This is a genomic window from Parabacteroides sp. ASF519 (assembly GCF_000364265.2).
In the GTDB taxonomy this organism is placed as follows: Bacteria; Bacteroidota; Bacteroidia; order Bacteroidales; family Tannerellaceae; genus Parabacteroides; species Parabacteroides goldsteinii.
In genome coordinates, this window is record NZ_AQFV02000006.1 from 1,268,772 (window position 1) to 1,326,442 (window position 57,671).

Sequence of the window (57,671 nt, forward strand, 5' to 3'; positions counted from 1 at the left end):
AGACGCTCTTGGACGAGTTGCAGCAATACGACACGCTTTTCACACGGGCCGCTTCTCTTATGCCCGACCGCTTGGGAGAGATGGGAGACGACTCGTTGCGAATATTCATCAACGCCTTCGGCTCACGCCGATTGCTGATGACGGACTATACCACGAGCAGCATCTTCTCCAATAGCTTTGAGGTGTGGCAATGCTTGGACGATGAGAAGGTGATCGGGCGGATAGGCAACTGTTATAGCGTGCTGGATGTGTGCAACGAAGAGTACAAGAGGATGGAAGCATTGCGTATGAAAGCCTTTCAAGCCTACTGGGGCGAGTGTCCGCCTATGGACTACCCGGACGTTGAAAAGGCGGCAAAGGCGCTCCTCATGCGGAACGACGTGCGGTATGTGTTGCAAATACATCCCAACATCACGCAAATGTTGAGAAACACCCACGACATTGTCTGCCAGTTGAACGAGCGCAACAAACAGGTGCTTCGCATCACACAGGAGGAACTGGATGAAGCAGGGAAACTGTTGGAGAAAAACTCCTACGACATCGATTCGGACGATATGCAATCCCCGGAAAACAATTTGAATGAAAACGAAGGAAACGAATAAAACAACAATGAGTAAAATTAAAATAAATATATGGATACTGGCCACCCTGTTGGCCTTGCTGACCGCCTGCCGCGATGAGGCGGACGATGTGATACAACCCGGCATGCTCGAAGGTAAAGATACGCTGACCGAACAGTTTGACATCATCTGGAGCGGAATCAACCAGAACTATGTGTTTTGGGAGATAGACCCGACCGATTGGGATGCCGTCTACACCCAGTATCGCCCGCGCTTTGAAGAGCTGGACAAGAAGGACACCGTTCCGACAGCCGACTTGCAGAAACTCTACGAGGAGGTATGCGGCACGCTGATCGACCATCACATGAATATCAAGGTGAAAAACCTGAAGCCCGCCCCCGGCGATCAAACGGACATCGTCTCTGTCCATCCCGGCGGGATGGAAGTGTTACAACGGGAAGACTTCTTTCTGGATATCCCCCGCGAAGGCTTCCAAGTGTATCGCAACAAGCTGAAAGCAGCGGGGCGCATCACAAACGACTACGAGTTCGTCAACAACAACCCCGAAGCCAACTTTGATCATCTGTTCACCTACGTTATCGACAATGATATCCTTTACCTGAGATTCAGCAACTTCGCAATCATCGAACAGATATCTAAAGCGGACAACCCGGAGAATACCGAAGCACGTGAAGCGAAGGAGGTCTATTGTGAATATATGAACCAACTCGTGTTCAACCAGGAGATCAAAGGAGTCATCGTCGATGTGCGCAACAACGGGGGAGGCATTTTGTGGGATATGTTCACCGTACTGGGACCGCTGCTGAAGGAAGACATACATGTGCTCGACACAAAGACTAAGATAGGACTGGGACGCTTGGACTACGGCGAATGGAATCCCTTCAATGCACAAGTTACCACACAACGGCAAGTAGGAGAAATGTTGGACTGGGATGGAAAACTGCCCGAAACCAACTGCATCGGCGACCGGAAGTTAGTGTTGCTGACAGACAATTGGTCGGTGAGTATGTCGGAAATGACAGCGGCAGCAGTCAAGCAGCTGCCTTACGCCACGGTGATAGGTCAGCGCACGTTCGGCGGCCTTGGCCCCTTGACTACTAAAACCCATACCTCCTTTTCCGGACAGTTTGGCGACAGGAATTTAGAAAATACAAGCTACTTTGTTTATACCAGCACATGGATGTCGCGCACACACGATGGCGAACAGCTGGAAGGCATAGGGATCACACCAGACATTCCGGTGAAACAAGATTTCGAACGGTTTACCAAACAGCACATAGACGACCAGCTGGAATACGCCATCAACTTCCTGCATGGCAAGAAATAAGAGAGCGACATGACATTGTATAACAACTGATAAGAAAGAAAATATGAAACAAAACAAATGGATAATAACCGGTCTGCTGTTCTTAGCTGCCATCTTCCTGTCCGATCAAGCTGCCGCGCAATGGAAAGTAGGGCTAAACGCCGGATATACCTATAACAGTTATAGCATCGACACACAATATGCCTACGACTTCAACTACGACGGCCTGGGCGGTCTGACCGTGGGTATCCCTGTGGAATATGGCATTCTGGATTGGCTGGCGGTACGTGCCGACCTCACTTACCTGCAAAAAGGGAACACCATGTCTCGTGTCTATAACCCCACCTACCGCGACCGCCGCGACCATTACCTCGCGCTGCCCGTGATGGCACGCTTCTCTTTCGGGGGTGAAAAGGTACGCGGATTCCTCCATGCCGGAGGCTACATGGGCTACTGGGCGAAAAGCCAGGTGCAGGGTATGGAGGAGAGCAACAGCGCCATACTGGATGACTTGATGGCAGATAAAGACCCGGGCGTTTTCGTGGCTTACGACCATAAATACGAGTTCAACTCCAAGCGCGACAATCGTTTCGATGCCGGACTGGTAGGCGGCGTTGGTGTATCTTACCGCATCCGCCCTCATATCGAGCTGGAAGCAGAAGGCCGTTGCTACTACGCGCTGACTTCCATCACCAAGGATTATATGAAGCACACCAAACAACCACAATACAACACCACGTTTGCCTTGCAGGTCGGTGTAAAGTATTGTTTTTAATGAATAAAGGGCAAGTCTCCTAAAAGCAAAGAGTTATGAACAAAACATCTATTTTCCGTTTTCTCACCTTAACGATACTATCCATCTGCCTCACGCAGCCGACAATGGCTCGTGGGGCTGAGCGGAACGCCGACGCACCGGTGTTGCTGAAGATACAACAGGCAGGACACGCGCCGAACGGCTCGCTATTCAACCCCACACTGCAGTTGGAAGTAAAAGCTCCGACTCCGCTCCCCGCCGACGAGGAGGTGCTGATGCTCCGCGTGTACCGCCAAAGCGAACAAGCGCCTTTGAGCAAGCAGGACATCTACCTGACCGGGGCAGCAGATGGAATCAACCATGCGTTGCATACGCCATCCGCCACTTGGGCAGACCAAGTGACACTGTCACCGTTGGCAGGTGGAGCACGCCATTACTACACCTTCTCGCTCGTGACTAACCGGAAGGAGTACTTCAGCAACACCATGGTGGGCGATATCCCTACCCTGCCCGAAGCAAAAGCGGAGACCGAAGGCGAAATACGCACCCTGCCTGTAGTGTTCCACCTCTTTGATCATCCGAGTTTGCCCCAAATTCGTTTTGATGACGAAACGGTGCGCGAATGGATAGCAGCCGCCAATGCCGTGCTGGGCAATGCCGCTGCGACAGCCGGACTGACCGACACTCGTGTGCGGTTGGAAGCTGCCCGTCAAGCACCCGACGGCACGAAGTTGGCAAAAGCCGGCATACACCGTAGCAGCGACGCACCCGTAATCTGTTTCGACGGACGTGCGGATGCGTTGAATCTGGAGTATCCCGACCTTTATTGGAACCCTGATGCCTACCTCAACGTCGTCATCGTGCCTTTTGCGCTAACTGCCAACAACCTTTTTGGGCAATATCCGCAGTTTCCCGAAGGTTGCCAACTCTCCGGTTGCCATACCGTGAATCAACCCACGCTGCCCCATGTCATCTACATCAACAGCTTGGTGGAACCCATACACGGGATTTCCTTTTTCCTGACCGGACTGGGCTCTTATTTAGGATTGACGGAGGAACAGAGTAGCGGTGTCTACGGACTCGACCCGTCGAAAAACACGCATTTAGGATGCACACCGCAGCAAGCGGAAAGAATCGAATATACGCTGAAGCATGCTTGGAACACAGCTAAATCAATGAAATAATAGAAATAATATTAGAAAATAACCGGTCAATAAACGCTTTTGTTGCGAATGTCGCAACAAAAGCGTTTATCAAAAAATAACCGAAAAGATATGCTAAAGAAATTACTGGGTTTCGACTCCACGACCATGACACTACGCACGGAGAGCATCGCCGGAATCACCACCTTCCTTACCATGAGCTACATCCTTGCGGTGAACACCTCTATTCTCTCTTCCACCGGAATGGACAAGGGTGCCGTGTTCACGGCTACCGCTCTTGCCACCGCCCTCTCCACCCTGTTGCTTGCCTTCATGGCAAAGCTGCCCTTGGCACAGGCACCCAGCATGGGGATTAATGCCTTCTTCGCCTTCACGCTGGTGCAAGGTATGGGCTACCCGTGGCAAGTGGCTATGGCAGCCTTGTTTGTGGAGGGGCTTATCTTCATCCTCATTACTTTCTTCAACGTGCGCGAGATTGTGCTGAACAGTATTCCTGCCACGTTGCGCTACGCCATCTCCGTCGGCATCGGGATGTTCATCGCCTTTATCGGACTGAAGAACGCCGGCATCATCGTCTCCGACCCGGCTACGTTCGTGACGTTCGGCCCCTTCACGCCCGTCTCCGTGTTGGCATTGACAGGCATCCTGCTGAGTGGCTTGCTCGTGGTGAAGCAGGTGAAGGGGGCATTGTTCTACAGCATCCTGATTTGTACGCTCATCGGCATTCCGTTGGGGGTGACTACGATTCCCGAAGGATTCCTGCCCATCTCCACGCCCCACTCGCTGGCTCCCACCTTCTGTCAATTCGACTTCAGCCAGCTGTTCACGCTCGACATGGCGGTGATCATCTTCACCCTGCTGTTCATGGATATGTTCGACACCATCGGCACATTGGTAGCCCTTACCTACCGGATCGGGATTGTGAAAGAGAACGGCGAAATCCCCCGTGCAAAAGAGACTATGCTGGCCGATGCCATCGGTTCCACCTTTGGTGCCATACTGGGTTGTTCTACGATTACCACCTATTTGGAGAGTGCTTCGGGCGTTGCCGAAGGCGGGCGTTCCGGGTTTACCTCGCTGGTCACCGGAGGGATGTTCCTCTTGGCCATCTTCTTCGCCCCCATCTTCCTGCTCATCCCCGGTGCTGCCACGACCGGAACATTGGTGCTGGTGGGTGTCTTTATGATGGAGTCCATCACCCGAATAGACATGAAGAATATAGCAGAGGCACTTCCTGCGTTCATCACCATCATAACCATGGTGCTGACCTACTCCGTTGCCAATGGCATCATCTTGGGTATGCTCTGTTATGTGTTGCTCAAACTGGGCATGGGCAGACACCGGGAGGTTAGCCCTACCATGTATGTGCTGTCGGTGTTGTTTCTCCTCAAATTCATATTCACGTAAACCCCTATTATAATAATGTATATGGAAAAGAAGTTTTTTATGATTGTATTTGCCGCAATGATGGCAATGGCCGCATTCACTGCTTGTGGCGATGACGATGCGTCCCGGACAATGTCGGGCGGAGAGATGTTGAAAAATATCAGTATGGTAATTGCCGACCAGGCCGATGCCGAAAAACTTTATCAGGCAGAGGAGAATGCCCCTAATATGATACTGGTTGCCGACTCGAAAGAGGCTGCCCACAAACTATGCGAACGCCTGATTGCCGACACGTGGGACGGCAAGCCGCGCACGGTCGAACTCCCAGACGACTGCGGCATCATCTCGCTTGCGCCCGCTGCGGACGAGAGTATCTTTTGCACCGTTTCGTTCACCGGGCTAAAGAGTTGTGACTATCCGGTGCTCTCCCTCATCATCGCTCCCAAGGAGTACTTGGATGGAGACAACCCCAGCCATTACCATGAAATGCGCGAACCGATACGGGTATGGAGATGTGGCGATTGCGATTGGTGGACCAGTGCCGCTAGGCCCATCGGCAATAAATGCGGTCGTTGCGGAAGCAAGAATATTATCGAACCTAAGAGACAAAGATAAATAATCCATAATAACAAACGAAATGAGAACAAATCTATCCATCAAAGCCCTTTCCCTGCTATTGGCAGGAATGATGACATTCGGACTTGCCTCGTGCAAGGACGATGAACTGATTCCCGACATTGACGAGCCGGATGTGAATATCCCCATTCCCACCGAAGACGAAGTGAAGACGACCGTGGGAAAAACCTACGCTGTATTGGGCGATCAATTCGATGAAGTAACCCCCTACGTGATGAAACGTATGACCGGACAACGCTACAACTACACGCCTGCCGACACAGAGATAGCAGACGACGTGGAGGTGGTGTTTATGGACACCAAAGCACTAACCGGTATGCACAAAGAGATGGCCTACGAACTCAAAGAGTTGTACGACCGCAATGGGTTCATCTACATGCACAAGCCCAATGCCTTGGCGCTTGCCTTCTTCCAAATGCTTGTGAACGATGAGTTGGACGACTTCATGGAGTGGATGGAAGAGAATACGGGCGGTGGCAAAATCGACACCCGCACTGCACAAGACGGCGACCCATTGACGCGTGACAGCTACATCCTCTCGCGCAACAGCTCCCTCGACATGCAGGACATCTACGACGGAAAAGAGATCACCCGTGAAGCGACCGTCACCGAAGTGGACGAAAACGGCAAGGAACAGACCCGGACCGTCACCGAGACATTCACCCCCACCGAACCCACCGACTACGAGTACGGTCTCTTTGCCGAAAGCGTAGCGAAATGGCTGAACGATGATGGTGTCCAGACGAAAACACGTGCCAACGGAGGTGCAGACTTGGAAATGCCCTATACAAAGACCATTTTGGCACCTTGCCGCGTACAACGCATAGGAGACGACAAGCAGATAACCGCCAACGCTGAGATTAAAATACGGGCTGCATCGCTCTACTCTCCACAGGAGAATGAAGACTTCTACTATGTAACAGTAGAACAGATGATACCGGTGGAATCATTCGCCAAAGGAGAATATTATTTTAAGAGCCGTACTGGTCCCATCATGACTGCGCAAGTACATAGAGCAAGAGGATATACATACGGTTCACACGCCATCGATTTGCCCCAATTGGAAGCAGATGGGTATAATGTAACAACCGGTAATCTTCAGCCACTTGCCAAAGGGGAGGTGCCCACAACCCTGTCTGTAGATGGATGGGCGGCAGGCTCCGACGTATGCCAGGACAACACGATTGTGGGTAAGCTGGAAAGCACGTATCATCCCGAAGTATTGGCCTTGGCACCGGAAGAGAGACTCACCAAATTCTACTATGAGCCCTCTGAGACCCATAATGGAAGCAAATATTGGTTTTACTTTTCGAATGAAGCAGACAACTATTACACATTGAAATTCCTTGACCTATCTCATCCTAACTGTAAGAATGTCGTTACACGACAATCGTTCACCTATAAAGTGAGTAACACGGCAAAGAGAGGCTTAAACCCCTTCAAGATGAAGATACACAACAAATTCAGATTCCACGTGGCATGGAAAATGCAATCTGGAGGAGAGTGCTTTAAATATGTCGACATTTACAACGATGTAATCACCACCTCACTGCCTTCGCCTAACCGGTATATAAGCAAACACACCATTGCCCCCGATGAAAAGTATTCCGACTGGAATGCCGTGGAAACCCTCCTGAATAGCTGCCGGCAATACAAGGAACTGAAGGACAACCAGTATTGCCGCGATTCCGAGAACTCGCTGAAAAACCTACTGGAGAGAAAATGGTATGAAGCAAAACAGGCATTGGAAAAGAAAAAGCTTGATCTGTCGGCTGTAAAGAACAACTATATCATTCGTATGACCAACGGAGAAGGGAAAGAAATAGGTTCGCCCCTCTACATTGGCCCCAACGGTGTGAATCTCTTTGGGAAAGGCAGCTACTATATGAGCGACGGCAGCTTCCTCCCCGCCAAAACAAAGCTGACCGAGGAGCAGAAGCGTAACTGTATAGGTATCGTTTGCGTAGGCGGAACAAGCGACAGTAAGCTCCCCAATGGCATCAATGGCTTTGCCATAGCACTGCACGATGCCAACCAGACACCCTGTGCGTGGGGCGACGCTACCCCCTTCAGCAAAAAGGGCTCTAGCAATTGGCCGCTCCTTGATGACGGTGCAGGTTACAACAATACCCATAACCTGATGCTGGCTGCCGCCCAAAGAGACGGGAAAGAGCCAAGCAAGGAGTGGTATCCTGTTCTGTACTATGCCCTCAACTATCCGGTGGCAAACCCCAAATCCAACAAAGGTTGGTTCATCCCTTCAAGGAATGATCTATTATCTGCCACCTCTCTCTCCGACGAGGCATTCGAGAAGGCTGGAGGAGATCCGCTGGTGAGAGACCGGGTGTATGCAAGTAGTTCACTCTATGCGGAGTTAGAGGATTTAGGGAACTTCAATTACAGATATTACAATTGGGTGACCACTTGCGTACTTCGAGGCGAAAACAAGGATGTAGAGTTTGGAGACAAAGCGCACTTCAATGCCGAAGATGAGGTGTTCTACGTAAGACCGTTCATCGCATTCTAATCATTAGAAACAAGACATTACGATATGACAACAAATCTATTAGCCAAATACCTCTCCCTCCTGATTGGAGGGACGATGGTGTTCGTCCTTGCCTCGTGCAAGGACGACGAATTGGCTCCCGACTTCGACGAGCCGGAAGTGAATATTACCATTCCCACCGAAGATGAAGTGAAGACGACCGTGGGAAAAAACTACGCCGTGTTGGGCGAGCACTTCGACGAAGTAGCTCCCTACGTGCTGAAACGTATGACCGGACAACGCTACGACCACAGCCCCGCCGACACAGAAATGGCTGACGACGTGGAGATAGTCTTTCTGGACTACGATGCGTTGATGGAAATCAGTGAGGAAATGGTGTATGAAATAAAGGAAGTGTTCGACCGTGGCGGAGCTGTCTATCTGCACAAACCCAATGCCATGGCACTGATGTTCTTCGACCTCGTTATGTACGACCAACTGGACAACTTCATGGAGTGGTTGGAGCAGAACATGAACGGAGGGGAAGCCCTGACCCGGGCGGGAGAAAAAGGTAATCCGCTGGAGCGTGATTCTTACATCATAAGCCGCAACAATCATCTTGACCTGCGCGACATCTACAACGGTGAACCGGTTACCATCGAAAATGTCATTACCGAAGAGCATGAAGATGGCAGTACACAGACCCGTACCGAAACAGAAGATCTCACACCGGACAAACCCTCTGACTACGAGTACGGCCTCTTTGCCGAAAAAGTAGCTGAATGGCTGAACGGAACAACCAAGACACGCGCATCGGACGGCGAAATGCTGAACTCGGCAGCATTGGAGACAATCCTTCTCCCTTGCCACCTCAAACGTGCGGCAGATAATCAAGTATTCACTTATAACGCGGAACTCAAAACATGGGTATCTACCCTCTATAACTTTGACACCAAACAGGACTACTACCACGTGTTGTTAGAAGAGAGATATCCGGGAGATTTGCTGAAATTCGATCAATATTATAGTCACAAATACGATGTGCAGGGTCATCGTTATAAAGTTGCCGGATATACGTATGGCGGTCTGAGTGTTTACCCGACATTGGATACTGAAGGCTATACATTGAAAGATATGTGGAATCCGCAGCCCGAAAATGAAGGGGTCACACAAAAGACGGATATCGTTGACGGATGGAGCTTGAATGCCGTTTTAGGATACGACGATGGACGGGCAGCCAAACTGACCGGTGGCTTCACACATCAGCAGACTGTAAGTGAGATCAGCAAGGAAATCAATGTAAATCTTAAAAAGGACGGTGCCAAGTATTCATGGGAGTATGATATACCGGACAAATACAAACTTACATAAAAATTGAGATTTATAAGCGCGTCTAATAAAAATAAAGACCACTCCCTGCTGTTATTCCACCGACTTTCGTTATTTTAAAGTTGTAATACAAAAAAACTATATCTTATGGACAGAGTTTGTGGTCTTGATGTGCATAAAGATAGTGTCTTTATGTGTATTCTCACAGCAAACGGTGAGAAAATTGAAGATGTGTTTGGAACTTTAACACCGGAACTGGATCGCCTTCGTGACACTTTAGTCTCTCATGGTGTTGGTAAAGTTGCAATGGAAAGCACCAGTATTTATTGGGTTCCTATTTGGCGCATTTTGGAATGCGATTTTGATGTTAAATTGGTTAACCCTTATTTCATCCGTCAACTCCCTGGTCGTAAAACTGATATTAAAGATGCCCAATGGATTGCGACTGTTCTTCAGAAAGAGCTAATTAAGGGAAGTTATATTCCTGATTCAAAAATACAGGAATTACGTCAGTACAGTCGTCGTATCTTCCATTTGACTCGTCGCAAACAGCAAGCTGAATCTGCTATCGATCTAACGTTGCAACGTTGCAATATTCGTTTGAGTAATTATGTTTCTGATATTGGTTGTAAATCCATGCGTAAGGTGGTCAATGCATTAATCTGTGGTGAAACTGATTCTGAAGTATTAGCTCTGTTGGTTCACAAGCGTATTCGTAATAAACATTGTCATGAGGTTATTAAGTCGTCTTTGACTGGTATTGTATCTTCATCAGACAGAGACATGCTTAAAATGAGTTTGGAAGAAGTGGAACTTTATGATCGTCAGCTTCTTGAGTGTAAAGAGAAAATGCGAATAATTTGCGAGGGACATTATGCCGAGGAACTGGAAATCCTTCAAACAGCTCCTGGGATAAAAGAGGAAAGCGCTATGAGAATCATAGCAGAAATCGGTGTTGACATGAAAGCCTTTCTAACAGCATCAGCTTTAGTTGGCTGGGCTGGATTAAGACCGCGAAATGATCAAAGTGCAGGAAAGATCAAAGGAAGAAAGACTTTACATGGAAACAAGTATTTACGTGTTATGCTTACACAATGTGCATGGGGAGCCTGCAGGACTCAAACATCTAAATTTTATAGCAGATATCATACCTTGAAAAAGAGAATGAATCACAACAAGGCTTTAATGGCAAATGCTCGAAAGCTACTCGTTGTTATTTGGAATTTATTAGCTAAAAAGCAACCTTATATGCCATTTGTGAATTAATGGTTGCTTCTTAATGAGCGTTCCAAGACCCTTATATTTGTGGTGGAGTAAACCCCGTTTTTGCAAACTGGTATACAGGCACGCTCTGGCAAGGAATTGCGTCTGAGACAAACAAGCTCGAAGAGGAAATTATTTATCACTCTCTGCATAGACAAAATGTAGGGACAGCTACAAAGTGATCTTATTTTAACGGGAGTTCGAAATAAGGTTAGTGTAACTTTTATTACACAGAAAATAATAAGAAAAAAGGGACCCTTATACAGACTCCCTCCCAAAGATCATACATTTCATAGTCAAGACTGTGGCAATGTTATCTCTTTGTGTTTTTCATAGTTAAAATCTTTTCGTCAAAGGACAGGTTTATTTTTCTTTAATACAAACTTTTTGTTATATTTTTACACATACATGTTATTAAACATGGCTTGACTGTTATTCTGAGGAAGGTTATGGTACTTATTTCGAACTCACGTTTGTTTATTTATAGAGGAAATATAAAAGTAAGCTGAAGGGATTTAATGCTAATCTCGTTTCAACACCGGATAAGAACTCTATCAGCATCAAGAGTTGTGCAACGCGCCAGTCATGGAACTGGTTGGTAAACAATACCGAAAGACGTGGAAACAAGGCGTTCAACATGGATGTCGAACTTGAATTCAATGCCAAATTCGCCAGCAGTTTTGGAAGTAGTACCGGACATGCTAAAACGAGTGTTCATAAATCCCGAGTCCGCATCGAGCTACCTGTTCCCAACCGCTTCACCAAGAGCTATTCAGCAGTGGCAGACAATTATCAAGATGACAAAGAGATGGAACTTATCCAAACGTTCCTGAACAGCGTCCGGGAGTACAAGGATATTTCAAAAGGCTATTGTGCGCCTGAAGAAAAGATTCTGGACAGGCAGATGGAGGAGCGTTGGAACACCATGCTGAAAACGTTGGAGAGCTTCGGCTCTAAGTTCTCCGGCTTGAAAAACGCATATACATTCCGGTTGAAGGACAACAAAGGCAAACAAATCGGTCGCAACCTGCGTATCAGTAATAAAGGAATAAACAAGTATTAAAAATGATGAAACAGAAGACATACATTCCTCTTGTCCTCATCCTGCTGCTCATGCTTGCATGCGACAAGGTGACCAATAACTATTACACCGAGAATCCCGAACCCACACAAACACCCGGCTTCGAGCCGGGTGAGTGGCTGGCAGAGGCACACTCACTGTGCTACTACGGTCTGCTTGATGACGGCTACTCGCTCTACCCCAGTTGGCTACTGCAAGCCGACGGGGTGAGACGTGCCTATAGCGACAGCGAGTTCGCCCAAAAGTTTATCACCGACGATATGGGCATCAGCATGCGCAACCCCGGTGCAGGGACCCGCTTCACGTTGCGGATGGACGAAAGCCCCGTATGCCATGCTGCGGTGTTCAGCGCTACCGTGCCCGAAGGGCTGACAGACGAGTTAATCCACCTGACCTATCCCGTGAAGTGGAATATCGATGCCCTGTTGCATTGGCATACAGACAAGCCGGTGGAATTGGCCTGGACCCTGCTCCTGGAAGGTGATACCGTGGACCACTTCACGCAGCAGTTCAACTGTCGCAGCCTGCACTGCTACATTCCCGACCCGGTCTTGCTCCAAAAGGAGAATCAGCAGAAAATCAACCTCATCAAGCAATCTGATTTCGGAAGTTATCCCGTCCAGGAAAACGATGAAGTGCTATGTCCCCAGACAGGTGCGTTCCTTATGGGCTACATTGACGAACACTCGGCTTTGGTGGAGCAATTGAAAAAGGAGATCCTGAACGACGGTTACCTGCCTACAATCAGCGGCATGGCGAGCCCCAATAGCGAACAATTGTTGAACAGTACGGCACGTGCCTTCACCTACCTGATGATGAAACACCGCATCTTCTATACTGTCTCTGATGGCGGCCAGCTGCAAAGTCCGAATTACACGGCCGATGTGCAATATATACGTACCATCGACGATATTTTCCACAATCAGCAAGGCTACTGTATGGAACTATCGGCCGCTTTCGCGTCATGGTGCATCAACCAAGGTGTGAAATGCACCGTTGAATTCGTACCCGGACATGCCGTCAACCGCCTGTATGACAAAGAGGGTAAAGCATACCCTGTGGATCTGACTATGCTGGCAAGCAGTATGGCCCAATTCCCCATCCTCTCCGACTCGCTCGGAGCCACAGATTTTGCGAACGTAGATAGGTTCTACAACATCTTCATGACACGCAGCCAGCAAGATGAAATCAACACCTATCAACAGGGTCGCCAGGACGATCCGGTGAACTACTCCACCATCGATGTTTACCGCCTGCGCCAATGGTTGCCTTCGTTCAACATCGGTGGCAACTACTTACATACCCGCGCCGCAGCAGTCGAAGAGGATGCACTGCAGATTGTCGAAAACCCGGTATGGAGAATTGATGATAATTTAAATTCTGAAAAATGAAACTAAGAACATTCATAGCCCTCGTCTTGCTGCTTCCGGCACTGTTTCCGGAAGCAGCCCTGCGGGCGCAAAGCTCGCGTAATAGTTTCCCCAAGGTATCCGTGGGAGACATTCGTTACGTGGACAAGGCACACACCAAAAAACAGACCGTAGGCAGCATCCTGACCGATCTGGCTACCACCGCCGTCACCGGCAAGAGTACTACCCAGCACGATGAATATGCCCCTTCGGTGCGGGAGGCTATCGTGAAAGCATTAAGCGACGTCACACGATTTCGGGTCATCGACGGAGACTTCCACTTCGATGAACTGGCGGGTAACGAAGAAGCTCTCTATGTGGACGGCACCATCAACAGTATTACTGGCACTTCGCAAGTCACCCCTTCCACTGTCAAAGACAAGCCGGCCGAACAATCTTACAAAGTGCTTATCAACGTCACTCTCAATCTGAAAGACGCCCGTACGGACGAAGCGGTGGATAGCCATATATTCAGCATGACCGACAGTGACATCTCCTGGATGACTACGGCCGACAAGGCGTTGAACGATGCAATCGACCGCTTGGCCTCCCGCATATCCGAATACTACAACCACCGCTACCCCCTTTATGGCAGCATCGTGGAGCGTGGTGAAGAAAAGAAGGACAAGCAACGGACGGTATACATTGATTTGGGAACCGGATGTCGGGTAGGCAAAGGACAACAGTTCAACATCTACGTCCTAAAAACCATTGCCGGACGGGAAGCCCGCCAGGAGATAGGCCGTCTGAAAATAGAGGAAGTGATGGGCGATGACCTAAGTCTCTGTAAAGTTACCAAAGGAGAGAAAGAAGTAAAGACTGCCTTGGATCAAGAAAAAACATTGGTGATCATCAGTCGGTAATAATAAATGGAAGATTAAAACAATAAAGGATTATGGGAAAAAGGATTTTAACGATTGTATTTGCCACCCTGATGGCAATGGTTACATTCACAGCTTGCAGCGACAACGACGAACACCGAAACGACACGCAGACCGGCGAAGAACAGGTGGATCAACTAATAGACCAACTGATTCTAAATATCGCCCAAATGCGTGTGAATGAAAAGAACGGCGAGTCCTTCTTGCTTGTCAGCTCGAAGGATGAGGCATACAGGTTCTGTGAGTCGCTGACCGGTGAGAAGTGGGACGGCGAGAACCGCACCGTGACATTGGCTGATGCGTATGGCACGGTTATGCTGAAAGCAAGTTCGGTAGAAGGGATATATGGCACGGTAATCTTCCGTGATGTGCGCCATCTGGACGATATGACATTACACTTGGCCGATCCGGAGTTTATCAAAAATGATAATTATGGGATAGACCAGTTTGTCAATATAGGTGTAATAGGAACGTGCACAAACCCGAAATGTAAGCATGTCTATGCAAGTAATGCTGCCGGTGTGGGTTATATACCCTCAAATTTCAAATGCGACAAGTGCGGTAGTAAATTGCATATAACAACGAGTAGGGGAAGTCGTTGATCCCAGCAAACTCTAAAAACAATGGATTGATATGAAAAGTACAATGAAAAGAATATCGGTATGGTTGGCACTGATGGCGGTAGCCATCCTCACGTTCACCTTCACAGCTTGCAGCGATGATGAAGATATTGAGAATGAAGTGACTTACACCTACGTTTTCACTGAAATTTCGGTATCACACCCCGACTTTCTCGAAGAGAAGGGAAAGATAGAGTACGCCTTCAAGTCTGCCCTCGGTGCTACCGGAAGCAACTTCACGAAGCGGGGTACAGTGGAAAAGTGCGACGAGCAGGTTTACGCAGCCTGCGAGAAAGCCTGCAATTCGCTCAAGGACGAAGTGTGGCAGGGCGATTACCTCTTAGAAGTGATAAACACCCTCACCGAGGAGGTGGTGTGCATGGCTGTATTCAATACCGACAACGAAAACGTCTTCGGTGGTTCCTCGCAGGCTGCGAAAGAGAATACAGCAAAGAACTTTGCCAATTTTGTCAAGAAGATATACCCCGACTTCCCCGCTGTACAATCCGGGGGGTTGACATGCACAGATTTCAAAAATGAGGGAGAGTGCTTTGCTTTCATGTATAACCAAATTGACAGAGACGATATTATGGCACAAAAGAGGTTTAGAGGGTTATGCTCCATCTCTTCAGAGTACCTGATAATGAGTTATAAAAGGAGTGATGTCAAGAACGGTTTTTCCAAACTGGATATATGGTTTCGGAAGGAGAAGGGCCAACCGAGATACATCATTACATTTAAATAAGCTTCACCTATCCTCCTGATAAATGTAGGAAATGCGGAGGTAAGAATTTGTATTAAACTTAGAAACAAGATGAATCGATTCTTAATTTTTTACGCAGCTTTTATAATGCAGTTCGTTGGATTGTTGTCGTGTTCAGATAACAATGACCCGATTCCTGAGCCTACCGGCAACGGTTACTGCCTGATGTTCTATGTCTCGGGAGGAGACCCGGAGCACGACCTTAGTGAGATGTTTTCCATAAGGCAGGCGGTAGAGGCTACAGCCGGCAAGCAAAACATTGCCGTGACCGTACTGTTTAAGGCATCCGGAAAAAAAGAAGGGGAAGCACACAACGGAGTGTACCGCTACATCGGTGAGAATGGAGTGCTGACGCAAGACCCCGGTTTTGTGGCAGGCGAGGATTTCCAAATCACCGACCCGGCATATCTCACCGACTTCATTCGTTGGTCGGCAGAGCAATGTCCCGGCAACAAGTATCTTTTAGCCTTTGCCGGACACGGCCTTTCCTTCACTCCCAATCTTGATTTACCCCCATCTGAAACCCGCGCTACCATTTCCGATGGAAAAGAGATGATGTCTTCCTATAAACTGGCACAAGGTATCCGGGAAGCCGGTGTCCCGCTCGAAGCTATGTTGGCACATTCCTGTCAGCAAGGAAGCGTTGAGATGCTGGCTGAATGGGAAGGACTGGCAGACTATCTGCTCGGATCGCCCTTTTCGATTCCCGATTATGCCTATGACTATGCCACTTTGCTGACCGATTTGCACGAAGGTCACTCAATGGAAGACGCATTAGTGCGTATGGCGAAGCGTGCCATGAATATCTGGCAAGTGTTTCACGACAGTGGCAACTACGGCTTGGTTGTAGAGGTGACACGACTGCGCGAACTTACACGACTGTGGGACGTGCTACACGAAACCTTTGCCGCCATGCGTGGCTCCATGAATGAAATCAACTTCACCACCGATAAACCTGCAGTGCTTGGTGACACCTACGGAGCCGGTTACCAAAGAGCACTTCAAGCGAAGTATGAACATGACAAGGATAACTTCTTTGAAAACGTGCGAGCAAACAATGCTATAGATTTACCCGATTTCTTACGCTGTGCTTACGTGTATAGCGGAAATATGCAGCTCGCTCCCTATGTGAATCGCTTGTATGAGGTGTTGGAAGATATTCTGGCCATCCATTTGCAAACCAATGGTCGGCATGACTTCGTTTACAACGTATGTGCCGGCCCTTCGTTGGAGAAACCGGAAGGGATGAAACGTTACCAGACTTGCCGTTTTGATCGACTGACTGGCTGGAGCGACCTGTACGAAGCGATACTGAATGTTCCGATAAAGCAAGCTGCCGACAGAGTTAAAAAGAACAACTGACAAATAAACAATTAATTTAATTTAAAGTAAAACATTATGGAAAAGAAGATTTTTACTATTCTGTTTGCAACTATGCTGACAATGGTTGCATTCTCTTCATGTAGTGATAACAATGATGAGCCCAAAGCTGTATCAAGCGAAGAGATACTGCTAAACATCAACAAGGTGATTGTTGAGCAGGCTAAAGCAGAAAAACTCTATCAAAGAGGTGAGGATGGAAGTACTTTGGTGATAATTGCCGACTCGAAGGAGGCCGCCCATACGCTGTGCGAGCGTCTTATCCTCGACCAGTGGGATGGTAAACAACGCACGATAAAACTCTCAGACAACAAAGGGGTTATTTCTCTTGCTCCCGGTACGGAAGAAAGCGTCTTTTACACCGTTACGCTCAAAGCACTTGATAATTTCGGTGATTTGTTTATTCGCATCGTTCCCGAAGCATATCTGGAGGGAGAGAATTTTCCTTGGGAACGATTCCCTGTATCAGGGTGGGTATGTTCCGATTGCGGATTGGAGACATTTAAGCTCTACAGACCAAAGAAATGCAATAGATGCGGAGGTGAGAATTTTAAATAATAAATGAGACAGATCACAATATTTATAAAATGAAACATTATGGGAATGTTATCATGTATTTGATTAGCATGTATAATCCTTTCCGTATCTTTTTGGCAATGACAACGTTCTTGGTAACAGGAGCGTTGTCATCCTGCAATCATGCCGATGAGTTGGAGTCGGTTTCTCCGGTTCCACAGATTGTTTTTCTCTTCTCTCCAAGCGGGCTGGGCGACATGAGCTATAACGATTGCATCCTCGAAGGGGTGCAGCGGTTCAAGATGGAACATAAAGAGATTGACATCTATATCTATTCGCCCGAATCATTGCCAGAAGCTGAGAAAATCTTTTCCGACTGGCTCAAACGGCCGGAAAGCGACATTCCGGTGTTGTTTGTTCTGGGTAGCAGCGACTATGAGCCTATGGTAGAAAAGCATCTTATTCAACACGACCTGACTCCCAACAAGAGCCTTTTGCTGTTTGAAAGCCGGAAACAATATGATGACAAGCAGATACACACTTTCCAAATTTCTATGTTCGGAGCCTCGTATCTTGCCGGAGCAGTGGCAAGGCAATGTACGGGAGACAGGAAACCGCTTGTCTTACTTGCCAACCACTCGGACAGTCCCATCAATATAGCCAAAGACGGTTTTGTTGCCGGTTACGGCAGCGACTGCGATGTGGAGTATCTGGCGGATGATTGGACGGGATATGTGTCGGCTTCGCTCGCCTATCAGAAAATGAGTACCTGGGCGGTTGATTACGACTTCATCTTTCCTGTGGCAGGTGGCTCCAATGCCGGTATCTACCGCTACTCCCGGGAATTTGAAGATTCACCGTACCTTGCAGGTATGGACATTGATCAGTCAAGTCTCTCCAATTGGATTACAGGCTCGGTCATCAAGCATATCGACCAATTGATTTACAGGTATCTGACGGAATGGGTCACCACGGGAATTATGCCGGAGAACCAACTTTACGGTCTTGAAAGCGGGTATGCCGACTGGCTGGTCGCGCCCCGATACGCGAATGATTTCAACAGTTTAGTCAATGACATGCGCCAACAAGCTGTTATTTTCGAGAAAGAGTATTATGAAACGAATAGTTATTAAACTTATTGCACCGCTCCTCTGCCTGATCGGTCTGTGGAGCTGTTCGGACGATGAATCTTCCATGTCTTATGGCGATAAACAATGGACAGAGAAGACCGTCGCCGTGGTGCTCCCGATGGAGAAAGGACTTGCTGTGCATTGGGAAAGAACGTTGGGTATGTTTGCAACCAACTTTGAACGTGCATTCAAAAACCACGAGACAGGTATCAGATTGAAGTTTGAATACTACGACGAGGCAAATGCCGATATGCAGGAACTTGCCCGATCGCTGGCTTTCAACGATGAGGTATATGCCGTCATCGGCGGATTGTATTCATCCAACGCTGCAATCCTCGCGGCTGAATTGACCCTTGTGGGCAAGACATTCTTCACACTCGCCACCACAGAACAACTGGTTCGAGCATACGCATCAACAGGCTATCTTTGGGCGATGACCGAAACCGACATTACGCAATGTGAGGTACTTCTCTCCAAGGTGATTAACTATGGAGGTAAAAGTGTAGCACTTTTGGCCAAGGATAATGACAATTACGGGCAGACGTTCATTGATTGGTTCGCATTTCAGGCACGCGAACTCGGGTTGAAGAATATGGGTAGCTATGCTTACACCCCCGATAATATAGCGGATGTGTCTTGCCAAGCCATGCAGTCGGGTACAGAGTATGTGATATGTATCCCCTCTGAGATTGAAGAGATGGGACCGATGCTTGAAGCGCATAAAACACAAAGCCTGAACGGGCAGAGTGTACCGAGGATGTTGTTTTCGGATACAGCCTACGGCGCGGATGTGCTCAAGATTCACGGTGATGCAGCCGAAGGGATAGAGGGAGTCGCGTTTGGTGCCGATCCTGAATCGGGGTTCGACGTGAGTTATCGGACCTTTTTCAATGCCACGCCCACTCTGGGGGAATCACAGCTCCACGATGCCGCCATGCTCATCGGCTATGCTGCATGGCATCAGCAGTTCAATCCGGAGCTGTCGTTACAAAAATCACTCAGGGCTGTTGTTTCAGGTGAAGACTTGAACATGGGCAGCTGGACGGGTGAGGATATGGGGCTTGTGGTAGATGCGCTTGCTGCCGGCAAGTCGCCATACGTCCGTGGGGCTTCAGGCCATCTGAGGTTTGATGCAAAAGTCTTTACCAATGTGCTTGCCACGACTTACTATAACTTTAAGGTTTACAACGGGCAGTATATCATCCTCGACTATAACACCAGCGATGGAGGAAACCGCACGGATGCAACACTTGCCGGTTGGAACTGGAAGGCTTCGCAGATGCAGAATTTCAACAATTCCGGAGAATTCGATTACCCTGTACATACCGGTAACTGGGCACTTCTGGTTGCTTCCTCCAAGGAATGGGCCAACTATCGCCATCAGGCAGATGTGCTCGCCATCTACCAGCAGCTCAAACAGGCCGGATATACCGACGACCGTATCATTCTCATTGCCGAGGACGATATAGCCGACAATGTGTCGAATCCCAACAAAGGAGTTGTGCAGGTGACCATCGGAGGAAACAACGTGTACGAGCAGGTAGAGATAGACTATCGCATGTCGGAGTTGCAGGCAAAAGACATACTTGCCATACTGAGCGGAGAAAAAAGCGAAAGACTGCCCATCGTAATCGAATCTACCGCAAACGACAATGTATTTGTCTTCTGGAGCGGACACGGAGTACCCGGTGCCTTATGCTGGAACGATGATGCCTATGGCATTATGGGTGACCAACTTGACGAGACTTTCCATCGGATGAGGGAAAAGAGAAGCTATCGTAAACTCCTGATGATGGTCGAGGCTTGTTTTTCGGGCGGTGTGATGGAGCAATGCCGGAATATTCCGGGAATGTTGTTCGTCACGGCTGCCAATGGTGACGAGACCTCCAAGGCAGACGTGTTCAACGGCGAGATGAAGGTATGGATGAGCAACCGCTTTACCTCCACCTTTATTGAGCAGATCACCGAAAACAAGAACATTGCCCTACGCGACCTATATTACCGATTGTTCATCAATACGGTCGGTAGCCATGTGATGGTCTATAACGCTGAAAACTACGGCAACCTTTATTCGGCTGATATGTCAGAATTTATAAACTTCAAAAAATAATCAAAATGAAACAATCTACGTTACGCCTGCATTTACAGCGGTAACATGCGCCTTGATTCCTATATCAACCGGCTGGACGAAGTATTGTCGCATATCCTCGTCGCCCACCGCCAGACCGATGGGCGGCACAACTACATCTACAACGTCTATGTTAATATTTCAGTCAATGATAGTAAAAACAGAGAACGATACCACGCCTGCCGCTTCGACCAGCTAACAGGCTGAAGATCTCATAGAATACACAACAATAGCTCCTGCCGACATCTGAGTAGGGTTCCGGATAGCAAAAACATAAATAAGTAAAACAATAAATCATCATTTTCATTATGTTCATTATGAAGCAAATACTTTATATCATCAGTATCGCCTTGATGGCAGCAATAGCATTTATATCGTGCAAGGGAACAAGCAAAACAAATCCCACAGGACCTGGCATTCCGAACTTCATCGGCACATGGTACTATGAAACCATGACTCAAACCGTGCTGGGCACCGCCTCCGACACCCTGCTTTACGACTACATCAACAACCCGCAAGAACAGCAATTCTACGAAGTCTATACTCCGGACAGCGTGATGACCTTCTACGTCATCCAAAATGACACGCTGATGAAAAAGCTGCGGTTTCGATATGCTTTCCACAACGACACCCTCTATATGTCACACCCCAATAAACCGGTGCAAACCGTACATGTAAAGAACTTCACAGACAGCACTGTGACCATAGACTACACTCGCACTTACCGCGACACTACCTTCTACTGCATCTCCACTACTCGTCGCAGCGAACTGCCTAAGTGGAAGATTGAAAAGTAAAGACAAATAATAAATACATTAACAAATATGATAAGAAAAAAATACCTGCTACTCTTTGTCGTGTCTTTTACCATACTCTTGGTTGGATGTGACAACGACCTTGGACATCAAAGTCCTGACGATGAGTGGACAGCCGAAACTTTGGTGTCCCAAGCTGACGTAGAACGCTCCGGTGTGGATGCCTGGTTTCGTTCGGAAACTATCAGCGACCAAATATTCAGCCGCATGTGGCTCAAGTCATGGAAAGAGGACTGTCCTTTGAAGCGATCCGAACTACGTTATTTAAAAGTGTTGCATCGTAACGCTGACGGTAACCCACAACGGGGTGAGATGGTGGTGAACGCTGCCATTGCCGATAAAGTGATCGATGTATTTCGCCGGCTCTATCAGGCAGACTACCGCATTGAGCGGATGGTGCTCATTGACAACTACGATGCCGACGACGAAAGCTCTATGCGTGCTAACAACTCCTCATCGTTCAACTTCCGCTTCATGACCGGTTCTACTACCAAAATTTCCAAGCACGGACTTGGTCTTGCCATTGACATCAATACGCTTTACAATCCATATGTCAAGCAAAAGGATGACGAATCCTGGCACATAGAACCCGCTACGGGCGAACCATACGCTTTCGACCGTGAGAACAAGACGGATATACCCTACAAGATAGATCACAACGACCTTGCATACCGTCTCTTTACGGAAGCAGGATTCGAATGGGGCGGCGATTGGACTTCATTGAAGGATTACCAGCATTTTGAGATTGACCTATAACAATTGTATCTCAAGACCGATACCATTGTTGCTGAAGGTGTGGAGCTGGAGAAATAAAGCATACCCCTAAAAACGAAACGAGTACAATTTATAATGAAAACAGAACAAATGCAAACAAATAACTCGTTGATATCTCTCCGATTGAAAATTATTACCGGATATGTATTGTTACTCATATTCCTTACTATCATTGTTTCTCTTGTGTGGCTGGAACATCAGAAGATGGAAATGTTGAACAGTGGCGAATTACTTATCAAGCAAAAAAGAGAAGCCGTGAACCGAACTTTTGAAAAACTGCTTGACTTCTCCTTTTCTGATGATTTCCTGCTATTACGTGACAGGGACAAATTCAATGAATACCGGATGAAGCGTGAAATGGTTACCACCACTTTGAACGAACTGAAACGATACTATCCATCCGACATACAACATGCACAAATCGACACAATATCTTCGCTCTTACAAGAAAAAGAGGCACTGTTGCTCGGAGTGATGAATACACTTTCGGATTTACTGCGCTCTGACAGTCTGTTCCAACGGAGAATACCTGCTGTCGCTTTACAAATGCATATTCCATTGTTACCGGGCAAATCAGAAAAGGAGAAGAAAAAACGGAGCGGTTTCCTTGGTTTGTTTAAAAAGAAAGAAGAAAAATCGGCCTATGCATACCAAAAGGAAAAAACGAAACAGCCGTCCGCATCCCAGCAAATACCCAGGGAACTTTATTCCCTACAAAAAGAAATGTCTATACAATATACCGACTACTGGAATAAGCTGACCACTTACTCCGACAGTTTGCAATGCCGTAACACAGAACTGAACTCACAAATAAACACACTTATTGGTGAGTTTGAACAAGTAGTTATCAAGCAAGCAGAAAAAGAAATAGAAGAAATTACCGCATTAAGGGAGCAATCATTTCGTATCATTCTGTTTATAACTGTTATCGCCATCATGCTAATAGTGTTATTTTACTTTTTTATCCACCAGGACATAAGAAAGAGGCAGGAGTACCGGCTGAAACTGGAAGCGTCAGACTGCCGGAATCGTGAACTGCTGGCCGCGCGCCGTAACCTCATATTAACAGTAAGCCATGACCTCCGTGTACCGCTCGGTACTATCAGCGAATATGCAGAATTATTACAAGATGAAAAAAGTCCGGAACAGAGCAAAGGGTATGCAATGAATATCCTGCATGCCTCGCGCCATGTCATTGGGTTGGCAAATAACCTGCTGTATTATTACAGGCTGGAAGCGGAAAAGGAACAGCCGGAAAAAGAAATCTTTCATTTGGGGCGAATAATTGAAGATACTGCCCACTCATTCCTACCGATAGCGGAAAAGAAAGGGTTGGACTTGGTAATAAAAGTAATAGATTCTGACGTGCTTGTCGAGGGGGATTGTGGACGGTTGGTGCAAATACTCAATAATCTGATCTCAAATGCAGTAAAGTTTACCAGTGCCGGATATATACAAGTAGGTGCACAATACCGGGTCGGAAAGCTATCCTTCTTCATTAGAGATACGGGTATAGGTATTGATAAGGAAAGTCAGGAACAGATATTCACCGCTTTTGAACGAGGTAAAGCGCCAAATGCGGAAGAAGGCTTCGGACTGGGATTGGCAATAACATATAAATTGGTGACATTGCTGAAGGGAACTATTCATGTTCAAAGCACGCCGGGACATGGAAGCACATTCGAGGTATGTCTGCCTTTGCGTGAGACAAATGGAAAGACTACAAAGGTTTCTTTGGCATGTGGCGTTCTTTCAGGAATGAGAGTACTGGCAATAGATGATGACCGGATGCAACTTGAAGTAATCCAAAAAATGTATGTACGTCATGGGGTGAAATGTGATTGTTGCCTGAATGTAAGTGAACTGATTGAGGCATTACGCCGCAATCGTTATGACCTGGTGTTGACGGATATGAGAATGTCGGAAATGGACGGTTACGGGGTACTGACCTTGCTTCGGGGTAGCAACCTCGGACAAGCAAAGACACTTCCCGTATTGGCGGTAACCGCACAAGCGGACAAAAATCCGGAGTATTTTATAAATGCAGGTTTTGTGAACTGCCTATATAAGCCTTTCTCGCAAAGAGAATTAGTTTCGGTTACTTCATGTATAGACAGGACGAATTTTACAACTATCATGGAAGGGGAAGAAAATGCGATGGAACTGTTGGATATGTTCATAGAGGACACGGAAAAGGAACTCTCTGAAATGCAGGACGCTTTGGAAACGGCAAATTATATGCAATTGAGGCATATCATACACAAAGCTGCTCCATTATGGGGGATGATTCGTATCAATGTACCCTTGAATGAACTGGAAGAGATGGCTTCACTATCCTCTGAAAAATGGTGTAAGGAATTGGATGCCCGTATTAAAAGACTGATGGGAGCAGTGGAACAGGCCGTAAAAAAAGCGAAAGAATTAAAGTATGAACCGGATGAAAACCATATTGGTAGTAGAAGATGATCGAATATATGCACGTACTACCGCTAACTGGCTGGTAAAAAACGGGATGGATGCCCGTTACGTGCTGTCAGTAAATTCCGCAAAAGAATTTCTAAGCGGTCACGAAGTAGATCTGGTCTTGTCAGATTTCCGCCTTGGTGACTGTAATGGTGTGGAACTGCTTGAATGGATGAGGGTACATAGGTATCGTATGCCTTTTCTAATCATGACAGGATATGGAGATATACCTGGTGCTGTCGAAGCTGTAAAGAAAGGGGCCGACAATTATCTCCCCAAACCCGTACAAACAGAAAAAGTACTTGACGTCATCCGTGAATTGTTGGAACGCAGGGAGAAAAGGAGAAATCCGGAGCAGGCTTTTTATGTCTGCAAAAGTCCGCTGGCAGTAAAACTTCAGGAGATGGTACGTTTGGTAGCTCCTGCAGACAGTTTGTCCGTGTTGATACGGGGTGCATCGGGTACGGGTAAGGAATGGGTGGCATGTCAGATACACGCACTCGGCAGACGTTCGGACGCTCCTTTTGTAGCGGTGGATTGCGGGGCATTACCACGGGAACTGGCCGCATCGGAATTGTTCGGACATAAAAAAGGAACTTTTACGGGAGCAACTGAAGATAAAACCGGCATGTTTGCTGCCGCCAATCATGGGACATTGTTTCTGGATGAGATTGGTAATCTGAACATGGAAACTCAGGTATTACTATTACGTGCCTTGCAGGAGAAACGTTATAGACCTCTTGGTGGAAAGGAAGAAATACAAACGGACATACGGCTGCTTACAGCCACCAATGAGGATTTGGAACGGGCTATAAGTGAGGGGCGGTTCAGGGAAGACTTGTTCCATCGGTTGAACGAGTTTCCACTTCATGTTCCGTCATTGAAAGAGTGTCCGGAGGATATTATTCCGTTGGCCGGATTCTTTCTTTCCTATGCGAACGAGGAATTAGGAAAGAATGTGAAGGAATTTGACATGGACGTAAGGAAGGCTTTTAGGGCTTATTCATGGCCGGGCAATATCCGTGAGTTAAAAAGTGTGGTGAGGCGTGCGTGTGTATTGGCGCAGGATGAATGGATTACACTTAAAGACATCAACCTTCCGGTAGAGATAAAACCATCGGATGATTACCGGCTGGATATGGAGCGTACGGAATTGGAAGCGATAGTGAAAGCATTGGAAACTACGGGTAATGATCGGAAAGCTGCCGCCCGGCTGTTGGGTATATCCCGGAGCACGCTTTATTTGAAACTGAAAAAATACGGTTTAAACTGAATGTGTCCATAATTCTGAACACATTGTGTCTGATGGGGATAATAAATGCAGACACGTTTTGGAGATAGCAAATTTTAATATATTAGTTATCAATATATTAATGTATTAGCTTTTCTGTGGCATATCACTTGTCCTTTATGGTTATGACAAGTGATGGTGAAAACCGGACAGTTTTAAACTTTAAATTTTAATGCCATGAGAACATTGACAAATACTCTTCTATTCAATATGTTCACCTCTTACATGACAGGCTCTGAACTTATGTCGGAAGATTTACCTGCCGCCTATGACGATTTCGCAAATCAGCTTGCCGAACTGTCGCAAGATGAGGATAGAATGAAGCTACTAAGACGGTTGAACTACACAAAAATAGAACTTTCTTTTATGCAACAGACTTGTAACGTCATGGAAGGAGGACGACATATACTCTACGATGTGTTTATCAGCAAGACTCTTTCATTATTGGAAACGGAGATAGAAATAACGAAAGATTATTTCCGTTATCATGCAGGTGACACCAGTATGAAAATGGAAATTCACCGGCAGGGTAATAAACGGAAATCAACACTTCGCTGGAACGGTACGGATAATGACCTGATAGAATTAGTGGCCGCATTGATGGCTGCCGGGGTTGTGGACTGCGCGGAAGGGAAGAAACTTACTGTTGTAGATGTCATCAGAGTATTCGAGGATGCTTTTAACCTGAAAATAAATGCCTTATACACCAAGCGGGGAAAGGTGTTTGATCGCTGTACGGTTTCCACTCCTTTTATTGACTCTATTCGCAAAAGCTATATCAAGATGTTGGACGAACGGCTGGCGTAAAGTTTGCACGCCAACAGCCGCCAAAAGGTGACTTGTGTGTCCGCCGTGTTGCAGATTGACGGTCAAAGCGCTTTCTTTGCATCTATAAAACTTCTGTAAACAAATCAAGATTATGGGATTACTGAAAGATTGGACGACCCGCTGGATAACCCGTTTATCGGGGCGGACAGCGGAAGGGCCAGGGAGCGTGTTCATCACGCTGGACGAAAAAAATACCCCGGTGGATGTACACACGGGTGATGCCACACCGAAAGCGTATGAGGATTATATCGGGAAGATGGTGAAGAGCTTCGACAAACGGGGCTACCTACCCGGCTGAACGATTCTAAAAGCGGATTTCGCAGATAAAGGGAAGATACCTTCCCGACGGGGAGAACTGGCGAACTGGTATTTTCATACTCTGGTTCCGGCTATCCATAGACACAAGGCAGTGACGGGAAGGCGGATTCCTTTGAGGGATGCGGCCTATACGCTGAAAACGGGGTTGAAACTGTTCAGCCGCCGGGCATCATCCACAGCACTGCAAAAAGACAAGCAATATAAAGAGTTTATCCGGCATAACGAGGCGGAAGGCTGGAACAATGAAAAACTGTCGGGCGAAAAGTGGCGAGTGTATGCCGTGGCGACGGATGAGGGCGTATTGTTCTTCTCGGACAACGAAAAGGGTATGAAAGCTCGCAACAGCTATCTGCAATATCTGGCGGATGGATTTTTCAATATGACCAAAGGGGTGGAAACATTGAGACTGTATGAGATAGAGACACCTTCCCGACAAGTGGCGGAACTGGCGGACAACTGCATCGACAAACTGGCGAAAAGCGATTTGCGTAGTGCCGATATGCAACTGCGTAAATCGGAGTTCAGCTTTACTTCTGAGAAACTGGCAGGAAAAGAAATGCTGGAAGGTGCCGTCTGTACGGACAAATACGATTTAAGACCGGATTACAGTAACTTTGACCGGTTGACGAAGGACTTCAATCTGGGTATTTCGCCATGTAATTATGACGTGGCCTCTCTGCTTTATATTTCGGAAAACGGATATGCCGGTCATGTGGCGGCAGACTATTTTCATCCGTTCAGTTATGAGTATGAGTTCCGAGATTTGGCTGAAAAGTTGGGTGACAGCATCAAGGCACGGCAATCGGCGCCAATGTCGTCACATGATTTCGGCTATGCGGCCTTGCAGACGGAAGCGAAGGTAATGGCAAGGGATATTCTGCAATCGGAGTTCCATATAACGGACGGGGAATTTAAGTTGGGCGGAAGTATCAACCGAATGGAAAAAACAGAAAGAATGCAAACTGCTTCTTATCAGCGTTCTAAAGAACAAAAGACAGGTAAATCATTCGATACAGCCCCCATACGGGAAGTTCCTGCGCAGAAACGGGGTAACGGTCAACGGCAGGCAAAGCATGTGGCCTCCATTACTCCGGATAAAAAGGAAAAGAAACAACTAATCATATAGAATTTATGGAAGAAAAGAAAATGCAAGCGGTGGAAAGCGGCAGTCTGTATATGACGCTGGATGCTTTTTACCGCCCCGTTTATTTAAGTATGCGGGGACAGGGAGAAGAAGGATTCTCCCGATATATCAGCAACAACGTACGGTTTCATACTGCAAGCAGGGAATTTGTACCCGACCACTGAATGTTCCGTTTCGACTTCAGAGACAAAAGTCTGATTCCCCCCATACTCGGAACGGATAATGCGAATTATTTGGAACGGCTCACGCCGGTATTGGAACGGGAAAGGATTCATCCTTCGGGTGTGGTAAGACTGCGGGACGCGACATTCTGTGAGGAAAGGGGTATCGTACAACTGTCGTCATCGGCGGAACATACGGTCTTATTGGAGAATGATGACTACAAACGGTTGGGGCACCGTTTCGGAATGAACGGGGACGTGATAAGAAACGGACTGGCCGTTTTTCCTACTTGTACGGCAGTGGAATACGGACAGAAGGTGTTGCTACTGGGAAAAACGGACAAAGGGGACAAGGCATTGGAAGAGTTTCTAAACGATTTGACCGGACACTTCTTCAACGGGAAACGAAAGCCGGAGGAATTGAGATTCCATGAGGTGGCACCGTTGGATGCAGAATTTCGGACGGAAATCGGGGATTGCAAGACTGCTTCACCGGATATACTCCGATACGGGATTTGCACGAAGCGGTGCGACATGGCACCTACACTAAGAAATTTTAACCGGCTGAGAAACTTGCAACTGATGCGTGAGCCACTCTCAAAGGAACAGGAACGGATTGTCTCGCTGCTGGTTACACGACCGGATAATGCAAGGTTTCCGGAGACGGAAGTGAAAACAAGGATACCGTTTAAAAAGAAAGGACAGGGTATAAACATTTAATTCTTTAATATATGGAAAATGAACAGAACGGAACGATAAAAAGCGGCAGCGTATATATAACTGTGGACAAATTTTTCAATCCCGTACATATCAGCATGAAAGGTACGGGTGAGGAAGGTTTTCAAGAGTTCATGCAGAAGGATGTGGAAAAGGCATTGAAAAGCGAGGAAATGCCGGCTATGGGCCTGATGTATTATAATGTGCCCGATATGGGTATCGTACCTCCCTTGCAGGAAGGAAACAATGAGGATTACCTGAAAAGGCTGGAAAAGGCGATGGACGAACATGGGATCATTTTACAGAGATACCAACGTCTGTCGGAAGTAGTGTATTGCCTGTGAAATGAAATAGACCCGTTTTCGAAGGATGAGACTTATACCCGCTGGCTCACGCCGAAAATGTGGAAAGAAATAAAGTCGTCACCCGTAGCGGTGGCGGATATGTTGGATGACTTGGAACACGGGAACAAATTTTATACGGGTGTTGAAACAGACAAGGGGGTATTGCTTTTCAGCCGGGATTATAAGGGAAACCACCAATATGGAGCCTTTATGGAGGCGAATATCGAGAGGCGTTTCTTTGAGCCGGACTTTGAAGGCAAGTCGCTGACGGTATATGAGCTTCGGGGATGGCCTTCGCTGATGGCGGGGAAAATAAACCGCTGTTATGATAATTATGACAGTCTGCTACCAATGGAGAAGATTCCGGCAGATGCCTTTCTGGATAAATCGGCTTTGAAAAGTGTTACGGACAAGGAGGAGTATGACCTTTCACCCACATGGGAGAATTATGCCCGGCTGACGGATAATGAGAAGGGGCTTGGTTTAGCTCGGAGCATGGATAACTATGACCGGATGACATTGCTGTATATCATGGACAAGGGTTATCCGAGGGATGGACTGATAGACGAGTATCCGGACAATTTCAGTTTTCATGAGAAATTTGAAAGAATTGAAAACAAGCTGCTGAGTCGGGACAGATGGGATGTGTATGACGAGATGCAGGAGAAGGCGAAGAAACTGGCCGGAAAACTGTTGTATGAGCATTTTCCCGATACACGGCAGAAAGAAGATGCCATTCCGAAAATGAAGGTTGAAAAAGAAATACCGAAAAAGAGTAAAGGCAGAAAGATGTAGAATAACAAAAGACAAGTAAAAGAATGGAAGGCCCGTTGCTGCGTGGATGCAGCAACGGGCTTTTGTTTTATCAGGCCAATGCACGCCAACGGGTGACTTTGATTTAAGAGGTTTGGAAGGTATGTAAGATGTGCCTTATTTTGCCGTATATTCAAAAACTTAAAAGTGATTTTAGTATGGAACTGACGATTATTGAAACAAGTGCGTATCAAGAGTTGAGGAAGCTGGTCAGTACGCTGGCCGTACAAATGGGTGACTTTCAGAAAAGGATTGCCCCGCCCGCACCGGACAAATGAATGGATGCGCAGGATGTATGTCTGGCACTGGGCATATCGAAAAGATGCCTGCAAAACTATCGGGACAACGGACTTATCCCTTACTCGAGTATAGGAGGAAAGTTCTTCTACCGGGAAGTGGATATTCAGGAGATTCTGGAAAGCGGACTAACCAAAAGAAAATAAAGGTATGGCGGAGATTATCACAAAAGATTCGGAAGAGTTTAAGGAATTGACCGGATGGATCAGGAGAACAGGAAAAGCGGTGGAGGATGCCACGGCACGGATACGCCCGACGATTGCGGATGAACATTACCTGACCGGGGACGATGTATGCGCCATGCTGCATATCTCACGGCGCACGTTGCAGACGCTGAGAGATGAAAAGGCGGTACCCTATACCACTATCGGTGGGAAACTGCTTTATCCGGAAAGTGGATTGTATGAAGTGCTGAGAAAGAACTACAGGGATTTCAGACGATTCAGGAAATAAATAAATAAATAAAGAGAGAAAAGAAACGTCCTCCGGGCTATGGCTTGGGGGACGTTCCTCTTTATTGTCATGCTACATGGCAAGTTTGTAAATGTGGCCGATTCTCTCGCACAGTTTGTCTGTATCCTCACCGACTTTCGGGTTAATAAGTTCGGCATATATCTGGGTGGAGAGAATGGAATTATGCCCTAAAACCTTTTGCAGGGTTTCCAGCGGCATCCCTTTGAGGATGGCCAAAACAGCAAACGTGTGGCGTCCGATATGTGGGGTGACTTCAGTTCGGCAATCGCATTTCTTGCCTATGATTTTGAGACTGAGGAACATAGTATTATATTCACCTACAGGGAAAACACAATCGGGGGAATCTTTCTTTTCATCCACACCTCTGTATTTTTCAATCAGTTCGATAGCAATCGGTAATAATTTTACGACGTATGCAACTCCTGTCTTTATTCGGTTTCCCATCAGCCATGTGCCGCCGTCGGAATCGGTATGGATATTGTCATAGGTTATGGCTTTCAGGTCGGCATAGGCAAGACCGGTGAAGCACATGAATAGGAACATATCACGCATGGCACGCTGACGCTTGTATTTGAGTTCCACATGAATTATTCTTTGCAGTTCCTCTTCGGAAAGAAAGGAACGTCTTTTGTATTCGGGCACACATTCGAAGGATACAAACGGATGGACTCTTATCCAGCCTCTTTCCTGTGCGATGTACAATAACCATTTCAGGGTGTTGACACGGTTAAATGCTGTAGCGTTTGCATTTCCAGCCGTTCCGAGCATCCATGTGTAATAATCTTCAATGAACGGTTTTTCAAGTTCATCAATAGCTATATCTTCGATATCCTTTTTGGTTTTCATGAAAAGCAGAAGGCTTTTATAATCGGCAACCAGTCCACGGTAAGTGCTTTCCGCCTTTCCTTTACCTATCTTTTCCTTATACGATTCAAGTTGCTCTTTGAAAAGTGCCATAAGCGTGTGATAGTCCTCACCAAAACCGACGTAACGGTTATAGACCTTCTTAGCCGTGACAAAACTGTCATGGTCGCAAATGTATTGATAATGCTTGGTAATCTGAGCCCTGATATAATCAAGTTCCTGATTGAGAGTACGGGCTTCTTCGGATTTACCTTTTGCCCGGTTGGCTTTGACGTCCCACAACGTAAGGGATACTTCTTTCTTACAACTGAAACCTGCCTGGGTTCCATTGATGGTGATACGCCCCATAATAGGTGCCTTACCGTTTTTTACTGACTGCTTTTTTGTGTAAAATAACACTTTGAATGTACTTCTCATAACTCAACTTTTTTTAGTTACAAATTTAATTACTGTTGAGTTATTTGAAGTTATGCAAAAGCGAGCAACTGATTGAAAATTAATCTATTATATTCTTTTTGGAGGATTTTGGAGGTGAGTTACGATTTGGTAACGTAACTCCCTTCCAAATATGCTTTCCTTTGCTTTCTTTTCCGACCTCGCTAAAAAATATGTTTTATAACTATTTGATTTTTAGCATGGTTGCATTATCTTTACGCATCTTTAAAAAACACTTTGTTTCTACATAATGAAGCTATAGCTTTTGTCCTTAAAGTAAGTAGCCTTTGAGCTTAGTTGTTATTCACTTCTTAAAACTTTGACAGGATTGCCCGAAGCCGCTTTGTAAGTATGCCAGCTGACGGTGAGCAGTGTTATAAAAAGTACACTGATCCCACCGAGCAGAAAGTGGAAGACGGATATTTCCGTATGATAGGCAAAGTGTTCCAACCATCGATTGAGGAAAAGCCATGAGACAGGAACGGCAATGACAAAGGCTATCCCGATCCAGCCGACAAACTGTTTATTCAGTAAAAACATAATCCCTAATGTGCTGGAACCGTTTACTTTCCGGATGCCAATTTCTTTGGTGCGTTGTTCCGTAGCATACAAAGCCATACCGAACAACCCGAAACAAGTCAGGAAAATACTGATCAGCGAGTACATGATCATTAATTCCGCCAGTTCGGTTGTCCTGCTGTTGCGTTGCATGAACTCTTTATAGACATCCTGGAAAGTAAAATATTTACCCGGATTCATCCTTTCCCATACTTCTTTAATAGCAGCCATTGTTTGCTGACGTTCTTTGCCCACTTTGATCTCTGCAAAAGCATATCGTTTATCATCATCCTGGCCGATGTAAATGATACTGGGAAAAACATCTTCTTCGAGTGAATTGGCAAACATGTTCTCGACAATACCTGCAACGACCACTTTAGGGTTGTTGCTGTCTTTTTCATATTCTTTAAAGTCTTTGTCGTATTTACTTAGTTGCTGGCCGAACGGATTTTCTCCCGGCGGAATCAGTAGGTCTGCATATTTCCGGGTGATATAGGCCGGACTTTGGAATTGTTCGAGCGCCTTATCCGGCTCAACTCCCTGTATGATGTCGATTTTTAATGTTCTCAGGAAATCACGTCCTCCCATGTATTGCGCTTTCATATAATGGCTTTCACTTCCATCCTGGTTTTTGATATTCACGGGAGCTATCCCCATGTTTAGTAAAGGACCACCTGTAAGTGTTACATTTTCTACGCCGGGTATTTTTCTTATTTCGTGTGCAAAAGCCGGTAAGTAGGAATTGTCTGCTCCCCAATTGCCCACCTCGATTAATCCGTGATATCCTTCCGCTTTGTTTTGTATAAAATGAAGTTGGTTGTTTACTGTAAGTGTTGCGATGATCAGCCCGATAGAGACTGTATATTGGGCAATCGAAAGAGCCGTTACGATCCTTCTTTTCTTGTTTCCGGTGAAAAACTCGCGATAGCCGGAGGCCGATAGTTTGGATATTTTCCGGCTGATATAAACAGAAGGAATGATCGATAACAGGAGTATGAACACTGTAATAACAGGTAATGCCTGTCTGTTAAAGAAAAAAGAAGTCTCTATCTTTCCGGAAGTGATCGAATTGAATATCGGGATCAGATCGTGTGTTATCAGCAAAGATAACAGGAAGGATACAATGACGGTCAGGAATGTATCGATAAATAGCTGGTGGTTTATATTGTTTTTTGTCGCTCCCATCAGTTTTTCCGTATGGATCATCCGCACTTGTTGCAATAGGCGGGAGAAGTTGAGATTGATATAATTGAAACAGGCAATTAGCAGGATAAGAATGGCTGAGATCAGCCCGACGTAAAGTAATGTCTTTTGACGGCTGTTCATGAAGAAGTAACTTTCCTGTGTGTATTTTTTGAAATAACTCTCTTGTAGAGTGTACAGACGGTATTTTCCGTCAGGAACAAAGGTTTGTATGCCGTCTTTATGGATTTGTTCGGCAAACTTTTTCGTATCGATCGGGCGGTTGGTCATAAACAGACATACTCCTCCGGGGAGTGGTCCGTCATTTCCGATTACGGCATCGAAGTCGATATAAGATTGTTTACGCGATTTCAGCACAGCGGCAATCTGATAGGTGGTTTCATTCTTTCCCTCTTCAATCGTACCATCCTCCCGTACACGGGTCGTTACATTATTTTCACCGGTTATGATTGTTTGGCCGATCGGATTCTCTTTGCCGAAATACTTTTGGGCGCATTTTTCCGATAAGGCGATCTTGTTCGGTTGTGTCAGCACTTCGTTCAAATCTCCATACAATACCTTATAAGGGAAGAAATGGGGAAACGAGGCTTCTGTTGTCATTATAATGATGGGGTCGAAACGGGTATTGTTTACTTTTATGTAATCCATTCCGATATTATTAAGGCATACATGATCTATAATCTCCGGGTATTTTTCTTTAATCTCGGCTGCAATACCACCGGCAGTGAAACAAACCCGTTCACCCGGTTGGATCGGCGAATCCTGGTCCATCATATAAATGGTCTCCCGGTGAGGATTATCCGCCTCCAGGTTATACTCATGGATAACGAAAATAGCCAGCAAGTTCGTACAGGCAATGCCGATTGCCAGGCTGACGATCGATATGATTGAAAATGTCTTGTTTCGCCACCAGCTTCGCAGGACGAGTTTGAATGCGATTGCTTTCATTTTGTAATTCATAATAGGTTATTCACTTCTTAATACTTTAACAGGATTACCGGATGCAGCTTTGTAGCTGTGCCAGCTGACGGTGAGTAGGGTGATGAGCAGGACAAAAAAACCGCTTATCAGATAGATTCCGATGTTCATATCCGTGTGGTAGACGAAATTTTCCAACCAGCGGTTGAGTAGCAGCCAGGTAATAGGGATAGCAATGATAAAGGAAATGCCTATCCAGGATATGAACTGGCTGTTGAGCAGTAACATGATTTGGGGGCTGGTCGCTCCGTTTACTTTCCGGATACCTATTTCTTTGGTGCGTTGTTCGGTTGCATAGAGTGCCATTCCGAACAGGCCGCAGCAAGTCAGGAAGAGGCTGATCAATGAATACATAAACAGCAGCCGGGAGAGTTCGGTTGTTTTCTCGTTCCGTTGCAGGAACTTTTGGTAAACATCCTGGTACGTGAAATAGTTACCCGGGTTTACCTTATTCCATGCTTCCCGTACGGCGGCGATACTCTTTTCTCTGTCGTCGCCGAGGCGTATATAAATGTAATTGAACGAATTTTGAGGACTGTTGTTGATCTGTATGGTAAAAGGATAAACCTCACTTTCCAGCGTATGTGTGTATAAGTTATCGACGATACCGGCAATTGTCGTGACCGGTGCATTTGACGGATCATTACCTGTATTCCCTTCGTCGAACTCTTTATCGATCGCATTAATCGGCTTACCGATCGGGTTTTCTCCTTTTCCGACCAGTATCTCTGCATATTTCTCATTGATATATACCGGACGGGCATATTTTTCGACGGCCTGTTCGGGAGGAAGGCCTTTTAACAGCTTCAGTTGTAAGGCGTCCAGGAAGTCTGGTTCGCCGAAATAGTTGATTTGTGCCGTATAGTTTTCACTGCCGTCTTCATTTTTCAGGACGATTTGCATTATCCAACTGTCCAGGATAGAGCTTCCGGCAAGGGATACGTGCTTTATCTCCGGGTGTTTTTTTAGTTCCCGGGCAAAAGGACGGACATAAGAACTGTCTTCTTGCCAATCCCCTATTTCAATCAGGTTTTTATAATTATCTCCTCCTTGGCGGATGAAATGAAGTTGGTCGTTTACCGTCAGTGTGGCAATGACCAGGCCGATAGAAATAACATATTGGGCGATGGACAATGAGGTGACTATCTTCCTTTTTTTATTTCCGGTGAAAAACTCCCGGTAACCGGAGTTGGAAAGCCTGGATATCTTTCGTCCCATATAGGCTGCCGGAATTATGGATAACAGCAGGATAAAGCAACAGATGACTGGCAATGATTGTCCGTTGAAAAAGAAAGAGGTATGTAATTGTCCGTTTACGATTGAGTTGAACAGGGGAAGCAGGTCATGGGTAATCAGCAACGAGCAGAGGAAGGCAATGATTACTGTCAGGAAGGTATCCAGAAAAAGTTGCAGGTTGATTTCTTTCCGGCTGGCTCCCATCAGTTTCTGTGTATGAATCATCCGTACCTGTTGAAGGAGACGTGAGAAGTTGAGGTTGATATAATTGAAACAGGCTATCAGCAGAATCAGGATGGCGGAGATTAATCCCACATAAAGCAATGTCGGCTGACGGTAATTCAGATAGTTCGATTTCTGTCCTTCGGTCGTGTGGAAGTAACTCTCCTGTAAAGTATCCAGATAATAATTCCCCAGGTCACCCTGTAAAGTAGGGATTTTGTCTTTTTTCAATTGTGCTTCAAATGCTTTCCGGTCGATTGGCTTGTTCATCAGTAACAGGCTGGTACCGCCATAGAAAGGATCTGAAATGGCCGTTACTGCCTCCAGGTTTAAAAAAGATTGTTCCCGGTCGGCTATGATAGCGGCAACCTGGTAAGCGTGTTCGTTGTTAGTACTGCCTTTGGTACTCATCTCTTCATCGGGAAGGTTGAAATGTATTATTTTGCCAATCGGATTGGTTTTTCCGAAAAGTTTTCGGGCAGTTTGTTCGGTAAGGGCCAGTTTGTCGGGCTGGGTCAAGGCTTCTTTCAGGTTTCCGGAGAGTACTTTATAAGGGAAAAACTCAGACAAAGACGGATCGGCGGAGACGAGACGAATCGGTGCGTGTTTCACATTATCGATAGAAATGTATTTGACGGTTTTTCCGCTTATCCGGAGATAATTCTCGACTTCGCTGTATTTCTCTTTCAGCATTGCCGGGATATCGCCTCCTGCATAGATAGTCTTTTCTCCGGTTTTCATCGGCCAGTCCTGGCTGAGTATCCAGATACGTTCTTTGTTCGGATTTCCTTTCTCTATTCCATATTCATGAATAGTGAATACGGCCAGCAGGTTTGTGCAGGCAATGCCGATCGCCAGGCTGACGATGGAGATTATTGAGAATGTCTTGTTTCTCCACCAGCTGCGGAATACAAGTTTTAGAGCGACAGTTTTCATAAATTCGATATTAGGCTTTTCGTACCGTTCTTTTTTGAATGGCATTTCAAATCTATCCTCTTTCTTTTGTAGAGACAAAGAATAAGTAAAAATAATTGAAGGATACAGTCAAATTGTCTAAATATTAGACAATGGGAGTTGGGAGAAAAAAGAATCCGTATATCTTTGCTTTTGTTATGAGAAATGGAAAGATTATAGTAGTGGACGATAATGAGGCGGTGCTTAAAACATTGCGGATGATTCTTTCGCGTGAATTTAAGACGGTGGTTTGTGCTTCGGTGCCGACTTTGCTGCCTGCTTTGCTTCGGGAAGACGATGTGGATGTTGTCTTGTTGGATATGAATTTCGGAACCGGGAAGCAGAGCGGGGGAGAGGGACTTTTCTGGCTGGACCGTATCCGTGAACGTCCGAATCCGCCGGAAGTCGTGCTGATAACTGCTTTTGGCGATATCGAACTGGCTGTCTCTTCCCTGAAAAAGGGAGCGGTGGATTTTATCGTGAAACCCTGGGATAATGATAAACTCTTGTCGACTGTTATCGCTGCCTGGGAATCCCGTTCCGGGAGGAAACAAAATTCCTCTCGAAAGGAATCGGAATTTCTTTCGGAAGAAACAGATTCTGTCGTTACATTGCTTGTCAACTCCCTGCTCCGGAAATATGCGACGGCTTATGGGAAACCTTTTCCCGGAATTACTCCCGATGCATTGCATAAGTTGTCGGACAGGATGCTTAATGGTGACCTCAGTCTTTTGCAGCAGACCATAGAGCGTGCCGTGCTTCTTTCAAATTCATCCGTGCTCGATAGTGATGACTTTTATATGGACGCTCCTCCTGTAACTGTTTCCCATCCGGTTACTTTGGAAGAGATGGAGAAACAGTTTATCAGTGAAGTGCTGGCAGAGAAAAAAGGAAATCTGACACTTTGTGCCCAGCAACTGAATATCAGTAGGCAGACACTTTATAATAAGATGAAGAAATATAACCTTTAGGAAATAACAGGCTGATATGTCAAAATAATACCGGAAAGACGATGGCAAGTGACCTGCATCTTTCCGGTATTTAATTAGGTGAAGTCGTGTTTATTTCCTGATACCTTGGATTGTTTTTGTTGTCCGGTCTGTTGTCATTCTGAAGAAATATACGCCTTGAGGGAGAGAACCTGTATGAATTATATTTCCCGGATGATGTATCTTTCTGACCAGTTTCCCGTTGCTTGCATAGATTTCCAGCAATTTGACTTGCTGGTTATGAATGATATTCACCTGATCGCTGAACAGGTTGGGTTGAATACTTACTTCCTCTTCCCTCTGTATCTGTTCATTATCGACGCTGGTGTCGGTATCGATTGTAACCGGTTGGCTCTTTTTGTCGTTGTAAAGGGCATATACCTGATAAACAGGAGCGTTAGCCGGTATGTTTTTATCGGTATACTGTGTGCTTGAAGCCGGTAAGGTGACCAATTCCAATTGGTCGCGGTTGATTTGATAACCTGTCGGTTCCGTAAAATCGGTAATCAGGAATCCTTCCGGCGACGAAGAGGCAATCTCTGATCTTATGATTGTCATTTTAGTGCTTTTCACCGGATTAAGTGCTTGTTTCTTTGCACTTAACAGTGAAGTACTATTTGTCAGTTCTCCTTCTTCCGAAGTTACGACGAATGAAATGCAGGAGTTGGCATCCAGCTCTTCGGTCGGGAATGTTGCCCACTTTTTGTCGCTCATTGCATAGATATTCCCTTTTCCGTCGATGGCTGGCCCTTCGTCGGCAAAAGCCGGAAAAATCTTTTTATTATATTCTTTGGCATGAATAGCTACAATCAAATCCTGACCGGCATCTATAGTGAAAGGCTTTTTTAATGTAATAGCATTCGTTTTCTGGTATTCAATATCTGTCAGATCTTCTTCATATATCCGGTTTCCCTGTTCTATATAAACGGCGTACGACACATTTTCGACCGGAGTGAAATAAACGGTAGTGATCGTCTTTTTGTGAATTGGTGTCAAATCATTCGTATCCCATCTCTGACCATAATAAAAAGGATCGCCTAATCCAAACTGAGAAACTATCCCTTGATCTCCCCAGCCGATAATTTGTTGATATATGGGTGCTTTCCATTCCAGTTCGATATTTCCGTCTGTCGTTTTCCGGGCTGTCAGGTCCGTCGGTGCCATTAAGCCGGCTTCTACTGTTTGGCCGTCCTGCGACATACCGGCAAGATATGTCGTTCCTGTATTCTGAGGATCCAGCCAGATATCCATACGCTCTTTGGTGTTTTCGCTGAATTTGTTCCAGTGAAAAGAAAATTTACCGTACAGGTTTAGTCCGTTGGGGTTTTCACAAGAAGAATTACCTCCGCTCAATGTTCCTATAATCAGACCTTTGTTGTTGAAAAGCGGAGAGCCGGAAGATCCACCTTCCGTTACCGCATGACCGTTGGCCGTTTCATCGAAGGTGGTGTTCCAATGGGCATTCCTTGCTCCGGTTTGCTTTGTATCCGCATTGCTCCAGGTGACAGATTCAACCGGATATTTTCCATAGGTGGAAATCTTTTTATAATCTCCTGAAGGGTGATGGATGCCGACTCCTGAAGGCGATGGCGTACCTGTCCGGTCCCAGCCATTGAAGAAAACATCATAATTATCGGGAATGTTCTCGTTCAGTAACAACAACAGACCGTCGGAACCATTCTGAATAGGGATCGCAGCTTTACGGGTACAACCAACTATTGGTTCATACCTATTCCCGGACGAACTGTTGTCGCAGCCAGTGCGTTCCATATGAAAAAAAACATCCATTCCTGTAATTCTTCGTCTGTCGCCTCTCCTAAACCGTCCATTGTCTGCGAACAGTGGTAAGCGGTCAGGATATAAGGCTTCTTATCTTTTGCCGTATTATTAACCAGTGATCCGGAACAGATAAAGTATTGTCCTTTTATCAGCTGGATTGTATGGCACACGCCTTTTTGTTGTAATTGCCAGTCATCTCCTTCTTCACAGTTGATGTTCACCATGCAGGGGCCTGATAATTCTTCTTGGGCACTTTTCGTTCCTTTTGTTACGTAAAGATGGTTGTATCCATATCCTATGCCGCTGATCCGTAATAAAGGTTCCTCACCCGACGCAGCCGGTACGTATTCCAGTGTAATTTCATCACCGGCAATCGGTTCGGTAGCAAAATGTCCGTTTTGGGGATGGGTACGGGTTGTATAAGCACCAAGTACCTGGCTTTTATCTGCATTATAAATAAATAATTTGCCGCCTTCCGGAATGTAAAAATCGGAGTAAGACAAGATCAATGCAATAGCACCTTTTGCTTCGAGATGCAGTTGCCATACTTTTTGTCCGTCGGGTAAAGTCCCCCAATTTCCACTGTTGGATATACTCAAATCTGTTTCGATCCGTTTGGCAATCGCTAAAGGAGCACCTTGGCTTACCCGCCAAGCATCGACAACTTTAAGGTCTTCAACACTGAAGCTTACCGGGATCTGTACAGGCTGTTCCGTACTTTTCAGATTGGTCATAAACTGAAAACTCGGCGGAAGACCTCCTTCACTGATTTGTGCATGCAGAAATATCGTTGGAAAACAACAGAGACAAAGAATACCTGCTATTAACCGAATGGAATGGTAATAGTAATGATTCATCTTATTTGTAATATAATACTAGTTTTTTTGTTGCGTTAAAAATAAGAATTATTTATTTAACCACAATCATCACATACTGATTTTCCTGTATTCTCTTGTTGTCAAGGAGATCCAGCAGTTTTTGCTGTTTAGGCGAGCCGGTTCGTTCTACGTTCATACGCATTTCTGTCAGTGTACGGATCATATAAAGATAACCGTCTGTTTGTCCGTCTGGCCAGAAAGTAAGTCCGCCGTCCAGGTCGTTGACAAATCCCTGTCCTCTACGCGGAAGGACATACGTTTTACCTTCATCTTTCATATAAACAGCCTGATAACTCAGTGTCGGTTTGTACTCATATTCAAATCCCAGCCAGCTTACGAGCTTTGGACCTTTCTTTTGATACAGGCCCATGAATAAACCTTTTGAGTTTTCATATAAAGTACGCAACCATATCTTCTCATCCGTAACTTCTTGTTTTTCTGCATAGTCAGTCAGGATGCCGTATTTCCCGAGATTCAGATTGTACAAAGGTACAACAGTCTGCGGATCACGCATCTGGAATACGGTATCACAGAACGGTATCATAAAAGTCATTTGATCTTGTGCCTCATTCCAATAGGATGTCTGGAAGAATGGGATATTATCCGTTTGCGATTTGGAAAGCGTTGACTTATCCTTTAATGTGAACTTTCCGAGCGTTTCGCCTGTCAGGTTAAAAGTCAACATGCAGTTCGGAACACCGCTTGTGTCTTCATAGTGGCTCAACATATATCCGTCGGATGAGAATCCCAGTAGTTTATCTTTTCCCAGGTTGATTGTGTATTTCTTTTCCACTGTTTCAGGAAAAACATACCGGGTGATTGTCAACATCGTATCTAGTGGAGGCAGTTCAATGATTTGTGGGTCGCAAGGCTCCTGGCTTCCTCTGGTTTCCACATCTTTACCGCTCATGGCACAATACATGCGGGTTGTCTTTTTGTCATAAAACAGATTATGCCCGTTCATTTCATTATTCCATTTATAGGTCAGTGCCTTGAAACCGTATCGTTTACTTGGCCTTCCTATTTTCCGGTAATAAAGCCTCGGGTTGTTGAACGTGATGAAAGCATTGCTGTCAGGTATGGAAATAGCTTGCTTTACCGTAAAGTTACCGTCTCCGACAATATAATAATCTATTTCCGAAGCGATCTGGCTTAACTTCAATGGTTGCTTTTCGCCATCGAGGGCACTTTCCAAATCTATATGGGTAGGAGCAACAGAATAATCGACTTTCCCTTCATATTTAGGGGGAGTGATTGGACGGGTGCTCTTTCCTTCTTTTTGTTTACAGCCGCTTAGTGTACCGAGACATACAGCACAGGTGGCAATCAGAATATATAATGTTTTCATGATACCGGTTTTTTTAATTGATTGCCTCAAAAATAGGTATTATTTATTGATTTGTATTCATTAAATACGATTTTATCGTTTGTTTACGAAAAAACAGTAATAATGTTGCATACCAATGATTTAATAGCTTTATTTGTATATAGTAATCTAAATACCAATTAGTATGGATGCAAGTTCGAAACTTTTAGGCGGTTTATTAATCACTTTGGCTACTGTTTCTTGTATTACGGGGAATAAAAACAACGCCGGACGTAAGAATCTTTTGAAGGATTGTCCCGTTGTAGGCCAGTATGTTCAGGTGGGAGACAACAAGGTCTTGTCGTGTGACCAGAAGTTATTGACGGATACGATCCGTCTTCCTCTTAGTTTCTTTACAGAAGATATGGAAATCGTTAAATTGGATGGTAGGGATACGGCATTGGTTACTCAATGTGGTGTTAGTCTTTCCGATAATTATATTCTGATACATAGCGGATATCCTCCTACTGCTTTTAAACTTTTTGACAGGAAAGGAAATTATCTGACGGATGTAGGTGCTGTCGGTCAAGGTCCGGGTGAATATAACTTTGTATATGATGCCCAGATTGACGAGAAAAACGATCGTATTTATTTGATGCCCTGGCAAACGGAGAATCTGTTTGTTTATAATTTAAAAGGTGAGACGCTAGCTCCCATACCTCTTGGGATTCGTTGTCCGAAAGCCATGTTCAAAGTTGATCCGGAAAAGGGTACGTTGACGGTGGCTACATTACCTTTTCCAAAAACTCCGGCTCTTGTCTGGGTACAGGATTTAGCTGGAAATCATATTCAGGAAGTGGCCCCCGGGCATTTGGAAGTTCCCTGGACTTTTAATAATGAGATATTATGTAATTTGAATATGCCCAATGTGTTTGATGTCAATCTTTTATGTGTAGATCCGACTCGTCCAGATTCTCTATATCATTATGATATTGAGAATAACCGGTTGCGCCCGACTTTTACATTTAATCATTCAAAAACAGATCCTATCCCCTGGCATGGTTTTAATGAATGGCCCAATCATTTTGTAGGACAATTTTCAGGTCCTCCTGTTGTTCAGCAAAATGAACATGGAACAATTGCGACACCAGGCGAGACAGTTCATTATATAGTAGACAAGAATACTTGCAAGGGGGCTTACTTTAAAATATATAATGATTATTTCGGAGATCAGGAAATAGAATGGCCTAGCGGAATATTCTCGAACGGTTATTATATCCGTAATATGGAACCGGGAAATTTACTGACAGAGATTGAAACTTTATTGAAAAAGAGTGACCTTTCCAGTGATATGCGGAAAAAACTAACTGATATACAGAATATGATTGATGAAAATGATAATAATTACCTGATGATTTATCCTCTTAAAAGATAAAAGTTTATATAACTATCCTCCTGTCGGTTCCATCGAAAAAGAACCGGCAGGAGGTATAATTTATTTGACGACAATCATTACATTCTGATTGTCCGGCAGATTGCGAAGGAAGTTTTTAAGTGCTTTCTGTTTAGGGGAACCAGTTAGTTTAATGTCTTTTTTCAGTTCGCTGGCCGGACGAATCATATACATATATTCGTCTACTTGACTGTCAGGCCAGAAAGGTAAACCTTCATCCAGGTCGTTTGTCAATCCCTTTGATTTCAATGGGAGCACTTTTGTTTGTCGGCTTTTCTTCAGGAAAACCATCTGATAATCTTCGGAAGGAAATTCTTTGCTGTTTTTCTCTTTTTCTAACCAACCGGATTGTCTATGTGTACCTTCTTTGTGGATTGTTAGAAATACTCCTTTTGGATTCTCGATAAAACCGTTAATCCATGCTTTGTTTTCCAGCCCACTGCTTCTTATAGCTTTGCTAGCCGGTAGTCTGTATCTTCCTAAATGAACATAATATGCCGGAAAGATTGTTTGATGATCTTGTAAACGGTAAACTGTGTCACAGAAATTTACAACGAATGTAGGTTTGTTTTCATATAGATAAAAATTGTTGTAGCAAGTAAAACTGTAATAACTTCTTATCGGAACTACCCCTAAGGAGTCGATTCCGAAATGGAACTGACAGAGTGTGTCATTCTTTAGATTGAAAGCGGTTACTCCCTGGGTAAACGAACTTCCGGGATAATTGAAACGGCGGTAGTACATTTCCGGAGTGAAGCACTCTGCATAATCTGTCAGTAAATGACGGGTTAGGAGTGAGTCCGGATATAAATAATATCTTCTGGCAAGCACGCTGTCTAATGGAGGTAATTCTCCGATATACCAATTGGCATATCCAGTCTCCGGGTTTATTTTCTTTGTTTGTCCATACAGTTTCGTTGTAGCTTTGTCATAAAACAGGTTCTTACCTGAGATATAATCTTTCCAGTCGTTGTATTCTGTTTTCAATCCTACGCGTTTCCGCTTTTTCCCTTGCCGGTAAAGATAGAGTTTGGGTTGGTTCAGAACAATGAAACCTCCTTCAACGGCAACAACATCCGTAATCGGATATTTGTCGTCACCTACCTGGTAGTATTCGATGGTTGATGCCACTTCGCTTAGCAGGACAGGGGAGGAAGTGGAAATAGCCGATTCGACATCTATTTTTTCCGTTAGATTTGTCTTGTCATATTTGGCTGTATATTTCGGACTGGCAGGTTGATAAACGGCTTCTTCCGTTACAGAGGATATGGTTTCTTTCCCTTTTTGTTTGCATCCGGTAAACAGAATAAGGAAAACCAGCAATAGATTATATGGTAAGTTTCTTTTCATGACTCATTGTTTTAATTTAACTGATAGGTTAATATTGTTATCCTTAATAAAAAGAGTGAATAAGGCAACCGATTATCGTATATCCCAATTAATTCAATTAGTTTACCAGGAAGGTGACAGGATCCTTATTTGACAACAATCATTACATTCTGATTGTCCGGCAGATCACTGAGGAAGTTTTTAAGAGTTTCCTGTTTAGGGGAACCGGTTAGTTTAATTCCTTTTTTCAGTTCACCGGCCGGTCGGATCATGTACATATATTCATCTGTTTGACCATCGGGCCAGAAAGGCAAGCCTCCGTCCAGGTCGTTTGTCATTCCTGTAGCTGCCAGAGGCAATGCTCTGGTCTGACGTTTGTTCTTCAGATAAACCATCAGATAATCTTCGGATGGAAAATCCTGATTCTGCTTGTCTTTGTTGTCCAGCCATCCGGATTTGTTACTTTTACCCTCCCTGTGAACTTTCAGGAATACGGCTTGCGAATTTTCCCGTAAATTATCCACCCATGCTTTATTACGCTTATCTCCTCTATTAATCACATAGGTTGCCGGTGCCTTGTATTTGCCTAAATGGATGGCATAGACCGGAGCAATGGTCTGCTGATCCAGCAGTCGGTAAACCGTATCGCAATAGGTCGCTGAAAATGTCGGTTTGTTATCATACAGATATGATGTATGGAAGAGTGTGAAATTGTAAAAGTTATCGCTTTTAATAGTACCAATGGAATCGATCCCGAAATAAAAATGGCAGAGAGTATCGCCCTTTAAATTGAAAGTGTTAACTCCATAGTCAAATCCGGTCCCAGGGTAAAAGAAGCGGCCGACAGACATTTCCGGAGTGAATATCTCTACCCAGTTTTTCAGAAGACGGCGGTTTGGCAATGAGTCCGGATACAGATAATGCACCCTGGCCAGGACACTGTCCAACGGAGGAAGTTCTCCTATATATTTGGTTGAATATCCGGTTTCCTGATTCAGTTTCTTTAATTGTACGTATAACCGGGTAGTCTTTTTATCATAAAACAGGTTATTACCCGATTCATTGTCCCGCCAATTACTATATTCTGTTTTCAATCCGACCCGTTTCCGTTTTTTCCCTTGCCGGTAAAGGTATAGTTTCGGCTTGTTGAGGGCAATGAAACCACCCTCAACAGCAACAACTTCGGTCACTGGATATTTATCGTCGCCTACCTGATAATATTCGATGGTCGATGCCACTTCACTTAACCGGACAGGAGATGATGTGGAAATAGCTGATTCGACATCTATTTTAGCTGTAGGTGTTGAATGGTCATACCTGGCTGTATATTTCGGACTGGCAGGCTGGTAAGCAGTTTCTTCAGTAGTAGAGGATTCTGTTTCATTTTTTTGCTTACAACCGGATACAAGTATCAAAAGAGCAAAAAACAAGCAATATGAGATGTTCTTTATCATAATTATTTCTTTTTATTTCTTCAGGCGACCCAGAGGAATATAGTTGTTATCATTTTTGTTCATTATACCCGCCATCTAATGTTTTAATTTGGCTAAAATGATGATATTATTATCATTTTCATGTATTGACTCTGCCAATGTAGTCAATTCTGCTTTTTCTTCTTCTGTTAATTTGTTAGACTTTAGAGCATTTTCTAACGTGCTTTTCAGGTTAGCCGGTTCTATATTCTGGATAAAGTAGCCATTATAAAAAGAGAAAATAGGCCAGCCGATTTCCGTGTATCCCAGATAATTATTATATAATCGGAAAAAAGCTCCTTTTCCAGTTCTTTTGTCTACAATATAATAGCTGGGAGATGATGATACAAATGAAGTAGCTGATACTTGCTTCGGATAGGAAGCCTCTCCTATATAATGGTTCGGAAGTTCGATATAGCCGTGCCAGGGGATCGGGTCTTCACTGAAATTCATGGTGAAGGTTGGAGACAGGCGGTTATTGCGGTAATCGTAGCGGTAAAGGCTGTCGACGCGTGTTGGTACGATGCAGAGGATATTTACGTCAAAAATACCCGGTACATTATTATATGTACAGACCTCATTACTGTAATCTTGCGGTGCAGCGAGATGGCCGGGTTCGATATAATCTTTCCTGTTCCCGTGAAAATCCTGTGTCCATGCTACTGCCGGCATGTCGGGGAATGGAAGTAGAACAACTGCAACCGTCGAATCCTGAAGGTCTACATGGAAAGTGCCTTTGGGAGCCCGCAGACAAAGTGGTATTGTAGGTTGGGGATTACCCTTCAGGTCATAGACCAGTATTTGGGCACTTTGCCAGGGCAATATATAAATTCGGTCGTTTTCTTCGTCTATATTAGCGTCATAAACATTCAGGTATTCGTTGGGGCCTTGTCCGTATGATCCGATCGTTGTCAGGAAGTTTCCTTTCCGGTCGAAGAGTTTGAAAGGATTTTGTTTGTTGTTCCATGCTAATAAATAATTATCGGAAACGATTACGCGTCCTTCGCTGATCAGCGCTTCATCCCGGTTGTCCAGATGAATGATCTCTGGTTTTTCCGTAAGATAAGTGAGTAGAAGGTGTATGGAGTCGGTCAGTAATTTCTGATCGCATGAAAGAACCTGGTCATCCCCCACCTGTACAAAAGTACCGACAACGGGTGAGTCTTCCAATCCGTTATTGAATGATGATTTATTGCCACTTTGACACGAGACTATCAATAGTAAGCAAAGTAAACCAGTAATAAGATTTCCTACCTTCTTCATAATGTTGCTGTTTTAGAATGATGTTTGATGCAAATATATCCTTAAATGTTGATAACAGACTAGAAAGTCAGTTGACATTTTAGATAATACTGAAAGGAGTAATGGGTAGATATATAGATGTTTACTATCTGATCGTAGTAAAAATGAATTGACATTTCCTCTTTAGCAGTTTAGAACGCATTCAAAAGATCATCCAGAGACAGGTTATCATCCTCAACTCCGAACTTCTCCCGTTTCATACGTGCTTTCTTTTGGCTGATGGCCGAAGGAGTGATATAATAGATGGAGGCAAGGTCTTTCGTGCTGATCCCGCTTTTCAACAGGCAACAGAAGGCGATGTCTTTTGTACGGAGTAACGGATAAGTATTTTTTAGTCGTTCGGCAAAGCCGGACCAGATATTATTCACAGTTTCGATCAATTCGTCTATCTCTTCCGATGTTAACCTCGATTTGTTATCATCTGTGTTTTCTTTTGCTTTTCCGGAAAGGGAAGGAATCTTTTGGGATGCGGACAGACGGCGGAACAACTGTTCACGTAAAGCCGTAGCTCTTTCACGTAAGGATATCAATTCCCGTTCTTTCTCTAATTGGGCGACCTGGTTTTTTAGTTCCTGTTCTTTTAATTGTTGTTCGCCGATGATTTTCTTTTTCCGGAGACGGTTGTAGACAATATACCAAAGGGTACAGGCTGTAATCAATATCAGACATAATGAAAGGAGGTAGATATCTTGTTGCTTCTTTTTGAGTTTTAATTGGTTGTTTTCATTTTTGAGCAGTTCTTCCTGATATCGTTGTGTCATTATCTGTGATTCGGCATCACCGGATATGTTGCTGAAACTTCCTTCATAGTTTTTCCAGGCGTAGTATATTTGTTCGTCTGTTTTGTTTTTTTCATATAGCCGGGCCAATAGTTGATAGGCACGGGTTGCAACATAGGTGTTTGTGCTTTGTATTGCTTTCTGTAGGTAAACCCTTGCCGAATCGGTTTCGCCGGATGCAATGTATATTTGGGCTTGAGTAAGCATATGATATGGATAACTAGTCCGGGTGTTACATAAACTCTGACTTGCTTTCAATGCTTCCGTTGCGTTTCTAATATTTCCCTTTTCTTTTTCAATTTCGCTTATTTTTTGATAGAAAAAGGCTGTTTGTTCCCTTGATTCGATTTCCAGTGATTTCCGGATGGCTTTTTGGTAGTAGATGATTGCACTGTCGGTTTGTTCTGAATATCGATATGCCTGTCCGATTTCTGCTAATACTTCTGCCTGGTAAGCGGCAGGGATAAAGGCACTGTCTTGTAATGACAGTCTATGCTGCTGCAATGCCTGTTTTGCGTTGCCTTTGTACAGAAGGGCAAAACCGCTGTATTCGTATAATCTGGTTCGTACTACAGGATTTGTTGCAAACGGAATACCCAGGGTAAAGAAGGAGTCAGCCCGCATATAGTTCGCCGTTTGCATATTGATAAACCCACTCCAGAAACAAGCATTAGAGGTTTTGGCTGAATCATTGTTGGCAATGAAAATATCAATAGCTTTTGTGAGCAGGGAATCTGTCCGTATGGCCTGACCTTTGCGGAGTCCAGCAATAGTCTGAAACAGATCGTATTTCGCTTTAGGATAATCGGCCAGCTGGTCAGGGTTCTTTATCTTCTCCAGAAATATTAATGTACTGTCCGGCTTTTTGTCCAGATAATTTTCAGCCTGTTCCAACCAATACTCTGTTTGTCCGCCCGTACAGGCCGACAAACAGAGTATAGATTGTATAATTAGTAGCCAAAAAGTATTTTTCATGGAGATACCGGTTATTTGAAGCAAATGTAATGCTTTTAGTATCCCAATTCAAATTCCTGATCGACTGCCGGAACTCCTTCGTCCATCCATTTGGGCATTGGTTGCTTGTTCAGGTAATGCTGGAAGAACTGATACATACGTTTCTGGAAATCTATCCGGTTTGCCAGACGCATCGGCCAATGAACTTCTCCGGTATAATTGAGTAGCCACACCGGTTTCTGTAAACGTTTGAGTGCTACAAAATATTCTATTCCCTGATACCAGGGTACATGACCATCGTTGTCGTTATGCATGATCAGGATGGGAGTTTCTACTTTATCCATGGTAAACAACGGAGAGTTTTCCATATATTGCAATGGAGAGTCCCATAAAGTTCCGCCGATACGGCTTTGTCCGTGTTCATATTGGAAAGAACGGTTCAGTCCTGATCCCCAACGGATTCCTCCGTAGGCACTGAACATATTGACGACCGGAGCTCCCGATTCGATAGCGGCAAACAGGTTTGTCCGGGTAGCAAGATAAGCAACCTGATATCCGCCCCAGCTGTGACCTTGTGCACCGATCGCTTTTTCATTTATGTATCCTTTGGCTATTAATGAGGTAATACCCGGCATGACACAGTTGAAACAACTTTCTCCGGGATAACCGTCTACATAACGTACATCCGGATTGAAAATGATATAACCATTGCTGGTATAGAAATGATAATCAATCGTGGAACGATGCGGTTCCGGCATATGGTAAGCATAAAGCGTTTCTGAATTACGTTCGTAGAAGTTTACGATTACCGGATATTTTTTGTTCGGATCGAAGTTCTCCGGTTTATAGACAACTCCTTCCAAAGGTGTTCCGTCCAGGGAAATCCAAGAGACGAGCTCGGCTGTACCCCAATTCAGATTTGCTTGTTGTTCTTCTCCGTGGGTAAGCTGGATGGACTTTTTGAAACTAAGGTCAGAAAGCCTTATATCCGGATATTGCTCAAATGTTTCGGAGGTATAGATCACTGCATCCGAATATTTCGCTTTGACGGGTGTTTTCAGCATGAAGTTTCCGGTCAGCAGGGCTTTCGGTGCTTTGGGGGCAGAGAGATGGGCACTGTAATATCCGGAACCTTTTGTCTTTTCATTGAACACTTGTAATAACTGTGACTTTGTTATATCAATGAATTTTTCTTCTTTATCTAATCTGATCAATCGATATGAAAGTTGTTCCTTTCGTCCGTTTACTGTCAGGTTTACAGGAGCTACTTCTGCTGTAGGATCGAATTTCCAGATATCATAACGGTCGTATATCAGGAGGTTGCGGTCATCAGCTGTCCATCCGGCCAGACCGTGAGGTGACGGATAGTCCGGGACGTCATTGTCTTCATCCCAGGCGGCAAAGGTTGCGGGAGTTGTCAGACGGTATTCTTTTCCGTTTGCCAGGGAATAGGTATACCAGGAACTGTCTTGTGCACAATACCAATAAGCATATGTCCCTTTGGGGGCAAGTTGCATATTGCTGTTGCTTGCTTTTTTTATTTGCCGGCGTTCTCCGGTTTGAAGATTAACTGTATAGATATCATAACGGCTTCTGCCTTCCCACATCTGTTCCGTTGCATAGGGTTGGTTTGTCGATAACAGGGCGATCGGTGCATTACCTTCATCGGCAGTGATCAAATGAGGGATTTCCTTGTCTGCTAGTTGGAAGAGGGTGTTGCCGGAAATATTATAAACGGCAGTGTAAGTTTTTTTCAGGTCTTTTTCTTTATTATATACTTGTTGAGTATATTGTACACCCTCATCCCATTTCCAGATTTGTACGTCGGGACGATTTTCTGCCAGTACGGTAGTATCTTTTTGCATGGGAGCCGGTGCTGTTCCGAAGAAAATACGTTCAGAGTTCTCTGAAAAACGGATGTCACCGTTTTCGCTGATCACCCAGCCTTTGGGTATGAAGTTTTGTCCCTTATCAGCAACGATGCGGGCTCGGGTATTATTTTCTGCCAGATAAAGTGAAAATTGCGTATTGGTTGAGTCTTTATCCGGACAATACAGGAATGCTATTTTATCACCTGTTTTATTGAATGTTGCTTTTTTAATTACACCTTTACCTTCAAAAATAACGGTATGCCCTTTCTCCGGGGTAAATGTGGATAGGGTGGAATCTGTCGTATAATATAGAATGTTTTCTTTTTTAGCGAAGCCGAACTCCTTGACATCGGCAAACCGTACCTCTTTTGCTCCGTCCAGCGAACGCACATGGAATACAGTATCTGATTTACTCTCTCTTTTATAAGCAATCCAGTCTGCACTCTCAGAAAGTTTATATGATTTCAGGGAGTCTATCGTTTCTTTTTTGTCTGAGAGATTGAAGATGACGAGTTCATCCAACGGCATATCTTCTTTTTTGGTCTTTTTCAGTTTCAGGGCTTCTACTTTTTCAAGTTCCGGCTTCCTGGTAACCAGCAGGTAACCGGAAGATGCAGAAAATTCTGCCTGTGCAGCCGGAAGAAAAGAAGCTGTCATTTCTCCTTTGGCATTGTACACGAAAATACTGGCATCTCCCCACCAGGGTTCCATCTTACAGGCTACCCATTTCCCGTCGTGGGAGATTTTTTGTTCCGTAATACGTTTCCAGCTAACCATTTCATCGAATGTCATCGCTTTTTTTACTTCCTGTGCGGAAGCACTGCAATAAACACTCAGACAAATAAAAAGTACCCATTGTTTGAAATATTTCATGCCAACCATTATATATGTTATGTTTGTGAATGCAATATTACGACTTTTTGATTTTACCGCAAAAAAAAGCGGAGACCATTACCTGATCTCCGCCCTTATAAATAGTATATTCCGGATTTTCTTATTTAGCCAGTTCTTTATCGATCATCTCTTTCATCTTGTCCACTCCCATGAAACCGACCTGGAAGTGAACCGGAGTACCGTCTTTCGCCACTACCATGTAAGAAGGGACACCATTGATACCGAATTTCTTTCCCCAGTATTCCCATTGTTCGGCAGTAACACGATAGTGTTCACCCTTGATGTCCGGGATCATTTGTTCCCAGGTCCCTTTCGGAGAGTTTTCGGCTGCCAGGTAGAGGAATACGACGTCTTTTCCTTCGTATTCTTTCTTTACCGGTTCTGTCTCTTTCATTGCCATCCGGCAGGGACCGCACCAGGTTGCCCAAAAGTCAACGAAGACAACTTTGCCGCGGTAAGGTGTTGTAATTGCATTGAATAATTCTTCGGATGGGATATCCGCAATGTTCACACGGTTGACGGTATAGCCGGATTTCTTTTTGTTTTCCTCTATTGTCAGTTTCAGTTTCTCATTCATTTTGATAAGTTCCTCTTTGAGTGCCGGATTCAATGTATTGGTCTTTGCCAACTCTTGTTCGTCTAAAGGACGGAACTCGCTGATAGAAGCTGCCAGTTTTTGTGCGGCTAACATATCGAAAAGAAGTCCTTTATCGGTTCCCATAATCCGGGCAATATCAGCTGTATTGTCTGGGAATTTTTCGTCTTTCTCTAGTTTGATATCTTTTCCGGTAAAGTTGGTAAACTGAAGGCCTCTTAACAAATAAGCCGCATTACCATTATAAATAAAGTAGGGATCATTGGATAACAGTTCCGGCAAGAAATTGAAATAATCCTGGGTTGCAATTGGCTTTACATAGTTGACCAGAACAGAATCTTTGGGGATTTTGTTCGTTTGCCGGTAAGCATATTCAATTGCTCTGTAACCAAGTAATTGATCAGCCAGTTCATGCTTTAGTTTCATGGCAATCAATTGACGATGTGCATCGCTGATTCCTGTCAGTTGATTTAGCTGATCGACGGCTTTCTGATATTTTTCTGTCCAATATGTTTTATATTGATCAACCGTCATTGTACTGATGTCTTTCATCATCTGATCATATTCTTCCTGACTTCTGACACTGAATGAAGGTTCTTCAACCGGATTATTGGCGAGGTCGTTGTTTATATCAGCCAATGCTCCGGTGAAATAGAACTTGTTTCCTAATGAAGGCTTGGAAGATTGTATCTTGGATTGTGCACGACAAATTTCCGGCATATTAATTTCGACAGAAGTTGTTTCTCCCGGTTTTATATAGAAACGGGTATGAACAACTGAGTTTCCGGATAATACTACACTTGAAATATGTAATAAAGGAATTTCCAGTTTAAAACTTCCATCGGGCTTAACATTTATGGTGTTCTGGTCTGCACCGGCTGTAAGAATATTGAATACCCATATAGGCAGTTCTTCATCCATCCCCGGTTTGTAGCCAATAAATTTACCGTTTAGTGTGGCAATACCTGATTTCAGTTCCGGCTTTTCCAGGACAGGCGCTTTCTCCGGTTTCTTTACGTTGGGAAAGTCTACTGTGGGTGTCTTTCCATCCAATCGTATACCCCAGATCTTGAAAGCTCCTTTGTCGTTACCTTCGATAAAATCGATTGTCTTTGTATCCTTCGGAAGGGGAGGGAAAATCAAACGGAAAGAGGCCGTACCTGATTCCGGCATCCAAAATTCCTCATTAAGCTTAATACCATCGCCGGCTTTGATCCGGTAACTTTTACCATTGGCTTCCAACGTCGTTTCATCAACGATCTTGATCCAATATTGGGGTCGGTAATAAGCGTCGACATACATGATGGTGGCTGTGTCGTTCAGAATAATTTTCTGAAATTCGAGCGTATTGGTGTTGCGTACTTCAAAAGCCGGTTGCTCCACTACGCGATCCTGAGCGTGCAAACTTGTGCAACAGAGGAATAGAGTGAGTAAACTGATAATGTGTTTCATACCTTTATTAATTTAGATTGTTAGTCTTTTATAAAACTCTTGAGTTCTTCCAGAAGAGCGTCTTCCCTATATCCTTCTTTGATTTTCAGGATAAGACCTTCCGGCGATATATAAACAAATGTAGGAAGAGATTTTAGTCCGTAGTGTGCTGCTATGCCACTCGAACCTAATCCATCAGACAATTGAAGCCAGTAATTGCTAACGGGACTTTTAGCAACTTCTTCTTTCCAGACGGAAACAGGATCTACAGATACACTGATTACGATCACTTTTCCTTTGTATTGTTCTGCTATTTTTTCTAGTTCAGGTAACGCTGCGACACAGGGACCGCAAGCCCGGCTCCAGAAATCAAGAAGAATATAACTTCCTCGGTAATCGGAGAGGTGGTGGATTTTGCCTTCAACATCTTTTAATTCGGCATCATAGATTTTGTCTCCGGTCTTTACTGTTGATGAAATAGATAACAAGGATATTATTTCCTGTCCCAATTGAGATTGTTTTTGCTCATCAGTCAGTTTGCTATATACAGTAATAATGAAAGTCCGGACTTTAGACCTTTCAGTCTCTTTTAAATTGTTCAGTCCTGCCAGGCTCATGGAGTTGTCCGACATCGAAACCAGTTTGTTAAACTTTCCTTCTTTATAACATTTGGCTGCATTTCTTAATTCTTCCAGTCCTGCAAGTGTTATGGGATTTTTCAACATTAGTTGTAATTCTTTGTATAGGATGACTTCATCATGGATACTATTTATCTTTAGGCGCAATGAATCGAACTGCTGCCGGGGATTCGGATTTTTGCCATCGGCATTAGTCAGTATTTTCATGGCTTCGGCTGTCAAATCATGAATTTGCATTGCCTCTTTTTGAGTCGCTTCTCTGAAACGGTTTAATTCTATCTGTTCCGGGATTGGAATATCGCTTTCTGTCTTCCAGGTTTGTACATAAGGAGCTTTTCCGGTAATTTTAATGTTAGCTCCTGGTTTTACCCAAAACTGATAGCCGGTGCGGTTAACAGTGAGAAACATTTTGGTAATAGTGTCGACCTCCCTGGTAATTTTGAATTTACCATTTGTCATTGTAAAAAAGTCATCGCCCTGCATTCTGGCTGTATTTCCTTTCATTTCCGCACAACTGAGAGTAATACTGTCTGGCATATTCTGGATATCACCTTCGATTGTACATGTTTTTTGTCCATAAGCGGAAGAAACGGTTAAAAAGATTCCAAATAATAATAGACCTAGTGCTTTCATGGATAATTTGATTTGTAGTTAATGCCGGCAATGTACAAGTTTATTTGGATTTGATATACTGGGAAGTACGAATATTTCGTAGACTACAACATCTATTAACATGTTGCAGTCTACTCTTTGACTTTTGTAACATTTGTAATTAGATTACCGTCTCCGTTACCACCTGTCCGTCGAACAGGTTGATGATGCGTGAAGCATAGCCGGCATCATGCTGGCTGTGGGTTACCATGACGATGGTTGTTCCTTCCTTATTTAGTTCGTTGAGCAGGTTCATTACTTCCTGGCCGTTTTTACTGTCCAGGTTACCGGTTGGCTCATCGGCAAGGATTAGTTTGGGGTTGGCTACCACGGCACGGGCTATGGCAACGCGCTGTTGCTGACCTCCGGATAACTGTTGAGGGAAATGTTTTTCACGATGGACGATTGCCATACGTTCCATGGCCTCTTTCACTTTCTGTTTGCGTTCGGAAGCCGAAACACCCATATAAAGTAGGGGAAGTTCTATATTTTCATATACGTTCAATTCGTCGATCAGGTTGAAACTCTGGAATACGAAGCCGATAATCCCTTTACGTAATTTTGTACGTTGTGCTTCCGTATATTTGGAAACCTCTATCCCGTTCAGGTAATATTCGCCGGAAGTCGGGTTGTCCAGTAATCCCAGGATATTCAGCAGCGTAGACTTACCGCAACCGGAAGGTCCCATTATCGCTACAAACTCTCCCTCTTTAACTTCAATATTCACCTTGTTCAAGGCCCAAGTTTCAACTTCCTCTGTACGGAAGATTTTTTCTAATGCTACTGTCTTAATCATGAGTATAAGAATTTTAATTTACTAATGAAAGAACAAAAGCTGTGCCAATATTGTAAGTGTTTGATTTATATTGTATTGAAGTTTTGGACTCTCTTCGGCGTTGTGCATATCCGCACGGATATAGTTCGGAAACGCACTTTTAGGGAACAAGTTGTTTACAAAATATCTTCATACAGGTTATATAATCTTTTCCTGAGAAACAAGACTGCATATCTTTTCCTGGAAATCAATGTATTGACCGGTATGCCGGTCGATTCTGAAATCTCCTTGAACGGAATGCCTTCCAGTTCCGTCAGTTCAAAGACGGCCCGTTGTTCGTCCGGCAGTTCCAGTAATGCGTGTTCCAACTCTTCCCAGACGGTAGAACGGATATAATCCATTTCCGGCGACTGGTCTTCGTCGGGCATGAGTTCCGCCAGTTCTTTCAGGAAAGTGCCGTCTTCTTCGCTGGCAGAGAGATAGGGCATTTCTTCTTCCCGGTGTTTGCGGCTGCGGTCGATGATCTGACTGCGGGCCACAGAATATAACCAGGCGGCGATCTGTTCGATCGGACTGTCCTCCTGGTCATATTTCATGAACTGGTAGAATACGTTTTGCAGGATATCTTCACTGTCTTCTTTGGAGGACACACGCCTGGAGATAAAACCTTTCAGCTGTGCCTGGTATTTCCGGAAGATATCCGCAACCCGTGTGTTCTGCTCCGAAGCGGAGCGGTTTTGAACTATTTCTTTCATTGGGCATTATCACCTGAAGATGGCTCCTGTGTATTAAATCTGCCATTGCGGAAATCAGCCATATGTCTGCGGATATGTTCCCGGCGCTCTTCCCAGGGCATATTTTTCATCTGCTCGTGG

The 57,671-nt window shown here is 44.8% G+C and carries 48 protein-coding genes (2 of these 48 cut by a window edge); 32 read left to right on the top strand and 16 right to left on the bottom strand.

Annotation, left to right across the window (positions count from 1 at the left end; genetic code table 11):
• The 30 genes from C825_RS04900 to C825_RS05045 all read left to right on the top strand — a co-directional run.
• Positions 1-602, top strand: the 3' portion of a protein-coding gene (locus tag C825_RS04900; protein ID WP_010801624.1) for a hypothetical protein. 184 nt of this gene lie to the left of the window's left edge; 602 of the gene's 786 nt are visible here — the last part of the coding sequence; its start codon lies off the left edge, out of view; its stop codon occupies positions 600-602.
• Complete coding sequence (locus tag C825_RS04905; protein ID WP_228110491.1) at positions 580-1,908, top strand: S41 family peptidase; 1,329 nt, start codon at positions 580-582, stop codon at positions 1,906-1,908. Before C825_RS04900 ends, C825_RS04905 begins: the two co-directional genes overlap by 23 nt.
• 43 nt (positions 1,909-1,951) lie before the next feature.
• Positions 1,952-2,662: a porin family protein gene (locus C825_RS04910; protein ID WP_010801626.1), complete on the top strand. Its 711-nt coding sequence runs from the start codon at positions 1,952-1,954 to the stop codon at positions 2,660-2,662.
• Positions 2,663-2,697: 35 nt separating this feature from the next.
• Entirely contained in the window at positions 2,698-3,825 is a 1,128-nt protein-coding gene (locus C825_RS04915; protein ID WP_010801627.1) for a hypothetical protein, read from the top strand.
• A 90-nt stretch (positions 3,826-3,915) separates the two neighbouring features.
• A complete protein-coding gene (locus C825_RS04920) occupies positions 3,916-5,211 on the top strand; it encodes an NCS2 family permease (RefSeq protein ID WP_010801628.1) in 1,296 nt (431 codons plus the stop codon).
• Positions 5,212-5,268: 57 nt separating this feature from the next.
• Positions 5,269-5,805, top strand: coding sequence for a hypothetical protein (locus C825_RS04925; protein WP_228110490.1), 537 nt, complete (start codon positions 5,269-5,271; stop codon positions 5,803-5,805).
• Positions 5,806-5,827: 22 nt separating this feature from the next.
• Positions 5,828-8,353, top strand: a complete 2,526-nt coding sequence (locus C825_RS04930; RefSeq protein ID WP_010801630.1) for a hypothetical protein — start codon at positions 5,828-5,830, stop codon at positions 8,351-8,353.
• Between the two features lie 24 nt (positions 8,354-8,377).
• Entirely contained in the window at positions 8,378-9,682 is a 1,305-nt protein-coding gene (locus tag C825_RS04935) for a hypothetical protein (protein ID WP_010801631.1), read from the top strand.
• A 105-nt stretch (positions 9,683-9,787) separates the two neighbouring features.
• Positions 9,788-10,906 (top strand): IS110 family RNA-guided transposase, encoded by a 1,119-nt coding sequence (locus C825_RS04940; RefSeq protein WP_010800321.1) that lies wholly within the window; start codon positions 9,788-9,790, stop codon positions 10,904-10,906.
• 634 nt (positions 10,907-11,540) lie between these two features.
• Positions 11,541-11,966: a hypothetical protein gene (locus C825_RS04945; RefSeq protein WP_010801632.1), complete on the top strand. Its 426-nt coding sequence runs from the start codon at positions 11,541-11,543 to the stop codon at positions 11,964-11,966.
• Positions 11,967-11,968: 2 nt separating this feature from the next.
• Entirely contained in the window at positions 11,969-13,375 is a 1,407-nt protein-coding gene (locus tag C825_RS04950) for a hypothetical protein (RefSeq protein ID WP_010801633.1), read from the top strand.
• Positions 13,372-14,256, top strand: a complete 885-nt coding sequence (locus tag C825_RS04955) for a hypothetical protein (RefSeq protein WP_010801634.1) — start codon at positions 13,372-13,374, stop codon at positions 14,254-14,256. The genes C825_RS04950 and C825_RS04955 overlap by 4 nt, the downstream gene beginning before the upstream one ends.
• 32 nt (positions 14,257-14,288) lie before the next feature.
• Positions 14,289-14,876 carry a hypothetical protein gene (locus tag C825_RS04960; protein WP_010801635.1) on the top strand — a complete coding sequence of 196 codons (588 nt, stop codon included), beginning with the start codon at positions 14,289-14,291 and terminating at the stop codon, positions 14,874-14,876.
• Between the two features lie 31 nt (positions 14,877-14,907).
• Positions 14,908-15,639 (top strand): hypothetical protein, encoded by a 732-nt coding sequence (locus C825_RS04965; protein ID WP_010801636.1) that lies wholly within the window; start codon positions 14,908-14,910, stop codon positions 15,637-15,639.
• 69 nt (positions 15,640-15,708) lie between these two features.
• Complete coding sequence (locus C825_RS04970; RefSeq protein WP_010801637.1) at positions 15,709-17,019, top strand: clostripain-related cysteine peptidase; 1,311 nt, start codon at positions 15,709-15,711, stop codon at positions 17,017-17,019.
• Positions 17,020-17,055: 36 nt separating this feature from the next.
• Positions 17,056-17,595 carry a hypothetical protein gene (locus C825_RS04975; protein ID WP_010801638.1) on the top strand — a complete coding sequence of 180 codons (540 nt, stop codon included), beginning with the start codon at positions 17,056-17,058 and terminating at the stop codon, positions 17,593-17,595.
• Between the two features lie 29 nt (positions 17,596-17,624).
• Positions 17,625-18,686: a BMP family ABC transporter substrate-binding protein gene (locus C825_RS04980; RefSeq protein ID WP_010801639.1), complete on the top strand. Its 1,062-nt coding sequence runs from the start codon at positions 17,625-17,627 to the stop codon at positions 18,684-18,686.
• Positions 18,667-20,793, top strand: a complete 2,127-nt coding sequence (locus C825_RS04985; RefSeq protein ID WP_010801640.1) for a C13 family peptidase — start codon at positions 18,667-18,669, stop codon at positions 20,791-20,793. The genes C825_RS04980 and C825_RS04985 overlap by 20 nt, the downstream gene beginning before the upstream one ends.
• 335 nt (positions 20,794-21,128) lie before the next feature.
• Positions 21,129-21,608, top strand: coding sequence for a hypothetical protein (locus C825_RS04990; protein ID WP_044214929.1), 480 nt, complete (start codon positions 21,129-21,131; stop codon positions 21,606-21,608).
• 144 nt (positions 21,609-21,752) lie between these two features.
• Positions 21,753-22,382 (top strand): M15 family metallopeptidase, encoded by a 630-nt coding sequence (locus C825_RS04995; protein ID WP_232434971.1) that lies wholly within the window; start codon positions 21,753-21,755, stop codon positions 22,380-22,382.
• Positions 22,383-22,490: 108 nt separating this feature from the next.
• Positions 22,491-24,866, top strand: coding sequence for a hybrid sensor histidine kinase/response regulator (locus C825_RS05000; RefSeq protein WP_010801643.1), 2,376 nt, complete (start codon positions 22,491-22,493; stop codon positions 24,864-24,866).
• Positions 24,838-26,136 carry a sigma-54-dependent transcriptional regulator gene (locus C825_RS05005; RefSeq protein ID WP_010801644.1) on the top strand — a complete coding sequence of 433 codons (1,299 nt, stop codon included), beginning with the start codon at positions 24,838-24,840 and terminating at the stop codon, positions 26,134-26,136. The genes C825_RS05000 and C825_RS05005 overlap by 29 nt, the downstream gene beginning before the upstream one ends.
• Before the next feature lie 195 nt (positions 26,137-26,331).
• Positions 26,332-26,961 (top strand): RteC domain-containing protein, encoded by a 630-nt coding sequence (locus C825_RS05010; protein WP_010801645.1) that lies wholly within the window; start codon positions 26,332-26,334, stop codon positions 26,959-26,961.
• 430 nt (positions 26,962-27,391) lie between these two features.
• Positions 27,392-28,426 carry a DUF6047 family protein gene (locus C825_RS05015; protein ID WP_010801646.1) on the top strand — a complete coding sequence of 345 codons (1,035 nt, stop codon included), beginning with the start codon at positions 27,392-27,394 and terminating at the stop codon, positions 28,424-28,426.
• Between the two features lie 5 nt (positions 28,427-28,431).
• Positions 28,432-28,608, top strand: a complete 177-nt coding sequence (locus tag C825_RS05020) for a hypothetical protein (RefSeq protein WP_009860284.1) — start codon at positions 28,432-28,434, stop codon at positions 28,606-28,608.
• Complete coding sequence (locus tag C825_RS05025; RefSeq protein ID WP_016213045.1) at positions 28,609-29,325, top strand: DUF6047 family protein; 717 nt, start codon at positions 28,609-28,611, stop codon at positions 29,323-29,325. It abuts the gene before it with no gap.
• Between the two features lie 11 nt (positions 29,326-29,336).
• The gene (locus tag C825_RS05030) at positions 29,337-29,666 is read left to right on the top strand and encodes a hypothetical protein (protein WP_007655512.1); all 330 of its coding nucleotides are present in this window, start codon (positions 29,337-29,339) and stop codon (positions 29,664-29,666) included.
• 57 nt (positions 29,667-29,723) lie between these two features.
• Complete coding sequence (locus C825_RS05035; RefSeq protein ID WP_010801649.1) at positions 29,724-30,461, top strand: DUF6047 family protein; 738 nt, start codon at positions 29,724-29,726, stop codon at positions 30,459-30,461.
• A gap of 296 nt (positions 30,462-30,757) precedes the next feature.
• On the top strand, positions 30,758-30,922 hold the full coding sequence (locus tag C825_RS05040; RefSeq protein WP_025726173.1) for a helix-turn-helix domain-containing protein: 165 nt from the start codon (positions 30,758-30,760) through the stop codon (positions 30,920-30,922).
• 4 nt (positions 30,923-30,926) lie between these two features.
• Positions 30,927-31,229 carry a helix-turn-helix domain-containing protein gene (locus C825_RS05045; RefSeq protein WP_010801650.1) on the top strand — a complete coding sequence of 101 codons (303 nt, stop codon included), beginning with the start codon at positions 30,927-30,929 and terminating at the stop codon, positions 31,227-31,229.
• A 72-nt stretch (positions 31,230-31,301) separates the two neighbouring features.
• On the opposite strand, the gene C825_RS05050 is transcribed toward C825_RS05045, so the two are convergent.
• The 3 genes from C825_RS05050 to C825_RS05060 form a co-directional block, all read right to left on the bottom strand.
• Entirely contained in the window at positions 31,302-32,531 is a 1,230-nt protein-coding gene (locus tag C825_RS05050; protein WP_010801651.1) for a site-specific integrase, read from the bottom strand.
• Positions 32,532-32,849: 318 nt separating this feature from the next.
• Positions 32,850-35,270 (bottom strand): ABC transporter permease, encoded by a 2,421-nt coding sequence (locus tag C825_RS05055; RefSeq protein ID WP_010801652.1) that lies wholly within the window; start codon positions 35,268-35,270, stop codon positions 32,850-32,852.
• A 6-nt stretch (positions 35,271-35,276) separates the two neighbouring features.
• Positions 35,277-37,682 (bottom strand): ABC transporter permease, encoded by a 2,406-nt coding sequence (locus tag C825_RS05060; RefSeq protein WP_044214925.1) that lies wholly within the window; start codon positions 37,680-37,682, stop codon positions 35,277-35,279.
• Between the two features lie 176 nt (positions 37,683-37,858).
• Between C825_RS05060 and C825_RS05065 the strand changes: the two genes are divergently transcribed.
• Positions 37,859-38,671: a sigma-54-dependent transcriptional regulator gene (locus tag C825_RS05065; RefSeq protein WP_044214924.1), complete on the top strand. Its 813-nt coding sequence runs from the start codon at positions 37,859-37,861 to the stop codon at positions 38,669-38,671.
• Between the two features lie 90 nt (positions 38,672-38,761).
• On the opposite strand, the gene C825_RS05070 is transcribed toward C825_RS05065, so the two are convergent.
• Genes C825_RS05070 through C825_RS05080 form a run of 3 tightly spaced genes read right to left on the bottom strand, consistent with a single transcriptional unit; the run spans position 38,762 to position 42,694 of the window.
• Positions 38,762-40,477 (bottom strand): T9SS type A sorting domain-containing protein, encoded by a 1,716-nt coding sequence (locus C825_RS05070; protein ID WP_228100188.1) that lies wholly within the window; start codon positions 40,475-40,477, stop codon positions 38,762-38,764.
• Positions 40,405-41,325 (bottom strand): hypothetical protein, encoded by a 921-nt coding sequence (locus C825_RS05075; protein WP_010801656.1) that lies wholly within the window; start codon positions 41,323-41,325, stop codon positions 40,405-40,407. The genes C825_RS05070 and C825_RS05075 overlap by 73 nt, the downstream gene beginning before the upstream one ends.
• Positions 41,326-41,377: 52 nt before the next feature.
• Positions 41,378-42,694 carry a DUF4933 domain-containing protein gene (locus tag C825_RS05080; RefSeq protein WP_010801657.1) on the bottom strand — a complete coding sequence of 439 codons (1,317 nt, stop codon included), beginning with the start codon at positions 42,692-42,694 and terminating at the stop codon, positions 41,378-41,380.
• Between the two features lie 163 nt (positions 42,695-42,857).
• Between C825_RS05080 and C825_RS05085 the strand changes: the two genes are divergently transcribed.
• Positions 42,858-44,087: a DUF4934 domain-containing protein gene (locus C825_RS05085; RefSeq protein ID WP_010801658.1), complete on the top strand. Its 1,230-nt coding sequence runs from the start codon at positions 42,858-42,860 to the stop codon at positions 44,085-44,087.
• A gap of 60 nt (positions 44,088-44,147) precedes the next feature.
• Here the strand turns inward: C825_RS05085 and C825_RS05090 are convergent, their stop codons facing one another.
• The 10 genes from C825_RS05090 to C825_RS05135 all read right to left on the bottom strand — a co-directional run.
• Entirely contained in the window at positions 44,148-45,455 is a 1,308-nt protein-coding gene (locus tag C825_RS05090; RefSeq protein ID WP_010801659.1) for a DUF4933 domain-containing protein, read from the bottom strand.
• 125 nt (positions 45,456-45,580) lie between these two features.
• Positions 45,581-46,888 carry a DUF4933 domain-containing protein gene (locus tag C825_RS05095; protein ID WP_010801660.1) on the bottom strand — a complete coding sequence of 436 codons (1,308 nt, stop codon included), beginning with the start codon at positions 46,886-46,888 and terminating at the stop codon, positions 45,581-45,583.
• Between the two features lie 75 nt (positions 46,889-46,963).
• On the bottom strand, positions 46,964-48,169 hold the full coding sequence (locus C825_RS05100; RefSeq protein WP_007655390.1) for a DUF4934 domain-containing protein: 1,206 nt from the start codon (positions 48,167-48,169) through the stop codon (positions 46,964-46,966).
• A gap of 170 nt (positions 48,170-48,339) precedes the next feature.
• Positions 48,340-49,962 carry a tetratricopeptide repeat protein gene (locus C825_RS05105; protein WP_010801661.1) on the bottom strand — a complete coding sequence of 541 codons (1,623 nt, stop codon included), beginning with the start codon at positions 49,960-49,962 and terminating at the stop codon, positions 48,340-48,342.
• 35 nt (positions 49,963-49,997) lie between these two features.
• Positions 49,998-52,685 carry a S9 family peptidase gene (locus C825_RS05110; RefSeq protein ID WP_044214922.1) on the bottom strand — a complete coding sequence of 896 codons (2,688 nt, stop codon included), beginning with the start codon at positions 52,683-52,685 and terminating at the stop codon, positions 49,998-50,000.
• Between the two features lie 121 nt (positions 52,686-52,806).
• Positions 52,807-54,753, bottom strand: a complete 1,947-nt coding sequence (locus tag C825_RS05115) for a TlpA family protein disulfide reductase (protein WP_010801663.1) — start codon at positions 54,751-54,753, stop codon at positions 52,807-52,809.
• Positions 54,754-54,773: 20 nt separating this feature from the next.
• Positions 54,774-56,003 (bottom strand): TlpA family protein disulfide reductase, encoded by a 1,230-nt coding sequence (locus C825_RS05120; protein WP_010801664.1) that lies wholly within the window; start codon positions 56,001-56,003, stop codon positions 54,774-54,776.
• 139 nt (positions 56,004-56,142) lie between these two features.
• A complete protein-coding gene (locus C825_RS05125) occupies positions 56,143-56,817 on the bottom strand; it encodes an ABC transporter ATP-binding protein (RefSeq protein ID WP_007655383.1) in 675 nt (224 codons plus the stop codon).
• Positions 56,818-56,972: 155 nt separating this feature from the next.
• Positions 56,973-57,551: an RNA polymerase sigma factor gene (locus tag C825_RS05130; RefSeq protein ID WP_010801665.1), complete on the bottom strand. Its 579-nt coding sequence runs from the start codon at positions 57,549-57,551 to the stop codon at positions 56,973-56,975.
• Positions 57,548-57,671: the 3' end of a hypothetical protein gene (locus C825_RS05135; protein WP_010801666.1), read on the bottom strand. 269 nt of this gene lie beyond the right edge of the window; 124 of the gene's 393 nt are visible here — the last part of the coding sequence; its start codon lies beyond the right edge, outside the window; its stop codon occupies positions 57,548-57,550. The genes C825_RS05130 and C825_RS05135 overlap by 4 nt, the downstream gene beginning before the upstream one ends.

Excerpts from the sequence above, each read along its gene's own strand:
- C825_RS04905 (WP_228110491.1), top strand. The coding sequence starts at position 580 with ATGAAAACGAAGGAAACGAATAAAACAACAATGAGTAAAATTAAAATA.
- C825_RS04910 (WP_010801626.1), top strand. The coding sequence starts at position 1,952 with ATGAAACAAAACAAATGGATAATAACCGGTCTGCTGTTCTTAGCTGCC.
- C825_RS04915 (WP_010801627.1), top strand. The coding sequence starts at position 2,698 with ATGAACAAAACATCTATTTTCCGTTTTCTCACCTTAACGATACTATCC.
- C825_RS04920 (WP_010801628.1), top strand. The coding sequence starts at position 3,916 with ATGCTAAAGAAATTACTGGGTTTCGACTCCACGACCATGACACTACGC.
- C825_RS04925 (WP_228110490.1), top strand. The coding sequence starts at position 5,269 with ATGATGGCAATGGCCGCATTCACTGCTTGTGGCGATGACGATGCGTCC.
- C825_RS04930 (WP_010801630.1), top strand. The coding sequence starts at position 5,828 with ATGAGAACAAATCTATCCATCAAAGCCCTTTCCCTGCTATTGGCAGGA.
- C825_RS04935 (WP_010801631.1), top strand. The coding sequence starts at position 8,378 with ATGACAACAAATCTATTAGCCAAATACCTCTCCCTCCTGATTGGAGGG.
- C825_RS04940 (WP_010800321.1), top strand. The coding sequence starts at position 9,788 with ATGGACAGAGTTTGTGGTCTTGATGTGCATAAAGATAGTGTCTTTATG.
- C825_RS04945 (WP_010801632.1), top strand. The coding sequence starts at position 11,541 with ATGGATGTCGAACTTGAATTCAATGCCAAATTCGCCAGCAGTTTTGGA.
- C825_RS04950 (WP_010801633.1), top strand. The coding sequence starts at position 11,969 with ATGATGAAACAGAAGACATACATTCCTCTTGTCCTCATCCTGCTGCTC.
- C825_RS04955 (WP_010801634.1), top strand. The coding sequence starts at position 13,372 with ATGAAACTAAGAACATTCATAGCCCTCGTCTTGCTGCTTCCGGCACTG.
- C825_RS04960 (WP_010801635.1), top strand. The coding sequence starts at position 14,289 with ATGGGAAAAAGGATTTTAACGATTGTATTTGCCACCCTGATGGCAATG.
- C825_RS04965 (WP_010801636.1), top strand. The coding sequence starts at position 14,908 with ATGAAAAGTACAATGAAAAGAATATCGGTATGGTTGGCACTGATGGCG.
- C825_RS04970 (WP_010801637.1), top strand. The coding sequence starts at position 15,709 with ATGAATCGATTCTTAATTTTTTACGCAGCTTTTATAATGCAGTTCGTT.
- C825_RS04975 (WP_010801638.1), top strand. The coding sequence starts at position 17,056 with ATGGAAAAGAAGATTTTTACTATTCTGTTTGCAACTATGCTGACAATG.
- C825_RS04980 (WP_010801639.1), top strand. The coding sequence starts at position 17,625 with ATGAAACATTATGGGAATGTTATCATGTATTTGATTAGCATGTATAAT.
- C825_RS04985 (WP_010801640.1), top strand. The coding sequence starts at position 18,667 with ATGAAACGAATAGTTATTAAACTTATTGCACCGCTCCTCTGCCTGATC.
- C825_RS04990 (WP_044214929.1), top strand. The coding sequence starts at position 21,129 with ATGAAGCAAATACTTTATATCATCAGTATCGCCTTGATGGCAGCAATA.
- C825_RS05000 (WP_010801643.1), top strand. The coding sequence starts at position 22,491 with ATGCAAACAAATAACTCGTTGATATCTCTCCGATTGAAAATTATTACC.
- C825_RS05005 (WP_010801644.1), top strand. The coding sequence starts at position 24,838 with ATGAAAACCATATTGGTAGTAGAAGATGATCGAATATATGCACGTACT.
- C825_RS05010 (WP_010801645.1), top strand. The coding sequence starts at position 26,332 with ATGAGAACATTGACAAATACTCTTCTATTCAATATGTTCACCTCTTAC.
- C825_RS05020 (WP_009860284.1), top strand. The coding sequence starts at position 28,432 with ATGGAAGAAAAGAAAATGCAAGCGGTGGAAAGCGGCAGTCTGTATATG.
- C825_RS05025 (WP_016213045.1), top strand. The coding sequence starts at position 28,609 with ATGTTCCGTTTCGACTTCAGAGACAAAAGTCTGATTCCCCCCATACTC.
- C825_RS05030 (WP_007655512.1), top strand. The coding sequence starts at position 29,337 with ATGGAAAATGAACAGAACGGAACGATAAAAAGCGGCAGCGTATATATA.
- C825_RS05035 (WP_010801649.1), top strand. The coding sequence starts at position 29,724 with ATGTGGAAAGAAATAAAGTCGTCACCCGTAGCGGTGGCGGATATGTTG.
- C825_RS05040 (WP_025726173.1), top strand. The coding sequence starts at position 30,758 with ATGGATGCGCAGGATGTATGTCTGGCACTGGGCATATCGAAAAGATGC.
- C825_RS05045 (WP_010801650.1), top strand. The coding sequence starts at position 30,927 with ATGGCGGAGATTATCACAAAAGATTCGGAAGAGTTTAAGGAATTGACC.
- C825_RS05050 (WP_010801651.1), bottom strand. The coding sequence starts at position 32,531 with ATGAGAAGTACATTCAAAGTGTTATTTTACACAAAAAAGCAGTCAGTA.
- C825_RS05055 (WP_010801652.1), bottom strand. The coding sequence starts at position 35,270 with ATGAATTACAAAATGAAAGCAATCGCATTCAAACTCGTCCTGCGAAGC.
- C825_RS05060 (WP_044214925.1), bottom strand. The coding sequence starts at position 37,682 with ATGAAAACTGTCGCTCTAAAACTTGTATTCCGCAGCTGGTGGAGAAAC.
- C825_RS05065 (WP_044214924.1), top strand. The coding sequence starts at position 37,859 with ATGAGAAATGGAAAGATTATAGTAGTGGACGATAATGAGGCGGTGCTT.
- C825_RS05070 (WP_228100188.1), bottom strand. The coding sequence starts at position 40,477 with ATGGATGTTTTTTTTCATATGGAACGCACTGGCTGCGACAACAGTTCG.
- C825_RS05075 (WP_010801656.1), bottom strand. The coding sequence starts at position 41,325 with ATGAATCATTACTATTACCATTCCATTCGGTTAATAGCAGGTATTCTT.
- C825_RS05080 (WP_010801657.1), bottom strand. The coding sequence starts at position 42,694 with ATGAAAACATTATATATTCTGATTGCCACCTGTGCTGTATGTCTCGGT.
- C825_RS05085 (WP_010801658.1), top strand. The coding sequence starts at position 42,858 with ATGGATGCAAGTTCGAAACTTTTAGGCGGTTTATTAATCACTTTGGCT.
- C825_RS05090 (WP_010801659.1), bottom strand. The coding sequence starts at position 45,455 with ATGAAAAGAAACTTACCATATAATCTATTGCTGGTTTTCCTTATTCTG.
- C825_RS05095 (WP_010801660.1), bottom strand. The coding sequence starts at position 46,888 with ATGATAAAGAACATCTCATATTGCTTGTTTTTTGCTCTTTTGATACTT.
- C825_RS05100 (WP_007655390.1), bottom strand. The coding sequence starts at position 48,169 with ATGAAGAAGGTAGGAAATCTTATTACTGGTTTACTTTGCTTACTATTG.
- C825_RS05105 (WP_010801661.1), bottom strand. The coding sequence starts at position 49,962 with ATGAAAAATACTTTTTGGCTACTAATTATACAATCTATACTCTGTTTG.
- C825_RS05110 (WP_044214922.1), bottom strand. The coding sequence starts at position 52,685 with ATGAAATATTTCAAACAATGGGTACTTTTTATTTGTCTGAGTGTTTAT.
- C825_RS05115 (WP_010801663.1), bottom strand. The coding sequence starts at position 54,753 with ATGAAACACATTATCAGTTTACTCACTCTATTCCTCTGTTGCACAAGT.
- C825_RS05120 (WP_010801664.1), bottom strand. The coding sequence starts at position 56,003 with ATGAAAGCACTAGGTCTATTATTATTTGGAATCTTTTTAACCGTTTCT.
- C825_RS05125 (WP_007655383.1), bottom strand. The coding sequence starts at position 56,817 with ATGATTAAGACAGTAGCATTAGAAAAAATCTTCCGTACAGAGGAAGTT.
- C825_RS05130 (WP_010801665.1), bottom strand. The coding sequence starts at position 57,551 with ATGAAAGAAATAGTTCAAAACCGCTCCGCTTCGGAGCAGAACACACGG.